The sequence below is a fragment of the Acinetobacter sp. DSM 11652 genome (assembly GCF_900109815.1).
Classification (GTDB): domain Bacteria; phylum Pseudomonadota; class Gammaproteobacteria; order Pseudomonadales; family Moraxellaceae; genus Acinetobacter.
This window is the reverse complement of sequence record NZ_FOBK01000006.1, coordinates 1-57,671: the sequence shown is the minus strand read 5'-3', so window position 1 is coordinate 57,671 and position 57,671 is coordinate 1. Positions and strand designations below refer to the sequence as shown.

The window sequence follows — 57,671 nt, the reverse complement described above, 5'->3', positions numbered from 1 at the left end:
AACCCTTTAACTTCAACACGTTTTCCATGTTGGGTCAAATGACCGTCATATTGCATCAATACACTAAAGTGCTGATATAACATGCTATGTGCAAACCACGTAATGGCAGGCGTTGGGGTTAACCAAAGATCAACTTGCAGATCATCACGTTCAGATACTAGATGATAACTCCCTTCAATTTCAGCAAGGAAAGATTCTCGACCAAACTCAACCTTAAATGGCTTTTGATGAAATACAATGTCGTCTTGAATATTATAAATGCGAAAGGCTTCTTCATCTGTCGATAAGGCTGTTCCATGAACCAAAGTAGCGGTATTTTCAGGACTAAGGCCAGAAATCGACTTGGGTAAATGCGTTATCTTCGCACCGACATCACCAATGACAGAAGCATAGGACAGATATCGAAAAGGCTCTGGCAAATCTGGAATCATAATTCCATAATGCGTACTCGCGAATTGACGATGAAAAACATGCGCGTCTAAATTATATTCGCGCGGTAAAAGTGCTTGTTCTTCTGGCTCTACTGCACCCAAAAGGTTTTTGGCCATTTGACCCAATTGATAGTAGAACTTTTGTTGTAGACTTTTATTTTTTGAATGGCTACTGAGGAGAGAATACATAACAAACTCACAAACAATGAGAGATGTTTACACCCTAAACAACCTCTCCTCAGTTCTTTATAGCTGATCAGGACTGGCAAATGTGAATTCAGGTCAGATCATAAAAATTGTTAGACAAGATTAAAAATGTGATCTACTTCACACCAAAAATCAATTTCAATCCGAGCACAGACATCACAATGCCCGCACCACGATCAAATACTTTCTTAAATTTTAAATACACCGCACGCGGTTTTTCCGCTGATAATGCAACCGCCACCAACGAGCACCAACCAGCATCGATAAAAAAGCAGAGCATTGGTAACACAAAGTAAAAATACAACGGAATCTCTTTGGGTAATAAAGCTGTGAAAATACTGGCAAGTACAATGGCAATTTTAGGATTCGACAGTTGAGTAATTAAGCCTGTGGTAAATGCACGTCGTAAACTCATCGGATACGATGTAGAATGATTAGCTTCGATTGGATCTTTGGCATGTTTGATAATTTTATATGCCAAAAACAATAAATATAATCCACCGCAGATTTTCAAAGCCAAATATGCTGAAGGCACTGCAAGTAAGAATGCCTGTAAGCCTAATACTGCCAATAAACCAAAAATCGCAGCACCGAGACCAGTTCCTAGTGCAGTAAATAAACCATGTTTACGCGAAATAGCGATTGAATTTTTAGCGACATAGATTGAAGTCGGCCCCGGACTCATTGCGCCCAGTAAAAGTGCTGCTGCAATCGAACCTAAAATCCAAATTGATTCCACATTAATTCCATAGTAGATGATTGATTTATCGCGTTATTCTACTTGGAAGCCTTATGAATATTTCCCTAATTATTTGAGTGATTTTTTGAAATATTAAAATTATTCACTATTTATATTATTATTTTTAGCGAATTAGTTTACTGTATAAATTAAATACAATTGATTTTATAAAAATAGCCAAGTCATGCTAATCATCATCTGACAGTGCTTCATTATATGCAGTTTCGTGCGGAGACAGACGATAGTCCCTTTCCTGTACAGGTACGCCAGCAATAATCATACTTCGTGCTTCAGTTTTTGGTTTGTTTAGAAAATCCTGCTCACAGCCTAAGGCCGTTAAAATAAACAAACCCAATAATAAAATGGATAGAGATTGCTTCATGCCACCCTCCCAAAATTCCGTTTTCTTTCAGATTAGCACTTTTGATTATTTTTTAAACATATTTTTTCACTGTTTTTCAATTTATCCGAGTAAGAGCTAAGATTCGAAATCCGCTATACTCTTAAAAAACCAAATTCTCGCACTATGTTTGATACGATAGCCCAACAGGTTCAAGATCAGGAAATTTCTTTAAACGGTTTAAACATCACCGTTCGCCGTTTAGACCAAATTCATCCACATATCTCTGGAAATAAGTTTTATAAACTGAAATACAATTTTATTGAGGCAAAACGTCAAGGCTTTGGGAATGTAATGACCTTTGGTGGTGCTTATTCAAATCATATTGCCGCCACAGCGTTTGCTGCGCATCAATTTGGCTTTCAGTCTATTGGGATCATTCGTGGTGAAGAACTCAAGAACTCAGCCCGCAATCACACCCTCGCCACCGCAGAACGTTTCGGTATGGTGCTGCATTTTATCTCGAGAGAAGCATATCGACAAAAAAATGATCCTGAGTTTTTAGCTCACTTAGCGCAACGCTTTCCTGAAAGTTATCTAATTCCAGAAGGTGGCACCAACTCGCTTGCCATTCAGGGCACTCAAGAAATTTTAAAAGATGCTGATCAAACTTATGACTTCATTTGTTGTGCTGTCGGAACAGGCGGTACGATTTCAGGATTGATTGAGCGCAGTTTAAACCATCAAAGAATTATTGGATTTTCTGCATTAAAAGGCAATTTTCTGAATGATGAAGTAAAACTACTAACGGGTAAAAACAACTGGCATATCACGGATGATTATTGCTTCGGAGGCTATGCCAAAATCCAACCCGAACTGATTCAATTTATTGAAAAGTTTGAATATGAATACCGTATTCCACTTGAACAAGTCTATACCGGAAAAATGATGTTTGGCATTCATGATCTTATACAACAAAACTATTTCCCTAAAAACGCTAAAGTTTTAGTCATTCATTCAGGCGGGCTTCAAGGTCGAACGATTTAGTTGATCTTCATCCTGCTTCTGTTCGCTTGAATTAATCCGATAATGCTCAGTTCATCGTAATTTACCGTTATAATTGCGCTGTTTCGTTTTTTGATTATTTTCATGTCTTCCAAGCAATACGATGTTTTAGTAATAGGTGCGGGTGCATCTGGTTTAATGACCGCATATATGGCTGCTCAACGTGGGCGTCGTGTCGTGGTGGTTGAAAAAGCCAATAAAGTGGGGAAAAAAATTCTCATGTCAGGTGGAGGTAAATGTAACTTTACCAATCTGTATGTTGAGCCTGACAACTATATTTCTCATAACCCGCATTTTGTTATCTCAGCACTCACCCGTTATACCAATTGGGATTTCATTGGCTTGGTCTGCGAATATGGCATTGAATACGAAGAACGTAAACACGGTCAGCTCTTTACCCTTAACGGCGCGAAAGAAATCTTAGCCATGTTACTTGCTGAGTGTGACAAAACTGGTCTAGTCGACATCAAAACCAGTTGCGAGGTGAAAGCCGTCAACGCCCTTGAGGAGCACGGTTTTCAGGTGGCAACCAATTTAGGTTTTTTTGAAGTTGAATCTGTCGTGGTCGCATCTGGTGGTCTCTCAATTCCGACGCTTGGTGGCTCAGGCATTGGCTATGAGATTGCTAAACAATTTGGACACTATGTTTATCCAACTCGTGCAGGTCTAGTCCCCTTTACTTTTTCTGATGGTTTCAAAGAAGTGACGACACGACTTAGTGGCAATGCTGTTGAAGTGACATTAAGCAATCATCTCAATAGCTTTACTGAAGCACTCTTGTTTACGCACCGTGGTTTAAGTGGTCCAAGTTCCTTACAACTCTCAAACTATTGGGATGTCGGTCAAAGTTTTAAAGTCGACTTTTTACCAAGTATCGATCTCTTGAATTTTTTTAAAACTAAAAAACAAAATCAACCTAAAGTGTTACTTCGCACCTTACTCGCTGAACACTTACCGAAGAGTGTCGTAGTTGAATTACAACAGTTGATTTGGATGGATCAAGCTGAAATATCAATCGGGAATATCAGTGATGAGAAGCTAGAGGCGATTGCCCAGCGCCTTCACGCATTTGAAGTTAAACCTTCTGGGACTGAAGGTTACCGTACGGCTGAGGTGACTTTAGGTGGAGTTGATACCACTGAAGTTTCCTCAAAAACAATGGAAAGTAAAAAGCAAAAAGGGCTTTTCTTCGTCGGAGAAATACTCGATGTAACGGGCCATTTAGGTGGATTTAACTTTCAATGGGCTTGGTCATCTGCACATGCTGCATCTGAGTATGTCTAATTAACAACAAGTATTGTTCATTTTGTAATTAAAGGGGCATCCTTCGCCCTCTTTGAATATCGTCCCTATTGATCAATCGAATGCTTCATTATTCATTTATCTTTTCTAAAAGCAGAATTTATGAGGGTCTTTGGGCATTGGTATCAGTTGAATCAAGCATTTGTGTGGTTGGATCTGTTACTGCATCATCAATAGATGGTGTATTGAGTCTGTTGTTTTCAGTAGCTTTTGAATTTGCAAAAACAAAGCGGTAAGCGCTTGCTAAAAAACCCACGGTGATACCTGCAATCACTATTGGGGCGAATAATTTATTAAATTTCTTACTCATAATTTTTACTCTTTTTCATGAGGATCAGCCAAACCATGCTGACTGATCCCGACACAAATTTACATGTTATTTAAGGTCATTTTTAGGCTGTGTATTTTGATCTGACTCCCCTGTAGATCCATAAGGATTATTCAATGGTTGAGTTGGCGCTTCTACATCAATTTGCGTTGGTGGAATATCTTCATCTTGATATTCTTCCGCAACAGTTGAAGCATCCATTTGCTCAGTAAGTGGTGGCGTGACTTGTTCAGGCTGATTTGGTCTTGGCTTATTCGCGTCAGATTTCGCTTTATCGATTAAGTCAGTCAACAATCGCTCTGCAGGTTGGCGACCACCTAGACCAAATGCAAGTGCAAAAGCGACAGCAACCGCTCCAAGTGTTAATCCAAAGGCTAAATTTACGATCGAGTCAGCGATTCCCATTGCACGCAAGCCCATTGCCACGACTAAACCAATGATCAGTACTCGGACAAGATTCGCTAACCAATGTGCGCTATTGGTCTCACCACGTTTCACCACATTGGCAACTAGATTTGCTAGCCAGAAACCAATGACGAGGATAACTGCACCTAAAAGTACATTCGCTCCGAAATAAATGAACATCGCAATCAAATCACTAATTTGATCGAAGCCCAAACGATTCGCAGCTTCAGACACCGCAAAGAGCATGGTGAAGAATACAATCAAATGACCGACAACTTTTGATATTTTGGTTTGACCCAAAAATCGTTGCATATCGAGCTTTTGAGGAATGTTATCAACACCTGTCCCAGCGATCACTTCAACCACAAGATTAGATACGAAACGTGAGACCACATAAGCAATGATCAGGATTAAACCTGCTGCGATGATATGTGGAATTGCATTCATGATTTCATACAACATAGCCGTTGCTGGTTGTGAAATCGCGTCTACACCCAAAGCCTCAAACGCAATAATCAGTGAAGTAATGATGACTAAAGCAAATACAAATGATCCTAATAGCTTAGGCAGATTAGAATTTTTAAAAACTCCGACTTTTTCAGCTTGCTGTTGGACATTCAAACTTGAAAGTAGCCCTTCGACAATACCGCGTACAATTTTTGCCAAAATGTAACCAACAAATAAAATCACACCTGCCATAAAGATATTCGGCAAGTAGGCAACGGCTTCAGTCACCATATTCTGAACTGGATATAACAAACCATTTAAGCCCAAAATAGACAGCACGATCGGTAAGAACAGCAATAAAATGAGCCAATAAACAATTTCACTGATATTTTGGCTAAATGAGCTCACACCAACGTCTTGACTGAGCTTTTCATCCAATTGTGTACGACTGAGTAGTCGAGTTAATCCAACTTTGACCAAATTGGCTACGATCCATCCAATAAAACCAACTGCTACTGCAGCCAATAATTGTGGGATAAATAGTAAGAATTGTTGAACCATATTACTAAAAGGACCACTCACACTGGTCAGGTTTAAAACGTTGAGTGAACCGATAACAGCAATAATGAGGATCAGCCAGAAAACGACTCTGGAGATGATATTTTCTATATTTGAGCGATGTCCTGTCGCGCTACTTAATTTTTGATTGGTATTTAATTTTGCAAGTACCTTCTTAACCCCTGCGGCAACGATTAAAGCGATGATCCATCCTATGAGTAAAATGGCCACTGCAGCAATAATTGGTTGGAATTGCTCCCAATAATACATTGCATCAAAGCCCCCAGTTCGAGTGAAGCCGTTATATTCATCATTCATTGGTTACGCCTCTTCTTATGTTAAGTGTTCTGAATTACGATTGATTTAATTCTTTTCCCTAGATCATTTTTCGATCGCGTCATCACACCATAAATTTCGAATATTTTTTAATCAACTCAAAGCATCATAAATACAACACATTGTTGCAAATCAAGAAAAAACCCAGCCGAAGCTGGGTTTAAACGTGAAAAGTGTAGTGGTTTATTGATCGTTTGCGACCGCAGTAACGGTATTATCCACTGCTGAATCTGTTGCCGTTGCTGTATCTGCATTATCTTGAGTTGCAGGAATAGTCGTATCAGCAGGAATTTGACCTGGTGTTGGATCACGATCAGCGAGCATATAGAAAATGAAGGCTGCTAAAAAAATACCAACGATAATCAGAATATACACTGGGATCTTACTTTTCTTCTTTTGATCATTATGGGTCGGATGATTGGATTGATCTACCATGATGCCCCTCTTATGTATTTTGATGATTTTTATACTAGCAATCTATCATGTTGTTTTGTGTGAAAAAACATTATCAATTCGTACCGATCAAAGCACATGAGCTGTGATGCAAAATAGAGTATAATATGCACCCTCCTCATTTTTATTGTCGATCTGTATGACCTATCGCCGACAAAGTGTCTCTTTAGATTTAGACACAGATGTCACTCATGCCTGTTCTTTGCATCATACCCGTGATGGGCATTTGATTGGAATTATTGAGTTTACGAAACCAAGCTATGTGCTGAAGTGGGGTGACTTAGAGTATTTCCGCCGTCGCACTGAAGAGTTTTCGGTGATGCCCTTTCCTGAATGTGTCAACGGCATGATCATCGACATTCGTAACATCGCTTGCTTCTTAGATAATGAAGTGCCCATTATTCCTTGGCGTTTACTCGAGGAAGAATGCCCAATTCGTTTAGTGGTTCCACACGATCGTTTGGAACATTATGCAGGTTTATTTGAACCGACTTGGCTCACGAGCGATGTCGATACTGCGATTCAAGAGATTCGTCAATTTATGGATATGTTTGTCCATTAAGTATGTCGCATAGTATTCCTATGTAATTTAGAAAAAAACCTCCGAGATGGAGGTTTTTTTGTGCCTCAATTCCCTCTCCTCGTAGGATAGGGTGATTTGGACTTACCAATAGTTCTCTACCGCAATATTTCCTTCACCACGACGATTCATGGTCAGGCCACGTGCTTTCAGAGCCTCTTTTGTATCTTCAACCATTTGGGGATTCCCACACAGCATGATATGTGACGTTTGCGGATTAAAATCGACACCTACGGTTTTCTCTAACGCTCTATTTTCGATTAATACTGGCAATCGATCATGCAATGGCGCATTTGGATCACGTGTAATAATTGGCACAAATTTAAATCCTGTATGACCTTCACCAAAGGTATCCGCGACTTCCTGAATTCGGTCTACGTAAGCCAATTCGCTTGCTGTCCTCACACTGTAAACCAAATGAATATTTTTATATTTTTGCCATACTTCAAAGTCTTGCAACATAGAAATAAATGGTGCGAGCCCCGTGCCTGTCGCCAATAACCACAGGTCATTTGGCATAGGTAATTGGTAACGTGCTAAAGTCAAAAATCCATAAGGAATCTTTTCCAAATAAAGTTCATCGCCGACTTTGAGATGTTGTAAATTTGATGTAAAAGCACCATCTGGTACAACAATTGAAAAGAACTCTAAAGTTTCATCAAAAGGCGATGAAACGACAGAATACGCACGTACCACCAAATCATCGCCAACTTTCAAACCAATACGCGCGAACTGCCCTGCGGTAAATTTAAAATGTGCGGGACGCGTCATGGTAAAGCTAAATAAAGTGTTGGTCCAACGATGTACAGAAAGGACTTTTTCTACGCTAAATTTTTCAATTGACATAATTTCTACGTGGCATGACAGACTGCGCTCATGGTAGCATGACAATATAATTTATTAATATTTTTTCACATTAAGGCTTCATTCATGCGCATGACATTACGCCAACTGGCTGTTTTCGTAGCTGTCGCTCAAGAGGGTACGGTAACTAAAGCAAGTGATGCTGTACGACTCACACAAAGTGCTGCAAGTATGGCGTTAGCAGATCTTGAAGATGGTCTCGGTGCACCATTATTTGATCGCTTAGGAAAACGATTACAACTGAATGACTTGGGTCGTTTTTTACTTCCACAGGCGCTTGAAATTTTAGGTCGATGTGAATCATTTGAACAAGCGGCAAAAGGCGAGCTTCAAAGTATTGATCTCCGTATTGGGGCGACTTTGACCATTAGTGATTATTTGATGCCTGATTTAATGGCTGATTTTCTTCAATTACAACCACAAGCACATTTGCAACTTCAAGTGGGCAATACGCGTCAAATGATTGAAGCTGTTAATCAATTCCAACTTGATTTAGCCCTTATTGAAGGTTCATGTCACTTACCTCAATTACAATCGATCCACTGGCGTGATGATGAGCTTGCTGTGTGTTGCTCACCAGACCATCCTTTGGCGAAATTAGACCGCCCTCTGACCATTGAAGACTTTAAACAGGCTGAATGGATTTTACGTGAAGAAGGTTCAGGGACTCGTGAAGTCTTTGACAACGCAATCCTGCAAGACTTACCGAATGCCAATATTCGTTTAACTTTGGGTCATAATGAAGCTATTTTGAAAATTGTTGCTGGTGGTTTAGGCATGTCATGTATTTCAAAATTAGCTATTGAACCATTAAGAGAAAAAGAGCAACTGGTGATTTTAGAAACGCCGTTCTGGCAACTCACACGTCCTTTATTTATGTTAGTACACCGTCAAAAATATCAAGGACCTGGTTTAAAAGCCTTTATGAAATTCTGTAATGCTTAATAAAAAAAAGCTCCTCATAGGAGCTTTTTTTATTTCTCAGCTTCTTTCTTTTGTTCTTTGATAATGTGTTCTTGTTCTACCGCATAAATTTTTGCTTTTGCGTCTTGCTCTTCTCTGTATTGCTCATATTTTTGAAATCCCCAAACACCCAGATTAATGAACACTAAAATAGGGACAATACTTGCAAATATCCATGGATTAAATTGCTTGTTTGGATCTTTTATCTTCTTGGCTTTTTTCTTTGATTTTTTATCAGCTCCGAATTCATCAACACGTGAACTCGTAATGAATTTTTGCGCATTAAATTTTAATTGAAAATGCGTTTTAACATCAGGGAGTTCTTTACGTACAACTTTTGGTGGGCGCCCTTTTGCATGGGTTGGCTCGGGTAGATGATCATCTACGTTCTCTTCAGGCGCACTCTCATTCAAAGGTTGAACTTTCGTAAGTGGTACGACAGCTGACTCATCTAAGACTGGCACACGGCGACTTGGCTTTGATTCGAGCATTTCTTTAATTTGCTCTTCCTCAAGAGGTTCACCTAAGGAAATTTTAGATACTGGATCTGAAACTTGATCTGCATGATGTTCAGCACCAGAACCATCCAACACGATTGATTCTTTACTCAGTGTATTAAAATTTAGTTCAAAATCTTGGATTTGTGTTTGTGAGTCAAGCGTACTTTCCTGATCTGCAAGACGCTTTTCGATCAGCTGATCTAGCTCTTGTTCAAACTTCTTAGACTCACCTTCTAAATCTTCGTGCGCACGATAAAAAAGTTGATTCAAGGGTTGTTCGACGCGTGCATGTTTATTGTCTAACCGCACGATAAATTTTGCATGACGTTGGTCGTCTTTATCGACCACGATACATTTCACACGCTCACCAATTTGAGGCGCGATACTGGAATTTGCCATGTCATTCAATACGAAATGTACATCAAAATCATGATCATTGATTTTGATAATTCCTGCTTTCAATGCAGGGTCGTACGAATGTAAAACACCCCTGTAAAACATGTTATTTCCCCAGCATAAAAAAGATTGATTCTTAGTAATTAGTTTTTTTAAATTTATCGTTGAATCAAAATCTTAATAAAAAAGGAGGCCTTAGCCTCCTCTATAATTTAATCAAATTTTAATCTTTTTGTACAGAACCAAAAATTTTATCGCCAGCGTCCCCAAGACCCGGAACGATATAACCATTCTCGTTTAAACCGTTATCCACAGCTGCGGTAAAAATGACAACATCAGGATGTGCTTCTTCCACACGTTTAATACCTTCTGGTGCTGCAACCAAAACCATCACTCGGATATCTTTACAACCACTCGCTTTAAGGACATCAATAGCAGCAACTAATGATGATCCAGTCGCAAGCATTGGATCAATAATCATCGCTATACGGTTTTGTACGTCAGGTACCAATTTCTTATAGTATGTACGTGCTTCTAATGTTTCCTCATCACGCTCTAAACCAAGAACAGAAACTTTTGCACTTGGAATAAGATTTAAGAAACCATCAAGCATACCAATGCCAGCACGTAAAATTGGTACAACAGTAATTTTTTTACCTGCAATACGCTGTGTTGTCACCGGGCCATTCCAGCCATTAATTTCGTGATCTACAACAGGTAAATCTTTGGTTGCTTCATAAGTCAGTAACATTGTGACTTCTTGCGCTAACTCACGGAAGTTCTTCGTGCTGATATCTGCACGGCGTAATAAACCTAATTTATGACGAATGAGCGGATGACGAATTTCTTGGATTGGCACGGGAGAACACCTGAAGCATAAATGTAAATTCTGTCTATTATAAATGTTTTTAATATAAGAAATAAGAAAAGCCCTCAATGAATGAGGGCTTTTTTGTTAACAACAATAGTTTTTTTAGATTAATCGATCAACTATTGAAGAACGATATGTAATGGCGCGATCAATTGTGCTTGATTTGCCATCGCAATGACTGGATCTGGATATACACCGATTACAAGCACTGCAAGCGCAGCAAGCAATACCATAATACCACCCACTTTTTGACCCCAATGTTTATCAGCATCAATACGTGGAGTGTCTGGTGGCGTCATATACATGACGATCATGACACGTAGGTAATAGTATAGACCAATACCAGAACCCACAATGATCATCGCAGCGAAGAACCAATGTGCTTCAGACACAACTGTCATGATCAGCATGAATTTACCAATGAAGCCTGCAGTTAACGGAATACCTGCAAGAGATAGCATCATCACAGTCAGTGTTGCCGTCAATACTGGACGACGCCAGAATAGACCACGGTAGTCTGCAAGTGATTCTGCTTCGTCATTGTTGTTGTATGGGCTAGACATCAACGCTACAGCACCAAACGCACCAATCGTCGTTAATACATACGTTAATACATATAAACTTACTGACGTTAAGCTTAAGAAAGATGTCGTAACAACAGCAAGGAATAAGTAACCAAAATGCGCAATTGACGAGTATGCCAAAATACGTTTTAAGTTCACTTGTTTCACTGCAAGCATGTTACCAATCAAGATTGATAACACTGCAATGACGATCAAAATCGTTTTGATCGATTCGATACCAATTACACCTGAAGACAGTAAGTAACGTACGAATAAACCAATCATTGCAACTTTAGCTACAGTAGCAAGGAATGTTGCAATTGGTGCTGGAGCACCTGCATACACATCTGGCGTCCATTTATGGAATGGCGCTAAAGACAATTTAAATGCAACAGCTGAGATGATTAAACCAAGACCTAAGATTCCAAATACAGTGGTAAGTTTCTCACCAAATTGAGGAATATAAGATTGCAGCGCCATCATCAATTGAGGATCTTGAGACTTAGTTAACGCCCAGAACATATCATCCACTTGACCCGCAAATGATAATGAACCTAGAACTGAGTAAACATAAGCCATACCCATCAACAACATTGCAGAAGCAGTTGCTGAAAGTACAAGATATTTAATACCCGCTTCGAGTGACTTACCGCGTTGGTAGGTATAAGCAATCAGACCGTACACTGGAATCGACATTAACTCTAAGCTAATGAAGAATGATGCAAAGTGTGAACTTGTTACCATTAACATTGCCCCTGAAACTGAGATCAACATTAATAGATAAAGTTCTTCACGATTATCTTTATAGGTTTCGATATATGCATGTGACAGTGTGCAACAAGCCAATGCAGCAATCAAAATAATCACTTGATAGAACAGACCAAAAGCATCAACCATAAATAGGTTCATGACATTTGGTGAGATCTGAGAACCTGTAAACAACGTGAATAGAATATTCAACAATGCAAGGTTAAGACCGATAACAGATACTGTCGCAATCAAATTATGATTACGTTTGATTGCAGTCAAAATCATTACGATGATTGCTGTTAAAGCAACAATCATCACAGGAGCTAATGGCATTAGCTCAGAAAATGATAGTGTGAAGTTCATGACTTATTGCATCTCCACATTTTCGAGTTGAGTTGTGGCTTGTTCAACCACTTCAACTACTTCTTGTACTGGAATGTAGCTATTCGCAATCCAAGCCAAACTTGATTCTGAAATATCAAGGAAGCTTTGTGGATACAAACCAAGCCATAACAGACCGAACGCACAAATTAACAAAATACCAAGCTCACGCGCATTAAGATCTTTTAATGGGTTCGCATAGTGTTGTTTTTGCTCTTCGTTTGGCACACCAAATAACGCTTTATGAATCAGGATTAAACCATATAGACCCGCAAATACTAAGCTGATCGCAGCAATAATCGTGAATGTAGGGAATTGAGCAAATGCACCCATCAAGATGAGGAACTCACCAATGAAGTTACCTAAGCCAGGGATACCTACAAGCGCAGCAATAAAGAACATCAAGAAGAATGGTAAATACTGGAATTGACCACGAATACCACCCATCAAGCGTAAATCACGTGTGTGAAGACGCTCATACACTTGACCACACATAATGAATAATGCTGCTGACGATAAACCGTGAGCCAACATCATGACCATCAGACCTTGGAAGGTCAGGATGTTACCTGCGTAGATTGCAAGTAAAACAAAGCCCATGTGTGAAATCGACGTATACGCCAACAAACGTTTCATATCGGTTTGCTGGAAAGCACACCAAGCACCGTAGAAGATACCGATTAAACCGAAAATGATTGCTACATCAGCAAACTGCGCTGAAGCAACTGGGAAGAATGGAATGACGAAACGAAGTAAACCGTAAGCCGCTGTCTTAATTAAGATACCCGCAAGGTCTACAGAACCTGCTGTAGGTGCTTGTGCGTGCGCGTCTGGTAACCAACCATGCAATGGGAAAACAGGAAGTTTGACTGCAAAACCAATAAACAAACAAATCATAAATGCAAAGGCAATTGATGACGTTTGTGGGTTAGCATCCAATGTATTCGCAACAGCGAGTAAATGGTTATAACTGAAGCTGATTGTATCTGTCATCATGAAACCGTAGATCACAAGACCTAAGATACCAATCAACATGATCAGACCAGCCACCTGCGTGTAAATAAAGAATTTAGTCGCAGCGTAAACACGAGATTTACCAGAAGCACCTTTGTGGCCCCAGAGTGCAATCAAGAAGTAGATTGGAACGAGCATCATCTCCCAGAAGAAGAAGAACAAGAACAAATCAACAGCCAAGAATACACCGATCACGCCACCTAAAGACCATAAAAGGTTTAAGTGGAAGAAACCAACGTTCTTCTGAATTTCACCCCAAGAACAGCCAACCGCCAATACACCTAGTAAAGCAGTTAATCCGACCATTAGAAGTGAAAGACCATCCACCGCTAAGTGAATGTTAATGCCAAGGGTTTGAATCCAAGGTACATAGAACTCTGCAGACCAAGTCGGTACAGTTTCACCAATTTGGTAGCTGTAGGTACCTGATTGCCATAAAGCAACGGTCATGCCCAAAGTAATGAGCATACCAACAAGTGCGATATAACGTGGTAGGTGTTGATCTAATTTATCAACGACCCAACAAATAAAACCAGCAATGAACGGAATGAGGATCAGCGCGGGTAAATACCAGTTATTGATGTTTTCCATCTTATTTCCCCACGATCTGAGTCACGATCAGAATCATGATAATCACCACGATACCGAACGCCATGCTCGATGCGTACTCACGCAAAGAACCTGTTTGACGTGAACTAGTGAAGCTATGACCACCTTTAACAATCGCTGGCAATACAAGCCATACGCCATCAATCGGGTCACGACCAATCATTTTTGCAATAAATAAGTAAGGTTTAACAAACACGAGGTCATATAACGCATCGAAACCAAGCGCATTACGACAGATATTTGCAAGTCCAGCACCCAATGAAGTGCGAGCAAAACCTTGAACTGCTTTATAAGCAAAAGCAAATAAGACAACACCAACCGCTAAACCAGCAAGTGCGATTGCAATAGCGACATATTCTGCACCATGCGCACCAGCTTCTAGCGCTTCAGGAATAACAAATGCAGGGATTTGTGCTGCATCAAGAATACTCATGACTGGCGCTTTAAGTACGATTGCCAAACCTGTAGAAAGGACAGCAAGAATCGCTAAAGGAGCCCAGTAAGTTGCACCTTTGATTTCGTGATATGGCGTTTTCTCTTCGCCAAAGAACACAATCCAAATTAAACGGAACGTGTAGATTGACGTTAAGAATGCACCAGCAACACCGACCCAATACAATGTATTGAATACAGGTAAGCCTGCGATATGACTTTGTGTCCACACAGCCGCCAAGATTGCATCTTTTGAGAAGAAACCAATCGTTAAGAATGGAATCGCTGCTAAGGCACCGCCACCGATCGCGAAACAAGCAAATAAGAATTTATTACGCTTGAACAAACCACCCATTTTGAAAATGTTTTGTTCGTGATGGTATGCAAGAATCACCGCACCTGATGACAAGAACAACAACGCTTTGAAGAATGCGTGTGTCAACATGTGGAATAGACCAGCTTGGTATGCTTCAGCACCTACAGCCATAAACATATAACCCAACTGACTCATGGTTGAGTAAGCAAGAATACGTTTGATGTCTGTTTGAACCAGTGCAGCAAAACCTGCAACTAATAATGTCACCGCTCCTGTGATTGAGATAAACACCATGACTTCTGGTGCCATTTCAAATACAGAGAACATACGGCAGCATAGGTAAACACCTGCTGTTACCATTGTTGCAGCATGGATTAATGCAGATACTGGTGTAGGACCCGCCATCGCGTCTGCTAACCATGTTTGTAATGGGATTTGCGCAGATTTACCTGCAGCACCCAAGAACAACATTAATGCAGTCCAAATGGTTAACGATGAGCTTTGTGTCATTACCACAGGCGCAGCAGCAACGATTTCAGCAATATTCAATGTTCCAAATTGTTGGAAAATTAAGAACAATGCGATGAGTAAAAAAACGTCACCTATACGTGTCACGGTGAATGCTTTAATTGCAGCAGCACCATTTGCTGGATTTTGGTAGTAATAACCAATCAGCAAGTATGAGCACAGACCAACACCTTCCCAACCTAAGAATAACAACGCAAGGTTGTCACCCAACACAAGCAATAACATGCTTGCTACGAATAAGTTGAAGTAAGAAAAGAAACGTGCAAAGTCTTCTTCACCACGCATATACCATGATGCAAAGATATGAATTAAGAAACCCACACCCGTAATCATGCCAAGCATAAGTAAAGATAAACCATCTAAGTGCAAGCTAATGCCTGGTTCAAAACCACCCACACTGAACCAAGTCCAAAGGTGAGTCACTTGAGATGTTTCACCGCTGTTGATGAAATTCATACCAGCCAATAATGCACATAGTGCAGAAAGACCAACTGAACCCACACCAATAATGGCAGCTACAATTTCAGGAAGCTTATTACGCCCTGCCGCTAAAAGGATAAAACCAATGAGCGGAAATAATATGGTTAATGCTAATAAACTCATCCGCGCATCTCACTAGCAGCATCTACATCCAAATGATGGAAGCGATGATAGAACTGAAGGACGATCGCAAGCCCGATACACGCTTCTGCCGCAGCAAGCGTTAAGATCAAGATAAACATGATCTGACCATCTGGTTGCACCCATGCACTACCAGCAAGGACGAATGCAAGCGCTGCTGCATTCATCATGATCTCAAGGCTCATTAACATAAATAAAAGGTTGCGTCGCACCATTACACCGTAGAAACCGAGTGCAAAAAGAATGGTTGCAACAATCAAACCATGCTCTAAAGGGATATTACCCATTATTCTTTTTCCTCTTCTGCACTTGGTTCACGTTTGCCTAAGTGGAATGCAGCAACTAACGCAGCAAGCAATAACATTGCGGCAACTTCAACCAATAATAAATATTGTGTAAAGAGTGCTTGACCAACTTCTTTAGGGCCTACAACTTCTGTACCCATTAAAGGACCAGAAATGCTGTGCTCTGAAGTCATTGTCCAAACTAAAACCAGACCCATTAAAAAGCTCATCAATGCAGGGTAAGCCCAAGCATCAGATGTTAACCATTTACGTTCTTGTTCAACAGTTTGAGAACCAAGGTTCAACATCATCACAACGAAGACGAAAAGAACCATAATTGCACCAGCGTAAACAATAATCTCAAGTGCACCTGCAAATGGTGCACCCACGATCATGAACATACCAGCAACTGCAAGTAACGAAACGATTAAGCTTAAAAGTGCGTGTACTGGATTCGCATTAGTCACAACACGAACCGTAGAAACGATGGCCACAAGTGCCATCAAATAAAATGGCCACATCATGGTAATAAGCTCCGTACATCGACAGGTGCGCTTTCACGCTGAGCCTGACCTTTGTCTTTACCAGCTACAGCCATACCCGTTACACGGTAGAAGTTATAGTCTGGATATTTACCAGGACCAGAAATGAGCAAGTTTTCTTTCTCATAAACTAAGTCTTGACGAACGTATTCACTGAGTTCGAAATCAGGTGTCATCTGAATAGCAGTTGTAGGACATGCTTCTTCACACATACCGCAGAAAATACAACGAGAGAAGTTGATACGGAAAAATTCCGGATACCAACGACCATCTTCTTTTTCAGCTTTCTGTAATGAAATACAGCCAACAGGGCAAGCTACAGCACACAAGTTACAAGCTACACAACGCTCTTCACCATCTGGGTCACGTGTCAATACGATACGGCCACGGAATCGTGGTGGAACGATTTCTTCAGCTTTAACTTCAGGGTATAAAATAGTGTCACGTTTACGTGTTGCGTGGCTAAATACCATCCACAACGAACGTACAATTGACCCAAACCCAGCTAGAATTTTATACATAATGTTCTCCCTGCTGTCCTAGGCCTGATTCATCAGAATCACAGCACCAGTCACCAACAAGTTGACCAACGCTAAAGGCAAACAAATCTTCCAACCAAAGTTCATCACTTGGTCATAACGTGGACGCATTAATGAACCACGTGCCAAGACAAACATCATCACAAAGAATGCTGTTTTAATCATGAACCAAAATGCTGGAGGTAGGAAATCTAGACCAAATGGTGCTAACCAACCACCGAAGAATAAGGTTACGATCAAAGCTGAGATCAGGACAACGTTGACGTATTCCGCAACGAAGAACATCCCCCATTTCATACCACCATATTCGACATGGTAACCTTCCGCCAATTCTTGTTCCGCTTCTGGTTGGTCAAATGGGTGACGATGCGTTACCGCAACACCTGCAACCACGAAGATTAAGAAACCTAAGAATTGTGGAATGACAAACCATACATCTTTTTGAGCTTCTACGATTTCACGCATGTTGAATGAGCCTGCAATTGCAACCACACCCATCAAGGAAATACCTAAAAAGACCTCATAAGAGATCGTTTGCGCTGCTGAACGAAGACCACCGAGTAATGCATATTTGTTGTTTGATGACCAACCACCAAATAAAACTGCATACACTGCAATACCCGCCATTGCCATAAAGAACAATAGACCGATACTCATGTCTGCAACACCTAAATAAGGTGATACAGGGATAACCATGAACGATAACACCGCAGTTGCCATTGCAACTGCTGGAGCTAAACGGAAAGTCAATTTATCTGCAAACTTTGGTGTCCAGTCTTCTTTGAACATGATTTTCAGCATGTCGGCAACAATCTGGAACATCCCCCCAGGACCTACACGGTTTGGACCGTAACGGTCTTGCCATAAGCCAAGTAAACGACGCTCAATGAAAGACATCAACGCAGCAATCAAAACTACAACGAGCAAGATCACAATCGCTTGAACTACAGAGTAGGCAATTGGCCAGTTCTCAGCCCAAAGCGGCGTTTGACGGATTAATTCTTGTTCCATGAATTATGCTCCTACCGCGACTGATACAGGCTCAGCTAACGATACCGTTGGCGCGAGACCAATTGGGTAACCAATATAACCTGTAGGTAAATATTCAATGACTTGAACAGGAAGAACGATCGAAGCCTCACCTGCTTTCACAGTAATGTTTTGGCCGTCTTTCACATTCAAGCGCGCTGCATCTTGCTCACCCACTGCAAATACCGCTTCTGGAATGCGAGACTCCATTGCAGGTGTTTTCACTGTGAATTCACCAGATCCAAAAATATGATGCATTGGAACAAGGCGGAAACTCTCAGCATTTACAAGAACTGGTGCTGGTGCAACGTATGTGCGTGCTGGTAATTTCGCAAGGCGATCAAATAAACGAATACCTGAATCACCACCTTTTAAAGAACCGCCCACTGATTCTTGGAACTTATTCCAAGCTTGTGGTGAGTTCCAACCTGCTGACCATGCAAATGGAACTAACGCTGACGGCGTTTGGTTCCCGACATAACCTTCCATAGAGAATGTTAATGCAGAGTCTTGATCAGTTGGTTGTTTAGGCTCATGGACAGATAACGGCGCACGAAGTGAAGTACGACCAGAGTAACGACGTGGTTCACGTGCCACTTTAAGACCATGGACACGGAATCCTGCATCTGGTGCTACATCTTGAATCGCCTCAAGCGCAGGTACGTTTTTCGCAACTGATTCGATGACATCATCAAGCACAGTCCAAGAAATTGCTTTGCCTTTCACGCCAGTTTCAATGGCATGTAACCAACGCCAAGATTCTTTGATCGCAAGTTCTGGTTTGTAGTAACTTGGGTCATATACTTGATAGAAACGTTGTGCACGGCCTTCTTGAGATACCACAGTACCGTCACCTTCAGCAAAGCTCGCTGCAGAAAGAACGATATTCGCTTTTTTCAACGTTTCAGTTTCTGAATGGTCAAGCACGATCACGTCTTTACCAGACAAAGCAGCATCTACTTGCACTGCAGGTAAACGACGATAAAGGTCGTTTTCTACAATCACGACAGTGTCATAGTCTTGTGCAAATGCTTGCTCAAGGCTGTTACCGCCAAAGATTGCTAAGCCCATTGAGTTCACTTCAGGAACAGTCAAAGTTAGACCCGCATTACCCAGATTCTGTGCAACTTGTGCAGCAGCTTCCATAATTGCAGCTTCTTGCAAGCTTGTACCAGAGATAATCAATGGTTTTTTTGCAGCTTTTAAAGTGTCAGCAATGGTTTGAGCAAATGCTTTTGCATCTTCTTCTAAACCAGTCATACTTTCACCTTTCACCGCCGCAGCAACAGCAAAACCTAAACGTGCGATATCATTTGGAGAAGCAACGACTTCACCAGTAGCTACGTCAGATAAACGTGTTTGAGTCGCAGCCAAGATATAAATTGGTGATTTGTCGTCTTGAGCAATACGTTGTACTGGCTCAGCCAACCATTCTTGTGTACGGCGTTCTGCAGCCATTTCTTTGGCTTTGTTTTTCGCAGCTTGACGTACAGACAATGCCATACGTGGTGCAGTTTGAGTTAAATCTTCACCGAGAATTAAGACAGCATCGTAACTTTCAATTTCACGCATACCTGGGTTATATACACCCTCGGTTTGCATAATTGATGCAGCAAGTTCAACCAAGTTTTGCTCTTTTTGAGACATACCTGTTGAATAGTTTGCTTGTCCAACCAATTCACGAAGCGCAAAGTTAGACTCAAGAGATGCACGTGGAGAACCAATACCCAATACTTTTTTGCCTTGGATTTTCTCAATCACGGTGTCTAACGCTGTATCAACTGAAACAGTCTCTACATTGCTACCTGAACGGAATTGCGGTTGACGTGGACGGTCTTCACGGTTCACATAACCCGTACCGAAACGGCCTTTATCGCACAGGAAGTATTGGTTGACTTCACCGTTAAAACGGTTTTCTACACGACGTAATTCACCATAACGCTCACCCGGAGAGATGTTACAACCTGAAGAACAGCCTTGGCAGACGCTTGGCGCATACTGCATATCCCATTTACGGTTATAACGTGCAGAGTGTGTTTTGTCTGTGAATACGCCCGTCGGACATACTTCAGTTAAGTTACCCGAGAACTCAGACTCTAAAGTACCTGATTCTGGACGACCAAAATAAACACGTGAAGCGTTTGCATACACACCGAAGTCTGTGCCACCTGCGTAGTCTTTATAGTAACGAACACAACGGTAACATGCGATACAACGGTTCATCTCGTGCGCAATAAACGAACCAAGTTCTTGGTTGTAATGCGTACGTTTCGTGAAACGGTAACGACGACGGTCATGTTGTGTCATCACAGTCATATCTTGAAGGTGACAATGACCACCTTCCTCACAGACTGGACAGTCATGTGGGTGGTTCGTCATCAAGAATTCAACAATAGATGCACGGAAATCTTTTGCTTCTTTGTCTTCAATCGAGATGTAGGTATTGTCAGCTGCAGGTGTCATACATGACATAACTAAACGACCGCGAGTATCTTCTGGATTCGCGTATTGAGTTACAGCACATTGACGGCAAGAACCGACAGAACCTAAGGATGGATGCCAACAAAAGTACGGGATATCAATACCCAAAGACAAGCATGCTTGTAGCAAGTTCTCTGAGCCATTGACTTCATACGATTTGCCATCGACATGAATTGTAGCCATAGTCGAATTCCTTAAGCTTGTTCTACGTTGCTAACTTGAGCAGCGGCATTCACCACTTTTGCTTCAAATTCGCCACGGAAATATTTGAGTGCACCCATGAGTGGTTCCATAGCACCAGGAGCGTGAGCACAGAAAGTCTTACCAATCCAAAGCTTACGTGTAAGCTCTTGCAAATGATCGATGTCTTCTTTCTTGCCTGTACCATCTTCAAGTGCTTTAAGCGCTTTCACTGCCCAAGGTAAACCATCACGACATGGTGTACAGAAACCACATGATTCACGCGCAAAGAATTCTTCTAAGTTACGTGTTGCTGAAACCATACATTGAGTTTCATCAACCACCATGAGCAAACACGTACCTAAACGCGAACCTGCTTTCATGATGCTTTCCGCATCCATTGGAAGATCGATGTGTTCAGCTGCCAAAAAGTCAGTTGATGCACCACCTGGTAACCATGCTTTAAGCTTTAAGCCATCACGCATACCACCCGCATGTTCTTCAATCACTTCACGTGCAGTTGTACCGAATGGAAGCTCCCAAAGACCAGGGAATTTCACTTTACCTGATGCACCATAAATTTTAGTGCCTGGATCTTTCGACTTACCTGCAGATAAATTGATATACCACTCAGGACCACGCAGCATAATTGCAGGTAAGTTATTGTAGGTCTCTACGTTGTTAACAATCGTAGGACGACCCCAAGCACCTGCAACTTGTGGGAATGGTGGTTTTGTACGTGGATTTGCACGGCGACCTTCAAGCGAGTTGATCAATGCAGTTTCTTCACCACAGATATAACGACCCGCACCAGTGTGCACATGTAGTTCAAAGTTCCAGCCAGAACCAAGGATGTTTTCACCCAAGTAACCTTTGGCACGAATTTGCTCTAAAGCTTGGTTCAAATATTTCGCAGCTTCGATGTATTCACCACGGATAAAAATATAACCATGGGTTGCTTCAAGTGTATAACCTGCAATTAACATCCCTTCGATCAATTGATGAGGAAGTTTTTCCATCAACAAACGGTCTTTGAATGTACCTGGTTCCATCTCATCGGCATTACAAATCAAGTAACGAGGACCTGAATTGTCATTTGGCGCCATGAGTGACCATTTAATCCCTGCAGGGAAACCAGCACCACCACGACCTTTCACAGTCGCTGCTTTAATGATTTCCAATACATCTTTAGGCGGCATTGTGAGTGCTTTTTTAAAGCCTTCATACCCTTCAAGAGACTCATAGTCTTCTACACTATGAACAAATTCTTGCTTGCTCAAACGCCATGTTAATGGGTGAGTTTCTGGGTTACCGTCGCCATAAATCGGTTTTGGTTCAGTATTCATACATACTTCTCCAATAACTGTTTCACTGAAGAAACTTCTACTAGACCGTGAGTATCTTCATTAATCATCAAGGTTGGACCCTTATCACAGTTTCCTAAACAGCAAATCGGGAGCAAAGTAAAACGACCATCAGCTGTCGTTTGACCAAATGAAATCCCGAGTTCGCGTTGGAATGCTTCTGCTAAAGTTTCCGCACCCATCAAGAAGCAAGCAATAGAATCACAAAGCAAAATTACGTTGCGACCTACTGGCTGGCGGTAAATACGGTTATAGAATGTTGCCACACCTTCCAAATCAGCGAGGCTCATTGACAACATCTGCGCAATCGCATTCATTTGCGCATCATCCACCCAACCATTACGACGTTGAACACATTTAAGTGCATCTAAACATGCCGCACGTGGGTATGGGTAATGACCAATGTGATGCTCGATTTCGTGGATTTCTTCCGCAGTTAAAATCCCTTCGACATTCACACGTGGCTTTTTATCAGTCAAAATCATCATAATGCGTACCCCTTAGCGATCCACGTCAGCCATTACGACATCAATCGTCGCTAAATAAATGATTAAGTCAGATACAAGACTGCCGTTAATTACAGAAGGAATTTGCTGTAAGTGCGTGAAGGTTGGTGTACGAATACGGGTACGGTAACTCATCGTTGACTTGTCTGAAGTCAAGTAGTAGTTCGATGCACCTTTTACCACTTCCGCCATAACAGATGCTTCACCTGCTGGCATGACAGGACCCCATGACACGCTTAAGAAGTGCGTAATCAAAGTTTCAATGTCTTGTAGTGTCTTATCTTTCGGTGGTGGAACAGCCAATGGGTGATCCGCTTTATAAGGACCAGATGGCATGTTATCCAAGCACTGCTTGATGATTTTTAAAGATTGCTCGATTTCACGGTAGTGAACGATCACACGTGCATATGCATCGCCTTCGTATTCTACAGGCACTTCGAAGTCGTAATTTTCATAACCGCTATATGGACGATATTTACGTACGTCAAAATCAATACCTGTTGCACGTAAACCTGTACCTGTTACACCCCATGCCAATGCTGATTTTGCATCGTATTGCGCAACATTACGGGTACGACCTTCAAATACCGAGTTTTTCAATGCTGCAGTATGATATTCCTTCAAACGTTTAGGCATCCAATCCAAAATTTCACGGATCAAATGTTGCCAGTTGTTTGGAAGATCGTGTGCAGTACCACCGATACGGAACCATGCTGGGTGCATACGATAACCCGTGATTGCTTCAATCGCGTCATAGATCTTTTGACGATCGGCGAACATATAGAATACTGGGGTCATACCGCCGGCATCCTGAATCGCTGTACCGATGTAAAGCAAGTGGTTATTAATACGGAATAGTTCCGACATCATGACACGAATACATTGTGCACGTTCTGGCACAGTGATCCCTGCCATCTGCTCCACACCCATCACATAAGGCATGTTTTGCGCACAACCACCTAAGTAGTCAACACGGTCTGTATACGGAATGAATGAATGCCAAGTTTGACGTTCAGCCATCTTTTCCACACCACGGTGGTGATAACCGATATCTGGCACACAGTCTTTCACTTCTTCGCCATCTAACTGCAAGATCACACGGAATGCACCATGCGCAGATGGATGGTTAGGACCCAAGTTCAAGAACATGAAGTCTTCATCAGCATTACCGCGTTTTAGACCCCAATCTTCAGGTACAAAACGTAAATGCTCTTGTTCGAAATCTTGTTTCGCTTGGTTCTGACGGTAAGGTGTGTATTCGGTCGCACGTGCAGAATATTCTTTACGTAACGGGTGACCTTCCCAATACGTTGGCAATAAAATACGACGGAGCATTGGATGCCCTTCGAAGTTAATGCCGAACATATCGTAAGCTTCACGTTCGTACCAGTTGGCATTTGGCCAAATGTTGGTTGCTGTTGGAATATTGAGATCAGACTCATTCAACGCAACTTTAATACGAATATCCGTATTACGCTCTAGTGACAACAAGTGATAGAACACAGTGAAGTCAGACGCAGGTAACCCATCGCGGTGAGTACGTAAACGCTCATCTACCGCTGACAAGTCAAACAACATCACGTAAGGACGTGACACTGTACGCAAGAACATTAATACGTCTTGTACACGTGAGCGCTCAACCCAGACTGTTGGAAAGTCTTCAAAAGTCGTTTGCACGTAGAAATTCTCACCAAACTTGGTTTTGAGCTCTTCTACAATTGCAAATGCTGGGCGTGAATCAACTGGAGTTGATTCTGGCATAGCAATGTCAGTTTCAGCCATTGGCTTGGCTTCCTATTTAATACAAATTCATTCAACCAAAACGACAATTACACCCAAGCGGGTGCATCAATATTATATGCCGTTAAGATTATTTAATTTCATCCATAGAGCGTAAGTGTTTTACTGCAATACGTTCAGCATTCTTACGGTCACGTTCAGGCTGCATCTTTGGCTTATAAACTGGCTTAAGATCATCACCGATCACCGCAGAAAGCGGACGACGCTCTAATTGAATTTGGTCTTGCAATAACATCAACGCTTGGATTAATGCTTCAGGACGCGGTGGGCAACCTGGAATATACACATCCACTGGAATGATTTTATCGACACCTTGTACAACCGAGTAAATGTCATACATACCGCCAGAGTTTGCGCATGCACCCATTGAGATCACCCATTTAGGTTCTAACATTTGCTCATAAAGGCGTTGAATTACAGGTGCCATCTTGACGAAGCATGTACCCGCAACAATCATCAAGTCCGCTTGACGTGGTGAAGCACGAATTACTTCGGCACCAAAACGTGACAAGTCATGCACGCCTGTTAAAGTCGTTGCATACTCTACGTAGCAGCAAGATGTACCAAAGTTGAACGGCCAAACTGAGTTTTTACGCCCCCAGTTTACTGCTGTATGCGCCAAATCCTCTAAACGAGTCATGAACACATTCTTATTCACTTCTTCTTGTAGAAGCGGATCTTCTACAACGATACGCTCTTGAAGTGGATACTGATCAGCATCCGGATTCGCACGGGTTAATGTATATTTCATCCCGTATTACTCCTTATCAGATGATGTAGTCGTTGGCGAAGCTTTTACACGACCAGATGATTGCGCTGGAATTTGACCTGTAGGGTCAACCACCAACTCCTCAATTGAGTTGAAGCGAGTAATTTCTGCGAGATCCATATTTGGCGAACCAATTTTAGGTTTAATCCCTGCTGCTTTACGCTTATCAGATGGCGCCCAATTTAATGCACCAGTAGACAACTCATAAATCAAGCCAACGAGTAAAACTAAAATAAATACAGCTGCTGCTGCAAAACCGATCCAACCCACTTCACGAACTGACGCAGCCCATGCATAGAGATAGAGCGCTTCTAAGTCAAACACAACGAAGAAGATTGCAACCAAATAGAATTTTGCAGATAGACGAATTCGTGCTCCACCAGCACTAACTACGCCTGACTCGAACTGCTCTTGCTTAGCACGTCCCCACGATTTACCCCCTAGGAGTAGCGGGACAGTGAGCATAAAGACGCATAAAAATGTAACGCCGATCACGAAGGCAATTATTGCCCAATCGTATGGAGTAATGGCACTCATGCGGGGATAACTCCTGGCAGGCCTATTTATTAACAAAGAATGTATGTATTGGCCTTCAAATACACCAAACACAAAATTAATCCCGCCAATTGTACCTGATTTATGATTTCTGTTGCTAGCCAATCCCTCTAAGTCTTTAGGATGAATTTTGCCCTTTTTCCAGATTTCATTGTGATTAAAGTCAATAAAACCTTATTTAATCGTAGAAAGTTATCAAGGTGATAAAACTGATTATTTTTTCCGAATAATCATTCAAAAAATTCAAGCGGCCTCAATCCACCCACTATTACTTTCTTAGTTTTACCATTCGTGTTAGGTTAGCTTTTTTTGCACCAATATGGCTCAATTATTTTTGATTTATTCTATTTTAAAAGTTTTAAATTTTAATTGCTTACAATGTTTTAATTAACTTTATACAAATCGTGCTGATTTTCGTTATATGCTCAATTAAATAATAAGGAGAAGATCTATGAGTCTAGAATTCACACACAAACCTAACTATTTTTTATTTGCTCAGTTGATCGTCCATCATTTAGACAGCTATATCAAAAAACATCCTGATGCAACGAATGCTATTTTTGATTTACGCGATATTTATCAAATTTTCCGCCAAGACCTCGCCTCTACAACCACTAATCTTGATGCTATTCTCAACATCGCAGATGAATATACAGTTGAGACCATTCACGGGGATCAAAAACTGATTAGCAATTATCATATTGATGCAACCAATAACAGTTTACTGATCGATTTCAATGCCGATGCCTTAAATGCACTTAAACAAGGAAAACGCATCATTGAACCGAATGCCAATAATTACCAATAAAAAGCAATATAAAATATAAAAAAAGCGCTTAATCGCGCTTTTTTAATTCTTGCTTTATTCTGATGTTTGACTGGTTTGAACAATCTTCTTCTTTTTAAATCTTTTAGCTGGCCATTGCATGGTGAATCTTGCACCACCCATTTTAGGACTTTGATCCACTTGAATCGAACCGCCAAACCAATAAGCGATTCGACTTACAATAGACAAGCCTAAACCATATCCGCCTGAGGCACGTGTACGACTATCATCCAAGCGAGCAAAAGCTTCAAAGACTCGCTTACGATCCTCTTCTGGAATCCCCGGACCATCATCTTCAACTGAAATATACGCCATTCCCTGCGCATCAATCCCACCAGTGATCAGCACTGTATCATCGCAGTATCGGATCGCATTTCCGACTAAGTTTTGTACTACACGATGTAAATAACGGCGTTCAGCATCCACCACCAAAGCTTGTGATGGCAAATGTAATTGAATATTTTTATTGGTTTTTAATGCTTTAGTTTCAATAGCGACTTGCTCAAGCACTTCGTATAGTCGAATTTCCTCAAAATCAATAGAAGGCATGCCTTGCTCAAGCTTAGCATAGGTCATGATTTCATCAATGAGGGTATTTAAAGCCTCAATGTCTTTATCAATCATTTCTACTTGTTGCTGACGATACTCATAATCCTCTTCATCAACCAACATTTCCATACCAAAGCGAATACGTGCTACTGGCGTTCGCAGCTCATGTGATACAGCTCTCATTAACTCTCGCTGAGCTTCGATCAAACGCTGTATATGATCTGACATACTGTTATAGCTGGCTGCCAAATGTGCTAACTCATCATATCCTTCGACAGGAACGCGAACGGACATATCCCCTTTTTGCATAACATTTAAGGCTGAGTTAACTTGCTTCAACTTGCGTTGCATTGGGACAATCAGACCATACACACCAAGCGACAAAATAAACATGCTCAGCAAAGTAATCCCTGCTGCCAATTGGAATGGCATCCAATTGAACATTGGTACTGGCCCCATCACCAAGACATCACCAGAGGAATTCGTCATTGGAGAAATGACAGAAATCGTAGTACCACGAATGCTAGCGCTATCCTGATACAGGATAACCCCTTGATCCGCACGTAAACGACCAATTTGCTCAGAATCTAAATTGAGATCAGACAGATTTTGAATGCTTAAATCATAAGAAAAGTGTTGCTTAATTTTTGCAAGATATTCCCTTTCCTGCCCTGGATAATAAACCAAGTATTCCCATACAAAGATTGGTAAGGCCTTCATTTGACGCTCACCGATATTATCCACTTTTACATAAAGTAAATGCTCAGGGTCATCTATTAAACCAATAATGACATAAGCAATACTTTCTTTGGCGTCATACCGCACCACTGCTTTGCGCTTTTCTAAACGATATTTTTCGGTGCGTGAAAGTTCGACTTTATCAGATTCTAGATAATAGATTGGAAGTTCGAGCAAATCAGATGCATCTGATATCCAATCCATTCTTTGTTGCATGGTTTGTTGTCTTGAAACACCCTCGCTAATGACGTACGAAATCCCATCAGTCAATGACTCACGGTATTCCTGCGCGCGTTGATAGTTGATGATTTGCACAAGCAAATAACCAAATATGGCAACCAGCACCACCAAAATGACGAGACCTGCGTAGATACGCAGGAATATACTGTGTTTAGACACTAAGGTATGACCTTCTGAGGAGTGAGGGCATTACCGCGGGGATGTGATTACATCCCGTTGGTTTCTTTAACGAATAAATATCCTTTACTACGCACGGTTTTAATACGTTTAGGATTTTCAGGATCATCACCAATTTTTGGACGGATACGAGAAATACGAACATCAATTGAGCGGTCTTGACCATCATATTCAATACCACGTAGACGCTCAAAAATGTCTTCACGTGAAAGGATACGACCAGCATTAGATGCCAACAACCATAATAAGTCATATTCTGCACTTGTGAAATCTACAAGCTCACCGTTTAAGGTTACAGAACGACCACCATTATCAATCACTAAATCATCAAATTCGATACGTTGAGCAACTTCATCCTCTGGTGTTTTGTCTGTACGACGAAGCAAAGCACGAATACGCGCTAATAGAACACGTGGCTGAACTGGTTTCGCAACATAATCGTCTGCACCCATTTCAAGACCCAATACTTGATCCATGTCTTCAGTACGAGCAGTCAACATTAAAATCGGTTGATGATAATGTGGACGAACCTCACGACAAACAGTTAGACCATCAGCACCAGGAAGCATAACATCCAGCACCACCATATCCGGTTGCTCTGCGATAATACGACGGATTGCACGATTACCGTCTGGTTCTACCCCAACTTCTAATCCATTACGAATTAAATACTCTTGCGTTAAACGCGCAAGACGCTCGTCATCTTCAACGATCAAAATCTTTGGTAACTTTTCTTCTTGGCTCATAGAATGCCCCTATATTGTTACGATATCTGCTGATTAAACTTCACAGATTTACATCGATATGTTTTGCAATATACACACGTTTACATTGTAAACAAGAGCCTGTTCACGAAACTGATACACGAGCGTAGTCTTTTGTTATCTTTTTATTAACTATTGATAAATAGATAGTTTTGCCAAGTCGATCAATATTTGCAATCAACTTTAAACTTTCAAACACAAATCAATTTGATGGTATTTTAAACAAAATATTTCAAAAAAATTATTTTCGAGAAGCAATTTGCACTTTCAGAGTTATCCACAAACTTATCTATAAGCACTCTAAAAAGTCTCTGTTATGCTTGCACCCTGTGACGCTGACTACATAACAAAAATGGCGGAACGTGGAAAAAGTATAGGGAAATTTGAGTGTTAAACTCAGAAAAAAAATTATCAAAATGTCAATATTGATCTACCCTGAAATTTACCGTATCTTGTGTCTTAATTTACATTAAACCACTAAGTCTTGTGTTTACCCTCAAATATCGCGATAGCTCATTTTTTGAGTTTTTATCCGATTCAAATGGTCCATAAGCATAAAAATGATGAGAATGGAGCGACGCTGAAATGAGCGCTAATACAACCCCTGGTCAACTTCAAGTGATTAAACGCACTGGTGATGTTGCCACTTTTGATGCAGATAAAATCTCTGTAGCAATTGGTAAAGCATTTTTGGCTGTTGAAGGTCAACCAAGTGCAGATTCGAGCAGAATTCATGATCGTATTACTCAGCTGACTGAGATGGTGATGAATACATTTAAGCGTCGTTTACCTTCTGGTGGCACGATTCATATTGAAGAAATTCAAGATCAAGTTGAATTAGCTTTAATGCGCACAGGTGAACAAAAAGTAGCGCGTGCATACGTGATCTATCGTGAACAACGTGCTGAAGCGCGTAAAGAGTTAGGTGCTCATCATCACCCTACTCTTCAGATCACAGGTCAAAATGGTCAGCTCCAACCATTAGATTTGAGTCGTTTACAAGCGAAGATTGAAAAAGCTAGCGAAGGCTTAGAAGGCATTGATGTTCAAGCGATCATCGATGAAACTGTAAAAAACTTATACAACGGTGTTAAAGCATCAGACATCTCTACAACGATGATGATGGCGACACGTACACGCATTGAACAAGAACCAAACTATACGTATGTCACTGCACGTTTATTGCGTGACAACTTAGTTGCAACCGGTCTTGAGTTTCTTGGTCTATCTAAAGACACGCTTGAAAATGATGCGCTTGAAACCTTCTTGAAAAAAGGTGTTGAGCTAGAGCTGCTTTCTCCAGAATTATTAAGTTTTGACCTTGTAAAATTAGCGGCTGCGATTAAACCAGAACGCTCTAATCAATTTACATATTTAGGTCTTCAAACATTATTTGACCGTTACTTCATCCACTCTGATGGCGTACGCTTCGAATTACCACAATTATTCTTCATGCGTGTTTCTATGGGCTTGTCGCTCAATGAAGACAACCGTGAAGATCGTGCAATCGAATTCTATAACTTACTTTCTAGCTTCGATTACATGGCATCTACGCCAACCCTATTTAACTCAGGTACATTACGTCCTCAGTTATCAAGCTGTTATTTAACAACGATTGATGACGACTTGTTCGATATTTATGGCGCTATGCGTGATAACGCAATGTTGTCTAAATGGGCAGGCGGTTTAGGTAATGACTGGACACCAGTTCGTGCCTTGAACTCATACATCAAAGGTACTAACGGTAAATCGCAAGGTGTTGTTCCATTCCTTAAAGTAGCGAACGATACAGCAGTTGCAGTTAACCAAGGTGGTAAGCGTAAAGGTGCGGTATGTGCATATCTTGAAACTTGGCACTTGGATATCGAAGAATTCCTAGAGCTTCGTAAAAACACGGGTGATGACCGCCGTCGTACACACGATATGAACACTGCAAACTGGGTTCCAGATTTGTTCATGCAACGTGTATTTGAAGATGCTGAATGGACACTCTTCACCCCGTCTGAAACACCAGATCTTCACGATTTAACGGGTGCTGAATTCGCAGAACGTTATGCTTACTACGAAAGCATTGCGAAAGAAACAGACATGCTGCATAAGAAAGTCCGTGCGAAAGACTTATGGCGCAAAATGTTATCAATGTTATTTGAAACAGGTCACCCGTGGATCACATTCAAAGACGTATGTAACTTACGTTCACCGCAACAACACGTAGGTGTGGTGCACTCTTCTAACTTGTGTACTGAAATTACGTTGAACACAAGCAAGGATGAAATTGCGGTATGTAACTTGGGTTCAATCAACCTTGTTCAACACGTTCAAGGTGGTCAATTAGACCGTGAGAAACTTGCTCGCACGATTAAAACTGCAGTTCGTATGCTCGATAACGTCATCGACATTAACTACTATGCAGTACCACAAGCGCGTAATTCAAACTTGAAACACCGTCCAGTGGGTATGGGTATCATGGGCTTCCAAGATGCACTATACGAAATGAAGATCGCTTACGGTTCTGATGCAGCGGTTGAGTTTGCAGATGAGTCTATGGAAGTGATTTCTTACTACGCGATTCAAACTTCAAGCGATTTGGCGGTTGAACGTGGTACGTATGAAACATTTAAAGGTTCATTGTGGGATCAAGGTATTTTACCAATTGACTCTCTTGAGCTCGTTGCGAAATCTCGCCCAGAACGTATGTTTGAAGTCGATCGCACACAACGTTTGGATTGGGACACGTTACGTGCCAAAGTCCAAAAAGATGGTATGCGTAACTCGAACGTGATGGCAATTGCACCAACTGCAACCATTTCAAATATTTGTGGTGTATCTCAATCTATTGAGCCAACATTCCAAAACTTATATGTGAAATCGAACTTGTCTGGTGAGTTCACTGTCATCAACCCTTACCTCGTTCGTGCATTAAAAGAACGTGGTCTTTGGGATTCTGTGATGGTCAATGACCTGAAACATTTCGAAGGTTCAGTACAAAAAATTGCGCGTATTCCTGAAGAGTTAAAAGCAATTTTCGCGACAGCATTTGAAGTTGAAGCACGCTGGATTGTTGATGCTGCATCACGTCGTCAAAAATGGATCGACCAAGCACAATCTCTTAACCTTTACATCTCTGGTGCAAACGGTAAGAAATTGGACATCACGTATAAGATGGCATGGTTACGTGGTCTTAAGACGACTTATTACCTTCGTGCATTAGGTGCGACATCTGCTGAGAAATCTACGATTAACACAGGTGCATTAAACGCAGTTAAACCTGCGACAGTTGCAGCACCAGTAGCAGCAGTTGCTCAAGAAGCTAAACCTGAAGCAGCAGCGTCAGAAGAAGGCTTCGAACAAGCAGCGCCAGTGCCAATGGCATGTTCAATTGACAACCCTGATTGTGAGGCTTGTCAATGACAGTGATATACTTTAAATAGTATACAAAACCAACATATACCTCTTGTAAATCTTATACTTAAGCTCTTTACAAGGGGTATATTTTTGTATTTAATACTTTCAAGGATTATGATAACTAGAAAACGTATACATTAATGATAAAACGTAGCATAAAGAGCTTTATTGCAAGTGATGGTCAACCTATGGTTGTTCTCATTGATGAAAATAGAATCCCTCTATTTCATCCTAATATTTATGCCATGACAAAGTTTCGAACTTTAGGTCGTCAAGTAAGTACTACAGAAAAAAATCTCTACTGCATTGGTATGGCCCACCTGTGGGCAACTATTAACAATATTGACTTGGAACATGCAGTTTTAAATGCTCAGTTTTTGACTATTGAACAACTTCAAGATTTAGCTTTTTTTCTAAGATTAAAAAGAAAGAAACAAAATGAACTAATGATACAAAAAATAGAATCTCAACCGTTAAACCCAAAACAAATAGCAAAAAGAGTTGAGAACATAATTTATATGCCTTCTCAATCCCAAACAGAAAACACCTCAACATCTGCAGCAGAGAGTGCCTTTCGTATTAAAGCTCTTTTTCATTATTTTAAATTTTTACTGCAGAGATCAAAACACCGTTTTACCAAAGATAATTTCGATAGATTTCAGACAAACTTAGACTACTTTTTTACACTTGCCCCCAAAGTAAGGAACACAGGCGATCAAGATATACTTGAAGGACTAAGCCAATCAGAACAAAAAGCTCTTATAGAAATAGTAAAACCCACTAATCCAGATAATCCTTTTAGAAGTGAGTTTCATAGGCATCGTAATCAATTAATGTATGAGATTTTTTTAAGTACGGGGATGAGACGTAGCGAACTCAAATTCTTAAAAATTGAAGATGTAGAATTCAGAACACACCAAATTCATATTCGTGTATCCAAAACAAAAGAACGTACAGTTAAATGCTCGTCAAATGCTTGCGAATATTTCCATCAATTCATAACACGGCATTTATCTAAAGTGCCTTTCAAAAATAGAAAACATGGTTATCTATTCACAACTGAAACAGGTCAACACTTGTCCAATGATGCAATCAATCTAATTTTTAGGACATTACAAAAACAAGCAAATATTTCAACATGTATTACACCTCATACTATGAGGAGAACATGGAATGACAATCTAAGTATACTCATTGATAGCCTTCCACAAGATCAGAAGCCAAACCAAGACTTAGAAAAGCAAATAAGAAATAGACTAATGGGTTGGAGTTCAATTTCTGAAATGAGTAGTAGATATAGCAGGCGATCTATCAGAGAAAAAGCTGATGAATTGGGTGAACTATTAGCAAACTCAATTGCTCAAAACAAAGGAGAGAATAATGCAGAATAGCGCCCTTACAGTTTCTAATTTTCTTACTGAACGCCAAATAATTTTACTAGATGGTCGAAAAGTAAAAGTTCCTTTATTTTCAACATACAGTTTAGTAAATCACGATCAGCTAAAAATACCTTTAAAATTTGGAATATTTGTAAAAAAATCACCTTTGGATCAAGCTTTAGCAAATATCATTACTGATATGCTATCAACCCATTCCATTAAATACATATCAACAATTCTTAATGCATTTGACGCTTGGACTCTGTTGCCGGATTTTAAATACTCGAATGCAATCGATTTTACGAAATTGCAATTATTACAAAAAATTCAATCTTCTTACCCAACATTCATTTTACCGATATTAAGAAAACTTTCGTTAAATTTTCCAAACCTAGTGGATGATGAAGTTAAAGACTTTTTAAATAATCCAACTATTTGGGAAGAACGAAATCCTGCCTATTTCAAATTAATCGTAAATGACCCTGAAAAAGGAGTTTTTACAAAACAAGAACTTGAAAACCTACATGACAATTTAAACTTGGCTTTTAGCCAAAAAAAATTAAGTCAGTATGATTACACACTTGCATGGTTTGTTATTGCAACAGGTGCAAGGCCTGTACAACTTTCAAGATTAAAACTCAATGATATAAATATCATTCAAAATGATGTCATGATCAAAATGCCATTAGCGAAAGGCGAAGGTATAATTGATCAAGGATTTTTTTTAAGAAAAGCCCCAACAATATTAGCGGATTGTCTTATTAGATACATTTCCAAATTTACTCAGAAAAATATAGACACCCCCCTTTTTAATTTAAATCCCACTGAAATTAGTAAGAGAATAAAAGTAATTTTTGAAAATTTAGATACCTACTCTTCGAGATTAGAGGGAAAAATTCCTGTCAATACATATCGCTTTAGATATACCCTTGCAACCAGAGCCTTGGCAAATGGTGCTTCAGACCATGAAGTTGCTCGATTACTTACACATCGTTCTCTAAGTTGTATTCGATATTATCGTGCATCATTACCTGAGCTGCAGAAACCAATACAAGATGCTTTGGCAGAGGAAATGAGTTTTTTTGCTCATGCATTCAAAGGAAAAATTATCACCTCTCTTAATGATGCAACATTCAAAAACTCTGCTATTGCCGATTTCTTTCGATTAGCAGGAAAAAATATTGGTTCTTGTGGTACTCAAGCCAAATGCTATCAAAATGCCCCTATTTCATGTTTGACTTGTCCTTATTTTGAACCTCTAATTGATGCTCCATGGGGTAGCCTTCTAGATCATTTACTAGATGACCAAGCTAGAGAACAAGAAGAAAGAATAAAAGAAATTAGCACTCAGGCTATTGAAGCAGTAAAAGAAATTATGTCACTCATTAAGGAGATTTAACAAATGCATCAAGTTATAAACTTTAATGAGACTGCAAAACTACAAGCAAAGGAAAATTTAAATGCATATATTTTAAAGTATCAAAATAATTTTATATTCCCTGACAATCAGTGGAATGATTCTATTTGGGACATTACAAACTTTTTAAAAACAAAGATTAAAAATCACAAATCAAAAAAAGTATATTTCAGATCTTATATAGATAACTCTGAAAACAAAACGTCCATTGATATTCCCATTTCTAAACCACTTATAGATTTTGTAAAAGCAGCATTTTGCGAAATTATGCTGGTTAAAAAATTACTAGAATATAATCGTATAATCTACGCATTCCAAGCCTTGGAACATGCATTACATCAGCAAGGCCATGAAATTTGCGTAACCGAAATAAATATTGAAACTCTAAATTTAGCTGAAGCCTATCTTCTGTCAAGATTTAAAGACCCTTGGAATGTTGCTAAAAACTTAGAGAACATTATTAATAACTTTATTATTTCTAAAAAGCTAAATACAGGTATTTATCATTGGTCAACAAGCATCCAGTACACAGCACCTACAAGAAGTGACCGCACACAAAAAGAACATATCAACCAAAATAAATCTAAACTTCCACATTTACAAGAAATTATAGCACTCGCAGACATTCACCATTCGAGTGACCATATCCCAGACAAAATCGTGACGTCCTTTGTAACTCTAGCCATGTTTGCACCTAATAGAGCAACTGAAATCCTCACATTATCTACAGATTGCAGGACATTCGCCTCTATAGGAAAGCAAGAAATTATGGGATTAAAATGGACTCCATTAAAAGGAGGTGATCCTATTACTAAATTTAGCATTAGTCCTGAATGGGATGAAATAGCATCAAATTCGATTAACTATTTAACAGAACTTGGGGCTTCTGCACGTATAGCAGCAAAATGGTACAGTGAAAATCCTCGAAGCCTATATCTACCAGAGCATTTAACTCACCTCAGAAATCAACCTATTACCCTTTGGGAAGTTGCACAAATTTTAGGAAAAGAAAACCCTATAAAAGGATGTCATGCTTTTAGATATGGTTTTTCAAAAAGTATAGGAAATACCACTGATAAAGGAAGAATTTTTAATCCGGAAAGCTCCTGGGTTAACCTATATTACTTTGAAGAGCTTGAAAAATTTATCGTTTCAAAACTCCCTCAAACATTTCCAATATTAAATGGTGCAACACAACAGTCTTGGCATGAATCATTATTTGTATTACCCAAGAATGTACTAAGCCCTACTGCCGACACTCTTTACAATGTTCCTGAGCCTATTGATATTAACCAAATTAATAAACAATTAGGAAGCAATCCAGGTGGTAAAACAATTTTCACAAGGAATGAAAAGTTTCTACAAACCTCTGATGGTAAAAAAGATATGTATATCACTACTCATCAATTTAGGCACTTACTCAATACTTTGGCACAATTAAAAGCTCTACCACAGGAACTAATTGCATTTTGGTCGGGTAGAAAAAGCATTAAACAAAATGATGTTTACAACCATATCTCTCAAGATGCTTATATTGAGGCTTACACTAACATAGAAGATAAAGTCGCCCAAATCCCCCAAACTGGCTATTTAGACAAAAAAATAAAAAAAATTATACACCTCAACCCAATTAATTACGACGAGGCTTTAAAAATTGAACTAGGATCAATTCATATTACTCAGTATGGCATCTGTAGACATGATTACTCGCTAACACCTTGCCCTAAAGACAAGGATTGTGGAAATTGTAGTGAGTTTTCAGTAATGAAAGGTAATGAAGCACATTTAACAAAGGCCAATCAACAAGTCCAATTGCTTTCAAAAGCGCTTTTAGATGCCAAACAAGCAGAAAAAGATGGTCATCCAGGTGCACGAAAATGGATTGAGCTAAACGAACCTAAACATGAGCGCTGGAAGAACATTAAAGCTTTTTTAGAGGATGAATCCATTCCTAGCCATACGATGTTTACTTTATCTGACCCAACAGAACAACATCAAACTAAAGTCGGTTTTGCATACTCAGTAAGAGAATTAGAACAATAAGTCCACTCCCATTTACTTACACTAGGATAAAGTATGGCAACTTCACCAAGACTCACTAATGAAAGAATAGAAATTGCTCTCAAACTTTTAGATGGATGGACTGGCAAATTAACTTGGTCTCGCTATTTAGCATTGCTCGAATTAGATATCGGACACAAATATACCAAAGCTGCTTTATTAAGACATTCAAGATTCAAAGATGCTTGGGATAAAAGACGATGGAATGAAAATCCTGATAGAAATATAGAAAAAGGTTTTGGCAATCATGGATTACAAACAGCTTTAGAAAAAATTGAAAAGCTAGAAGCTACAATTGAACGCCTTGAAAATGAAAACCATTTGCTTATTGAAAAGTTTGTAGTGTGGTCAACTAATGCAACAAATAAGGGCCTAACAATAGAGGAGTTAAATAAGCCAATTCCAACGAATGCTAGGAAAAATTTTAGATAATTTCACAACCTTTTTGAGAGGATAAGAAGGTAATCAAGCATTCCTTATCTTCTTTAAAAATTTAAGCCACCGCTTCATTAAACGCTTCAATAACCCCAAATATGTTGTCAGCATCTGCATCACCAAACACACCATCAATTCCTTCATAGTGGATCTGATTAAAAGGTGGTTCATATAACTGTGCTGCTTCTAATACTCCATTTTGTGTCAAATGCTCAATCAGCATTTCCACAAAACGAATTTGCTTCTCGTTATAGGTTGACCCTTGCAGATATTTTGAGAATGCTTGTTGTACAGCCTGACGATCCAACCCAACTAAAGATCGAATAAATAACGGTAAGGATTTTTCAGTCCCAAAACATTCTTCAAATTTATCTCGGCTTTCAACTTCTTGCGCTTCAAAAACAAAGCGTTCTAACTCACTTAGATCGGTCGGTGTCAATGCTAAACCACGCTTGAGCTTGGCAATGGTAATGTGGTCTTCATTCGCCTTAATAAAGCTCTCTACACGCTTGCGGTACTGGGCAAGGTTTACGCCAGTTGAAACGACTGGTATATCGACTGCTTGCATCTCTCCAATTTCATCATCAAGCATGGAATAGACAATCGTGGAGGTTGATTTTTCGATGAGTTTGACCAAACCACGAATACGCTTACGCATCGCCTCTAACATTGGCAAGGTGATGCCTTTCCAATATTCAAGAGTTTGGATTTCTTGGATCAGTGCGATCTGTTCTGCAACCACAGGAATATTTTCCTTGCCTTCAAGCTTAGAAGCAATTTCAATCACTCGATTGGCATAGTTCTCCATTGCCTTATTATTCTTATGCAATACGGCAAGTTCTAAGTTGTAGCACAACAGATCAAATAGTTTAGTTTCTAAAGTTTCAGGCTCAAGCTGATTCGGTAGTTTAGAGATGTGTTCTCGTAATGTACCAATGGCAAGGTCATCTAAATTGTTCCAAGCATCATCATTTTTGAAATGTTCTACATGCTCAAGTTCAGACTTCACAATGAAATTATCATTGTTCATTGACTTCACTTCAGTCTGTAAACTTTGACGTATATCCTGCTGTACAGCTTTCAGCTCTTCGGTGGCATCATCCTTCGCATTGAGCAGACTTAAGATATTCAAACGAGCCTTAAACAGGCGTTGCCCGAGTGGTTCAGTGGTAGCAACAGGCGCACCATCTGGATTTTCATTGAAGTATTCAAAGTTAGAACAGTAGTCAAAGATATAAAATTCTTTTTTATCATCTTCAGGGCTAAACAATTCTTTGCAGAGTCGTGTACCACGCCCAATCATCTGCATGAACTTTACTTTAGAACGCACTGCTTTAAAGAACACGAGATTGACCACTTCAGGCACATCTATCCCTGTATCCAGCATATCCACTGATATGGCGATTTGCGGTTCAGGTAAATCCTTTTTACTAAAGTCATCAATCAGGCTTTGTGGATACTTAGTGGCATGGGTAATTACACGAGCGAACTTACCATCATATTGCGGATAGTTGGCATTGAAGCGGTCAGCAATAAATTGTGCATGTTTTTGATTCACAGCAAAGATAATGGTTTTACCTAGACGATCACCGCCTTCGGTCTTTATCCCATTTTCCATCAAGTGTTTCAGCATTAAATCAACTGTACCTGAGATAAATAGCTCTTTATTAATCTTGGATGCTGATACTTCTTCAGGCGCATCTTCATCGCCCCAATTTAGACTGTCCCAATGTTGTTTTTCTTCTTCAGAGAGTTCGTCATATTTGACGCCTTCACGCATAAATTTAAGCGGAACTGAATAGGCTTTCGGTGGCACGAGATAACCATCGGCAATGGCTTGATCAAGATCATAGTAATCGGTTGGTACACCACTTTCTAAACCAAAGAGTGCGTATGTATCACGATCCACTTCATCTCGTGGGGTTGCGGTTAAACCGACAAGCAAGCTATCGAAGTATTTAAAAATCTCACCAAACTTTTGGTAAACGCTACGGTGTGCTTCATCAACAATAATTAGATCAAACATACCTGTACCAAATTGGCGTGTACCATCGGCATTTTTTTCATCAATCAAGCCCATCATAGTTTGATAGGTAGAGAAATAGACTCGACCGACTTGATTCTTATCATCAAGTAAATTGACGAATGAGGCATCTTTTAAATTGGCTTTAAACGCGTTGTGCGCCTGATTGACTAATGAAGTACGATCTGCAAGAAATAATGCTTTTTGCACCACATTGGCTTTCATCAATACATCGACCAGTGCAATGGCGGTACGCGTTTTACCTGTGCCTGTTGCCATAATCAGTAAGCCTGCACGCTCTTTACGTTGGTAGGCTGCAAGCATGGCTTTAATGGCACGTGTTTGATAGTAACGCTCGACAATGTCCGTATTGATCGGGAAGCTACTTAAATCAGGATTATTCTTACGTCTTTCGATCAGACGTTTGAGTTCTGCTTGAGTATAGAAGCCATGTACTAAACGTGGTGGACCACCTTCTACATCATTCCAAATTCGGGTTTTGTAGCCATTGGTATAGAAAATGACAGGGCGTTGTCCTGTTTGTTGTTCTAAACAATCGGCATAGAGTTTGGCTTGTTGTTGTCCTATATCAGGATCAGTTGATGTACGTTTAGCTTCAACCACAGCCAAAGGCAAGCCATTAGCATCATACAGCACATAGTCGACAGCACCTTTACCCGATGGGCTTGGCATACCTGTAACAGTAACTTCTTCACGCACCGTTGTGCCAATGTCCCAACCTGCCTCTTCAAGCATGAGGTCAATTTTAAACTTACGGGCTTCGTCTTCTTTATAGTCAGTATGATCTTCGATTTTACTGTTAGCAATTTTGGCTTGTTCGACTTCGGCACGTTTTTGGGCAAGTTTTGCATCAATATTGGCGAGGATTTTTTCACGTTCTTCTAAACTTGCCGAAAGTTCAAAGAGTTTTTGTTCACGTTCACGTAGGGCTTTATGTTGTTCTGCAATTTTTTTTTCTTGGGCTTCGGTTTCTTTCTGTAGTTGTTCTTGGTTGGCGGTGATTTGCTGGGTGTTGTCAGCGTTTGGAATCAGCTCAGTTTTAAAAATATGCGGCTGTGAACGGTCTTTAGATGGTGATCCATAATTTCGTTCAAACCAGACATACATCAGGTATAAATGGCTGATGTGTTTAACGGTTTCTTCGGTGGTGAGTTCTTTGAACTTTTTCCCATGTACGGCACTGTTGCCGACCATGCGGATGTTGTCCATTTTATCCCAAATATAAGGCGGAATGAGGTCTTTAAATCTGAGGTCATTGATTAAGTTATATAGGGATGGATCATAAGGTTGGTTTAGTTTTTTGTCGTATTGATACAGCCACAGTACAAGGTTTTCAAGTGATGTACGAGCTGCGGCAAGGGCAAATTGAGGAGATATGTACGTGAGCTTTTCGGCTTCTTTGGCAGTTGCTGCTAAGCTTTTAAATTCAGGTTCTAAAAACTGAAAGTTGCTCATGTATATATTCCCTCATGTTTTAATTCAATTTTATAAAGTACCGCTAAATGCTTGGTTTTGTAGTGATTTGAATAAAGATTCGATATATTCTAATGACGATAAGTGAATACTAATTAGTTTGTCTATAGATCCAATCTTACTTGAAAATTCAAGCTGTAATTCAATTGGCGGAAGGAGAATTTCAAGCCCTCTTATATCTACCAAATGTAAGTGCTTTATGGCAATTCCCTTATTTTTTCCCAATAAATGAGAAAGCATGGACGGACTTCTCAACATACTAGTAAGAAATATCGCATCAATTTGTTGCCGATCATGTTTAATCAAACATAAACTTTCAAACAAACTAAATTGATGTGAACGATCAATTATAGCAACCGAACCAAGTGAACCACTTTTAGCAAGCACAATATCCCCAATTTCTGGATTACATCGCTTGATGAGTTGGCTGTGTTCTTGTTCAGAAATATACTTATTTGTATTCCAAACAATACGACCTTTCTTAATGTCTTTAGCTGATAAAAACTCAATACCCGAACTCATATATGTAGGAGTCTTATGTGTTCCATCAGTAATTTTATGAGTTACTTTCTCAAGCAGACATTTGTTCCAATTCTTTGGATTTGATATCGGATCGCCAAACATATCGATAAATGTGGCTTGTAAAAGCTGATCTAACTGTTCAATTGCTTGCTGACGTTTTTGGCGTAGCTCATCCGCTTGATCTAAAATAGCGGCAATTCGGCGTTGTTCTGCAAGTGGTGGGAGAGGAATTTGAACTTCTTCCAACTTAGATTTGGTAATATGTTTTAGTCCAACTCCACCATGAGCTTGGTCAATAATTTTGACGATTAAAGAATTAAGCGCATATCTTAAGTAATGCTTATCGACTAAGTCTTCTTTCACATCTACACGAAAAATATGTTGATTCAGGAAGCCTTTTCCACGATTCCAGAAGAATGCACCAAAAGAAGTTCCGGGCGTTCCTGACCATGAAAATAATAGATCGCCTGAATCAATCCAAAAGCGTTTTTCTACATCAAAATTACAATAATTGAATGGTTTAGTTTCATCATTTAAATTTTGGATACGCACAATAGGCGTTCCTTCTTCAGACCATTCTTCAGGTTTAAATGCTCTACCGTTTTGTAATTTGCATAGGTCGCCGAAACGTACTGATTTCACTTAAGTAACTCCTTAAGTGTAGCCATGCCTTTTAAAATATCCTGCTCAAGTCGTTCTAAATCCGCCAAAATTTTACTTGGTGCTTCATATTCCACTTGCTCATACACCACTTCCTTATAACGGTTTATCGACAAATCATAACCATTAGCAGCAATATCGGATTTATCCACCATAAAGCTCTGTTCTGTGGCTTGACGAGTGCTTTCCGCTTCTAAGTTTTTAAAACGAGCAATAATGTCGGGAATATTATTATTTTCATGCTTAGACGCATCAAGTTCATTACGCTTATCATCTAGCGAATAACCATCTGCTTGCATATCATAAAACCAAACTTTGTCCGTACCGCCCGACATGGTTTTGGTAAAAATCATAATGGCAGTTGAAACCCCAGCATACGGCTTAAACACACCTGACGGCATCGAAATAATCGCTTCAAGCTTTTGTTCTTCGACAATCTTTTGACGCAAATCCTTATGCGCTTTCGATGAACCAAATAACACGCCATCAGGCACAATGACCGCAGCACGACCCCCTGTTTTTAACAAACGTAAGAACAAGGCTAAAAACAGTAATTCAGTCTTTTTGGTTTTAACAACGGCTTGAATATTCTTGGCACAGCTTTCATTGTCCAAACTGCCTGCAAATGGAGGATTGGCAAGAATCAGACTGTATTTTTCAGCAATATGTGAATGTGCTTCACTTAAAGAATCACGGTTTTCAATTCGTGGGTTTTCTACACCATGCAGCATCATGTTCATTGAACCAATGCGAAGCATAGTGCTATCAAAATCATAACCAAAAAAAGTTTCTTCACTAAAACGCTTTGCAGCTTCAGGATTGGCAAAAATCTCAGTGCTGTAATGATCATTTAAATATTCACTTGCAGCCACTAAAAAGCCCGCTGTACCACAAGCAGGGTCACAAATGGTATCGGTTGGTTTAGGTTGCATTAGCTCCACAATCATCTTGATGATATGGCGAGGAGTACGGAACTGACCGTTTTGACCTGCTGAGGCAATTTTACCGAGCATATACTCGTAAATATCACCTTTGGTGTCTTTATCATCCATAGGCACTTCGGCAACCAAATCCACCACTTTAGTTAAAAGCGCAGGCGTTGGAATGGTAAAACGTGCATCCTTCATGTGATGGCTATAAGTCGTTTCGTCTTCAGCACCCAGATTCTTAATGAATGGAAAGACTTCATTCGCAACAGTGTTATATAGCGTTGCAGCATCGCCTAAAGTGATGAATTTCGACCAACGCAGATGATCTTGTTCTGGCGTAAAAATTGGATGCTCAACCTCTTTCTTTAAACGATTGGCTTTCTTTTCTTTGGTGATCTGAATTTCATCGAGTCGGCGAATAAACAGCAAATAAGTCATTTGCTCCATGACTTCAAGTGGATTGGAGATACCACCACTCCAAAATGCATTCCAAATCTGGTCAATTTTGCTTTTAATCTCGCCTGTAATCACGTAGATGACTCTCAAATTTTCTTTGAGAGTATTGTGTTGGATTTGTAGGGGAAAAGCTATAAGACTTAAAGCATAACGACATGATGTGTCGTTGTACCATCTATGTTGTATGGTTGTTTTTTAATCTCCATGTTTAGATTTAAGAATAAATAATTGAAGTGGAGATTAAATATGGATTGGATTAAGGTTTTAGAAATTGTTGCTGGTGCTGGCGTACTATTATCAATTCTCAAATGGTTATTTCTTTCAAGTTATCGATTATCTTTAAGAAAAAAGAATTTTGGTGAATTTTCAACAGAAACAGATACTTTAATCAATTTCTGTAAGGCTTTTGAGCAAGACCCTTCTAGTAAATCAGAAATACAATTACAAAATGCTTTTAACCAATTCTTAGGATATTCAAAATATCATTACAGTATTTTTTTTGAGAAGTTCAAATCTCTATGGAATTTTAAAGACAAGTTTGCAGATTTGAAATATTCAGGATTCTTAATTACTCAAAAAGTTGAAAATAATAAAGCTAAACTCTATTACCGATTTAAGGAAAGTACGCTTAAAAGAGGTGAAATGATTAGTATTTTTATCATTGGCTTAGGGTCAATACTTTATATTTTACTAATTACTTTTGAATTATTTGCTCTTAATATCCTTATAACTAAAGGTTATTTTACTCAATCATCTTATAATCAAGTCAAGCTATACGCATTACTTGTTTTTGTTCTATGCTATGCCGCTGCCGCACTTTTAGGAAGCAAGTTTGGAGTAGCTTTATCATTAAAAGATACTTTTGATATTCAGGAAAAAAGTTAATAATTTTAAGAATATCTGAGTCTTTTAAGATTCAAACACTCATCAAAGCCCCCTAATAAGGTGAATTTTTCTATTAAATTCACCAGTCATAATATTAATTACAAGCGAATTCATCCAAGCCTATGTTTTTGGGTGATAATATTCAACCGAGAAATCTTGGAATTCGTTATATCAAAAGTATGAAAACTCATCCTAAGGTCATAATATTTGATGCTTTCGGTACGCTTGTAAAAATTGGTACAAGCCGATCTCCATATCGCAAATTAATGAAATGGCTAAAAGATAATGGGAGAAAACCAAGTCCAAACGATGCGAATATCATCATGTCAAAAGCTGTTAATATTGCGCAGTTAGCTTTGCATTTTGGGCAATTGATTCCTGAAGAGCTTTTAAATGAAATTAATAATGATCTTCAATGTGAGTTAAATACGATTGAACTCTATGAAGATACGATACCTACGCTACAAACTTTAAAAAATCGCGGTTTTAAAATCGCACTTTGTTCCAATTTAGCAATGCCTTACGGTGAACGACTTAGAACACTTCTGCCGAGTTTATTTGATGTTGTTGTTTTTAGTTATGAGGTTGGATCAATAAAGCCTGAACAGCAAATTTATGAATTCATTAAGGTACATTTCGACTGTGAAATATCAGAAATGTTATTTATTGGAGATCACCCAGTTTTAGATGTGGAAAAACCGATTTCATTAGGAATGAATGCACGATTGATTCAACGTCTTAAAGGGCAAGATCTGTCGGATGTAATAGGTGATTTATTATGAGTGTCCTTTAAGTTCATACCCCACACAATACATAGGACAAGTATATCGATATGGATACCCCCCACTATCAATAATCACATGACCTTCAGCCACTAGGGCTCTAAATGCTCGATAGATTTTGTTATTAAGTGATTTTTCCCTAAATTGAGGATAAGCATATAAAAAACTCTCTTTAATCTCTTTAAATTTCAAATATTTAAAAGGTGAAGATAATAAGAAAGCAACCCAATAACCCTTAATAGACTGATATTCAAAAATATTTTCCAAAGCCTACCACCAAGAATAAAAAATATCCCATTTTGGGATATTTTTATTAATAGTACAACATCTTGAGCTATGAGCTCAATACACGATCCTCGCTACAAAAGGCTAATACAAGAACTTATTAATATACGTGAGTTAAAAAAAATAACTCAGGTAGAGCTCGCTGCATCTTTAAAAAAGCCCCAATCTTATGTTGCCAAAGTTGAAAACCTAGACCGTAGGCTAGATATTTTGGAATTGAGTGATTGGCTAAGCGTATTAGATATTTCTATTATTACCTTCATAGAAGAAGCTCTTAGCATTGACACTTAAACCACAGAAACAACCTCCACATTGTTCATGTTTTAGTAAAAGGTTAGTTCTATTTTGGGTACATATCCCCTAAAAAAAGATAGGTAAGTACCCAAAATGGTATCTACCTATGGTTCTTAATCATCTATAAATTCACTAAAACATGTCTCAGGCATTGAACCTCTAACTCGTATAGCTCCACCAATATTAATTAAAATTTAATAACCAAAAAATCATGACATAGACTTTTTACACTATGAATTAAATATTCTAAGGTAATTTCTCGGCTCTCTAAATATTACTGAGATTAGCTACTCTTAATAATAAGAGCATTACCACCATCATTATTACAAACACATAAATTCTTTCCACTCAAAAAAACACCAAAAAACACTATATATTGTGTTTCATCTTAAAACATAGCACAATATATGTGAATTTCTCTTTCTAGCTATAATTTTAAGTAGAGGCTGTAATAATCATGACGACTCAGCAACAATTCTTAGATCTTCTTTCTGACATTGAGCCTTCTACAACCACAGTTACTAATTGCTCTAGTGCTCATAACACTCTTCGAGATGCTTTAAAAGAACACAATGAATTTAGCCAAGTTCATGTTACAACATACCTATCTGGCTCTTACAAAAGAAATACGGCTGTACGTCCCACTACAATAGGTGGTGAAACCCAGAGACCGGATATCGACATTATTGCTGTAACTAACCATACAAAAGATGATGAACCTAAAGTGGTATTAGACGCAGTTCATCAAGCTTTGAAAGATATAGGTTATTCGAACCTGACCATGAACCGTCGTTCGGTCAATGTTCAACTTCAAAAAGCAGATATGGACGTTGTACCTATTATTGTTGATGGGGATAGTTTACTGATTCCAGATGTTCATCTTGAAGAGTGGCTAGTTACCAACCCTCCTGCACACACTCAATGGACAATTGATGTAAATAAAAAAACTAATGGAAAATTTAAACCTCTCGTTAAACTTTTCAAATGGTGGCGTCGTGAGCATCTGTCAGAATTAAGACGCCCTAAAGGGTTTATATTAGAGTGCTTGGTTGCTGAATATATGGACTATAGTGAGTCCAATTACGAAAAGTTATTTGTCCATCTTTTAGAAACTATCAGTACGACATATAACGGCTATGCATCATTAAATTTAGTTCCACATTTGGAAGACCCTGGTGTACCTGGAAGTAATGTATTTTCTACAGTTACAACAGATGAGTTCAAGACCTTCCATGAAAAAATAAAAGAACAAGCAAGTATTGCACGAAATGCATTAAATGAAACGGATAATGATAAAGCATTAACATTATGGCGTCAGGTTCTAGGTAGTCGCTTTCCTCGTTCTGCATCACAAAGAAGCACCAACTCCGCTGGTATAGCCGACTCTTTAATTCGCCCCGCTCTTGGCTTGGGACTGACATTTCCCTCTACTCCTATTTATCCAAATAAGCCAGGAGGTTTTGCATAATGACTGTTCTTCCTAATTTCTCAGCGCGAATGCTTGAAGAACAACATTTACTAAAACATTTAGAACATTTAGATGAAAAATTTTCCATTCAGGAGTGGATATCAACAGATACTAACGAAGTACATTTAAAGTTCGAACTTAAAATAGGCACTAAAGTTTTCCTAGGCATCCTCGTCTATCCAGAACTATTTCCTGATGTACCAGCATATATACAGCCACAACAACATGGTGAAAGATGGAGTTCTCATCAGTACGGAGGTTCAGGAGTATTATGTCTAGAATATGGGCCCGATAATTGGCACCATAATATTAAAGGAGTAAGACTAATACAAAGCGCTCAACTTCTCTTATTAAATGAAGTTCTGAGTGATCTAGCTCCTGATGTTGAGCCTGTACAATCCCGTCATTCAGAGACTGTTGGGCAAAAAATTAGAAAACACTCCAATAGACTGTTATGTACACCGATCTTGAAAAAGACCTTGAATGAAGTGGAGGCTGAAAGAACCGAAATTAAAGCTGTTATCTCATTAATTAAAGAAACTGCTGTATTCGTAGTAACTCAAATTCAGAACGAACCCCTATCTGACATACCTGCTTCATTTGCGAATGAACTAAATGAAATATCTGGTTGGGCAATACGTACAGATAGCTGCCACCTCATTAAAGGTTCTGTGACTGATATTTCTTCACTTGAAATATTTTTAAATGCCTCATGCTGCAATGAAGAAACACTTGGAGACTCATCAAAGGTTATTTTAATCTATGATTTACTGGGTAATATGGACTTTTTTTATGTTAACAAAGCCTCCTCATTATTTATAAAATTCGAAGAGATTGACCTCTTTAATGATAAAAACCAAAGATTACCAATGGAATTCAGTGATATACATAACACAAAAATTGCAATCATAGGTCTTGGTTCTTTAGGAAGTAAAATTGCAATTTCACTAGCAAGATCAGGTTGTTCAGATTTTTGCTTAGTGGATGATGATATCTTTGCTCCTCATAATATTGTACGTAATGAACTTAATTGGTTAGACGTGGGATTCTCCAAAACCTATGCAGTTGAGCGTGCCTTAAAACGTATTTCAACTGAAATGCGTATTAAATCTTATGATATGCGAATTGGAGGGCAAGAAAATCCTTTGTTAAATGTACAAATAGTTAATGAAATTAGCTCATGCAATTTGATTATTGATGCAACAGCAAATGCTCATACATTTGTAACTTTAGCTGCAATAGCAAAAAGAAAACATATTCCAATAGTATGGGGCGAAATATTTGGTGGAGGTGGTGGAGCAATGATGGCTCGAAGTCGACCAATCCTTGATGCTCCACCATTAGAAATCCGCAATCATATTCATGGTGTATTAAGTAAGCAAGAACCGATTCCAGAGGGAAAAGCCAGTAACTACGGATTTGAAACACCAGATCAGGTTTATATTGCATCAGATGCGGATGTAACCGCTCTTTCAGCAGCAATGACACAGTTCATATTAGATATTTTATGTCCTCAAGATAGTGAACCTTCTGCTTACCCTGCTTCAGCATACTTAATAGGATTTCGTAAATACTGGATCTTTAAATGTCCTTTTGATACCTATCCTATCGACTGTTCAGGTGCATTAGTATCAGAAACACTTATAGGTAATCAGCAACCAGAGAGGCAAAATATTGATTCAGTCATAGAGCCTCAACATATAGAAGATTAATTCTGATGCTTACAATATCCATTCCTACTGACATACAAGATTTGCTGATAAAAGCTCTACTAAAATCTGGAATCCATGAATGTGGTGGTGTCTTGATGGGTGAGCATATAGGAATAAATCATTTTAGAGTCAGCTCATTAACTGTGCAAAAAGTTGGAGCTATTGCTTCCTTTGTACGAGGGATTACAGATGCTATTAAAGCTATACGCCTTTTTCACAAATCAACAAATAATAATTATCAAAGATTTAATTATTTAGGCGAATGGCATAGTCATCCCCTTTTTAGCATACAACCTAGCAGCAAAGACCATTACACAATGAGAGAATTGATATCTGATCCTAAAGTTGGTGCAAACTTCGTGGTTTTATTAATTTTTCGTTTAAAGGATAACAACCTTGAAGGTAGTGCCCATACTTACTTACCTGATGGCTCTTACTTCCAATCTATTTTAGATTTTGAGAGACAATAATGAGTGCTAGTCTATTAGAAAAACAATCTACTGGTGGTGCAATTGCACGAGTAGGGTTTGAGTATCAAGATGCTTTTGTATTGAGAAGCTTACCTTTGTGGCTTTCACAAAGTGCATTTAGTCACTTCGTCAGCGAGTCAATAGGTGATATTGAGGCTTGCTATTTTTCTTCAGAAAAAACTTTGCAACGAGTTATGTATGAAGCTAAAAATCATCCCTTATCCCCTGCAAAATTTTGGGAAGAAATTTCACGCTTCAAACAGGCTTTTGATATCCCATCGAATGATTTTACTCGCTTTGGATTAGTATGCCCTAGCTATTCATCTACTCTTGACCCATTCTTTGCAGATATTGAGCGAATTAGAGGTGTTGGCTCTTCATACAGCGCAAATTCTGTGGTTTTACAGACTAGTCGGCAAGAGATTATTAACTGGTGTACCGAAAAAGGATATGAAGCTTCACTGGCTGAATTCGCACTTGATCATGTTGATTTTCTATCTTTCACTGAAGACGACAACGACTCAATATTTATAGGTCAAATCACGGAAAATCTACCTGTTATCGAGCTACTTCCTCGTGATATCAAAAACCTCAGAGAGCAGTTTAAACATCTAATTTCCCGCTCCTCCTTTGGCCCTATATATCGTAAAGAACTTGAAAAGCTTATCCTACTTGCTCTCAAAGAAGATAAAAATCTTTGGCTATCGAATCCTATTAAAATTAACCTTTCATCATCAATCCAGTATCAAGAATTACACTTAAATGTTAGCGATTTCAATAGTCCTAATCGTTCACAAAAAACCTCTAGTGATTGGGAAAACTTAGTTCAACAAGCAATTTCTGTTGGTGAGTTTATCCATAATTGTGGGGAAAGACGAACTATTCTCATTGATGGTAAACAGCGGATGTCTAGCGCCTGTATGCTTGGTTATATATTCAGTGCTACACGAAATTTTCTACTTGAAATAGAACATAACAGCATTTTTTACCGCACTGATAACCATCATAAAAAAGACGGAACTTTTTTTAATAAACTAGAGTCTTATGAACAACAAGGTGAAACTGAAGCGATTGTTACTATTGGATTCCCTACCTCTATAGGAAGAGATATTGAATCTACTAGTAGTCTTGGCATAAAGGGATTACCTAAATTGAATTTAGAAAGTACTAATGTGATTGATAGTATTGAAACTCTGAATCTTGCAGTTAGAGAGGCTAAATCAGCTTTAGTTTCTTTCAAATCCAACAATCAATTGTCTAAACTGCATCTCTTTATTAAAGCCCCCTCATTATTTGCAATGGTCTTAGGACATCGTTTGAATGGGATTTGTGATATTCAACTTTACGATTGGATAGATGGGCAATACATCCCTACAGCCGAGCTGAATATTTAGATATGATATATAGATAATATTACTCACTAACCTTAGCAGTGGGTAATATCTCTAAACTACCCTAACCATAAAACAATCGTGATTTTTGATTGTTTTTCTTTTTTTATTGTTTTTTTGATTCGTATACATTAATACATATCTATAAATTCCATTCCTATCTATTTTTTGTCACTGTTAGAGCTAACAAACCCTCAATCTGACAGCATTTATAAAAATCAATAGCTTCTTTGATTAATCCTTAAACACAAGATATAGAATTTTTAAAGAACCTATACACAATATAATGTGATCTATATAATGATTGCATTCATCCTAGTTCAATAGAATGAAACCAAATTTTGAGGTATCTGTAATACGATATTTCTAGATGTGAAACAACATCAAATTTATTGGCATGAAGAAATGTATACATTTTTTCACTATTTTTGTTAAAGATTACAGGTTATCTTACTGTAAATAAAGGATTTATTCTCATGTATACACTTCTAACATAAATAGAATGTCAGTAATGAATAGTGTTAATCCTGATTTAGTTTTAGGTATATTGTCTATAGTTTTAGGTTTTTCAACGATTGTTGTTCCTATCGTTATAGCTATCATTATTGCAATGAAAAACTAAAACACTCTAAAAGGTTGGTATTAATTATCAACCTTTTAGGCTTATCAGAATTAACACTAATTCATCTACAAAAAGGATTCCATCATGCCACATATGACCCATAACTATATGTTAGGACTTGCGGTATTGATCTTTGCCTTTATTTTCTTCTACACGCCGATGGTCTATGCCTTTTTAGCCATTCGCAAACAACAGAAGCGTAAGCAAAATAAGTAGTGCGGAAATTCAATCTACTCAAACGAACAAATTGAGTACATTCATCGGCAAAACTTAATTTTGCTTACACAATATAAGCGTATAGTAGGATGTCTCACGTTGAGATGTCTGAATAAAAAGATATAAGCAACGTAGAGAGAATTGATATGTCTATCCTCAGTTGGGACGATTTCGAAGATGATGAACCGAAACAAACTGCACAAGCACAGCAGTCTGCGCCCATCGAACCGCAAAAAGCGCCTAATCCACAAGTGGTATCTGATGCACGCAACGAACCGACGCGTGTGGCAGCTGCACAACCCGCTCGAACCAGTTCAAACGGAACAACAAATTCAGCCGATCCGTTGGCAAGAGCATCTAACGCCTTAGAACATTTGGACGTTGCTCCTGGTCTTGAAGAGTTAGAAATGGGCGCTCAACGTGTTCAAGTTGATGATAAAGCAATGATCAACTGTCGCGCTGACTTGAACCAACTTGTTCCATTCAAATACGAATGGGCTTGGCAAAAATATCTCGATGGTTGTGCAAACCACTGGATGCCACAAGAAGTTAACATGAACCACGATATCGCACTTTGGAAGTCAGAAGATGGCTTAACTGAAGATGAGCGTACTATCGTGATGCGTTCTTTAGGCTTCTTCTCTACTGCCGATTCGTTGGTTGCGAATAATTTGGTTCTTGCAATTTACCGCCACATTACGAACCCTGAATGCCGTCAGTACATCTTGCGTCAATCATTTGAAGAAGCGATTCACACGCATGCTTACCAATACTGCATCGAATCTTTAGGTATGGATGAAGGCGAAGTCTTCAACATGTACCGCGAAGTTCCATCAGTTGCGCGTAAAGCTGCATGGGGCTTGAAGTACACTCAAGAATTAAGTGATCCAACATTCAAAACAGGCACACCTGAAACAGATCAAATCTTGCTTCGCAACTTGATCGCATTCTACTGTGTTCTTGAAGGTATTTTCTTCTACTGTGGTTTCTCTCAAATCTTGTCAATGGGTCGTCGTAACAAGATGAATGGTGTTGCTGAGCAATTCCAGTACATCTTACGTGATGAGTCAATGCACTTGAACTTTGGTATCGATATGATTAACCAAATCAAGATTGAGAACCCTCATTTGTGGACTGCTGAGTTCCAAGAAGAAATCATTCAAATGATTCTTGAAGGTACGATGCTTGAAATCGAATATGCACGTGACACAATGCCACGCGGTGTATTGGGTATGAATGCTGCAATGATGGAAGAATACTTGAAGTTCATCGCAAACCGTCGTTTAGCTCAATTAGGTTTACCTGAGCAATTCGCTGGTGTGAACAATCCATTCCAGTGGATGTCAGAAATGATGGACTTACGTAAAGAGAAGAACTTCTTCGAAACTCGCGTAACAGACTATCAAACTGGTGGTGCGTTAAGCTGGTAATAGATCACGCTATTGTATCTAAAAATAAAAGAGCCTTATATGGCTCTTTTATTTTTTAGACTCAAGTAGGTGTAAGGTACAAGAATAAAAAAAATAAAATAGCAGGGTTAAATTTTCAGATTAAAAATTTTCATATTCACATGTTTATTTAAGCATCAAAATCAATCAAAGTTAAAGCACTGAGTTTTCAACCAATTTAAGAATATCGAATTATGCAAGCACTCCTTTAAATCCAATGTGAATAATGAGTAATGAGCGGATTATTCTTCAAACTCAGGCAAAATGATCTCTATAACCTAATTCTGCAACACATATCGAGTTATAAAATTAGACATTACTACTACCTCCATACTAGCCACCTGAAAACACAAATAAAAATGAGCAAGGTTAACTTTTTTTAACGGAGCGAGTGTTTATTTCTATATTCTATTTAATAACGTTCAAAAAACAGGTCTAAATATAGAGATGAAAATCTCTTTGGAGTAGGAATTTAATTTTTTTAATCATTACCATTTTTTATTATCAATAAATCCTAAACAACATTTTTTTATGATTAAGTCTACCCCTGATGACTAACACATAAAGCTCTATAAAATGGTGCTTGGATATGATTTTTTTGTTGCAATCGCGTCTCCATAATGAATTTTATTTTATTAGAATATTTTTCAAATGACGAAATAACAAATAAAATTTTTGTTCTTCAAAAATTAATTTATTCAAATTATTAGAATTTTATTTTTTTCATACCAATTACTTTTGATTTCACATTTTTAAAAATAAAAAGAGGTCTCGAAAGACCTCTTTTCATTTGTTTAATTAAATTTGATTATATTTTAACAGATCATCGATCGCATAAAGACTGCTATCTGTATTTTGCAGAACAATAAGCTCAGTTGGGTTATATTTCGTTTTAGCCCCATCAGTATCAACACTAATCACCGTATTTGCACCATCTTGTTTGATCGTTACAAATTCACCAATGTTAGACGATGTAACATTCTGATCTTTTAATAAAGCAGAAATATCAACTCGATCACCTTCAGCTTGATTAAAGTCAGTCCAAATATCTGGACTTTCGGTATGTTGAGCTTGATTGAGCACATCATAAAGGACTGTATCAGCACCTTCACCAAGAGTAAAAGTATCGATTGAAGCAGATGCTTGTACGGTATCTGCCTCATCACTTCCAGTTAACGTCATCGAAACATTAATTTCAAGTGTTGCAGATTGTGATGTTCCCGCTTTAGAAACTGTTGTATAGGTGAATGTTTCAAGACCTCCACTTAAACCTGATGGTTGATACTCATAGGTGCCATCTTTGAACACAGTAAGGACACCGTGCTTACCTTGAACTGTGAACTCTTGACCACCTTTAGCTGGATCATTTACATAAAGCTCTTTAGATCCAATTTTCAGAATATCAATTTGGTCGATAGCTGTATCATTTTCAAATAAATCACCCTCAAGCAATGGTGTATCAGTTGGAGTAATATTATTGACCATTATTCCAGTAATTGATGCACTAGATACATTCACTGAATTAAATGTACCACTCGTTGTGTTAATTGAAATAACATAATCACCTGCATCGAGCACTTTGCCATCATCTAAAATAATTTCTGAGGCATAAGTCGTTGATGTCGAAGGATTCAATATTGTTCCAGCTGGCCATGTAATACTAACATTTCCGGTATAAACTTGTTCAAGCACTTGCTGTTCAACGCCGTTGACAAGCTGAGTAGTCACCTTATTAATCACAACACTCATTGAAGGATTATCATTAGTTAAAGTACGAGTGATATTCCCTTGGAGATCTAAGCTACTAATATAAGATCCTTCTTCAACTTTAAATTCTAATGTACGACTTGCAGATCCAATAATTCCAGATTCTACAGATTCATTGAGCGTTGAATAGTTTGCAGCTTGAACTTCTACAACTTCTGCATCGTTAGCTACTGTATTGGTATCAATCTTAATATTGAGAACTTCAATGTAAGTTGTACCATCTGCTCGTTCCACTACAACCTCAAAACGATCAATCTCACCATATGGTGGAGTCCAACCCACTGTGCTTTGTGGAACTGTAACATTGTAGGTATAAGTACCGTCAGTATTAATATTGAGTGAGCCATATTGACCCTGTACAACTAAAGCTTCACCTTCAACCACATCAGTGTTATTTACCAATATTAATTTATCTGTCGTAATCGGAGTCGCATCACCTTGAACTGATCCAGTTATCGTTTCTGGGTTTGCATAATCGTAAATATTGACATCTGTAACTTGAGCTGAAGCTCCTCCAATTACGTTTACACCACTAGTTTGCTTGATAATACCAACGTAAGTACCCTCACCAAAACTCAATGTTACCGGGGTTGAAACACCACCGCCAATGAGCACTTGAACAAAATTTGGAATTTCGTGTACTTGAACCAACTGTTCAGTATTCTCATCTAAACGATAGATAACCAAACTAAATGTTGAAAGTAGCGTTACCCCGCCCGCGGAACCAGTAAAGGTCATTTCTTGGAAAGTACCGTCTTCAACAGTAAAGTCCATGACACCTTCCGTACCAATTACACTTGCAGACAACACATCACCAGCAATACCTAGATCAAGTAAATTCAATGCGACTGCATTTGAAATACCTAATGCTTCGCCTGTGGTTTCAGTTAAATCAGGAGTAACATCAAGTAATACTGTATTATCAATGATGGCATTTTCATCTGTGGCAACACGCACTAATTCAATATTTAATTCAGCTGTGCGTTTTTCACCATTTGGTGCCGTTACCTCATATACAAAACGATCAACTTCACCGTAATCTCTAAATAATGGATCTACTGTATATGTATATTGTCCATTTTCAGAGATAGTTAAAGTACCATACTCCCCTTTAATTGTTGCAATACCATCTGTAAATTGATTAATGGTATTTTCACCATGAGTAACTCCACTGATTTTACTACCCTCTGGGACGACATCTGTACCATTTTGATAATCCTGATCCGTAATCACATTACCGTTTATTGTTCCTGTCACAGCTTCTGGATTATTAAAATCACGTACAGCATCTGATTCAAATCTTAATGTATACCCCGTAACAGCTGACAACCCTTGGCCGTTACCTAATACAATGAGCCACTCTCCTTCATCTAAAGAACGACTTATCGTTTCTGACACACCACCTAATACAACGAGATACCAATTATCAATTTTTTCTTTTAATTCATATTCACCAGTTGACTCATTTAACTTATACATAAATAAGTTCATCGTCCCTGCTGTAAGACCACCAGCATCAGCATAGAAACTAATATCTCTTTCGGTGCCTTCTTCGACTGAAAGGGAAACTGAAGAGCTAAATACGCTTTCAAGCACACTTGCATTTAACACTGGACCTAAGCCAACAGAACCCACTGTAAATCCTGTTGAGTTAAGCTCTGTTGGTGTTTCATTAACATCTACAGTCGGTGTGATATCCAATACCAATTGCACATCATTATTCGCTGTTGCAAATGGCTCAGGTACCTCAATATCTACGAGATCATCTATTCTTTCTTGCAATAGAGCTTTTGCAGCTTCAATCGCGTCTGAAGTTTGATCAATATTGTCTAATGCTTGTTGTGCAAGAGTTTTTGCTGCCTGAGCAGCTTCTAGGGACTCTTGCAATTTATCAGCCTCTGCCTGTGTTACAGTACCGTCTTGCAAGGCGTCAGCTAAATCCTCTTCAGCCGTTGTATAAGCTTCTTCAGCACTTTCTATCAAAGCTTCGACTCCCGCTAGTAAAGTATCAATATCATCAGAAATATCATTTTCATTTTGATCATTTACTGTTGGTAAAGTGATATCAACCAGGTCATTTAAACGACCTTGTAGCGCATCTTTTTCTGCTTGTACTGCCTCAGGTAACGCTGTCACTTTTGTTTGTGCTTCTGTTTTCGCAGCAAGTGCATCATCACGTGCTTGAGTCAATGCAGTAAGTTCTGTTGG

At 39.0% G+C, this 57,671-nt stretch carries 48 protein-coding genes (1 of these 48 running past the window's edge); 19 read left to right on the top strand and 29 right to left on the bottom strand.

The window, feature by feature from the left end; all coding sequences use genetic code 11:
- From BMW42_RS07580 to BMW42_RS07570, 3 genes are all read right to left on the bottom strand, one after another.
- Window positions 1-620: the 5' portion of a DUF6670 family protein gene (locus BMW42_RS07580; protein WP_092766961.1), read on the bottom strand. Its footprint begins 499 nt before the window's first position; only the first 620 of its 1,119 coding nucleotides appear in the window; it begins with the start codon at window positions 618-620; the stop codon falls past the left edge of the window.
- Window positions 621-753: 133 nt separating this feature from the next.
- Window positions 754-1,377, bottom strand: a complete 624-nt coding sequence (locus BMW42_RS07575; RefSeq protein ID WP_092766960.1) for a LysE family translocator — start codon at window positions 1,375-1,377, stop codon at window positions 754-756.
- A 187-nt stretch (window positions 1,378-1,564) separates the two neighbouring features.
- Entirely contained in the window at window positions 1,565-1,759 is a 195-nt protein-coding gene (locus BMW42_RS07570; RefSeq protein WP_092766959.1) for an NF038215 family lipoprotein, read from the bottom strand.
- A 144-nt stretch (window positions 1,760-1,903) separates the two neighbouring features.
- On the opposite strand from BMW42_RS07570, the gene BMW42_RS07565 reads away from it, so the two are divergent.
- Window positions 1,904-2,764 carry a 1-aminocyclopropane-1-carboxylate deaminase/D-cysteine desulfhydrase gene (locus BMW42_RS07565; RefSeq protein WP_092766958.1) on the top strand — a complete coding sequence of 287 codons (861 nt, stop codon included), beginning with the start codon at window positions 1,904-1,906 and terminating at the stop codon, window positions 2,762-2,764.
- Between the two features lie 102 nt (window positions 2,765-2,866).
- Window positions 2,867-4,066 (top strand): NAD(P)/FAD-dependent oxidoreductase, encoded by a 1,200-nt coding sequence (locus tag BMW42_RS07560; RefSeq protein WP_092766957.1) that lies wholly within the window; start codon window positions 2,867-2,869, stop codon window positions 4,064-4,066.
- A gap of 118 nt (window positions 4,067-4,184) precedes the next feature.
- Here the strand turns inward: BMW42_RS07560 and BMW42_RS07555 are convergent, their stop codons facing one another.
- From BMW42_RS07555 to BMW42_RS07545, 3 genes are all read right to left on the bottom strand, one after another.
- Entirely contained in the window at window positions 4,185-4,394 is a 210-nt protein-coding gene (locus BMW42_RS07555) for a hypothetical protein (protein ID WP_092766956.1), read from the bottom strand.
- 66 nt (window positions 4,395-4,460) lie between these two features.
- On the bottom strand, window positions 4,461-6,140 hold the full coding sequence (locus BMW42_RS07550; RefSeq protein WP_092766955.1) for a mechanosensitive ion channel: 1,680 nt from the start codon (window positions 6,138-6,140) through the stop codon (window positions 4,461-4,463).
- Between the two features lie 201 nt (window positions 6,141-6,341).
- Window positions 6,342-6,593: a hypothetical protein gene (locus BMW42_RS07545; RefSeq protein ID WP_092766954.1), complete on the bottom strand. Its 252-nt coding sequence runs from the start codon at window positions 6,591-6,593 to the stop codon at window positions 6,342-6,344.
- A 157-nt stretch (window positions 6,594-6,750) separates the two neighbouring features.
- On the opposite strand from BMW42_RS07545, the gene BMW42_RS07540 reads away from it, so the two are divergent.
- Window positions 6,751-7,173 carry a hypothetical protein gene (locus BMW42_RS07540; RefSeq protein WP_035267287.1) on the top strand — a complete coding sequence of 141 codons (423 nt, stop codon included), beginning with the start codon at window positions 6,751-6,753 and terminating at the stop codon, window positions 7,171-7,173.
- 102 nt (window positions 7,174-7,275) lie between these two features.
- Here the strand turns inward: BMW42_RS07540 and BMW42_RS07535 are convergent, their stop codons facing one another.
- Window positions 7,276-8,037 carry a ferredoxin--NADP reductase gene (locus BMW42_RS07535; protein WP_035267285.1) on the bottom strand — a complete coding sequence of 254 codons (762 nt, stop codon included), beginning with the start codon at window positions 8,035-8,037 and terminating at the stop codon, window positions 7,276-7,278.
- Window positions 8,038-8,121: 84 nt separating this feature from the next.
- On the opposite strand from BMW42_RS07535, the gene gigC reads away from it, so the two are divergent.
- The gene (gigC, locus tag BMW42_RS07530; protein ID WP_092766953.1) at window positions 8,122-9,000 is read left to right on the top strand and encodes a LysR family transcriptional regulator GigC; all 879 of its coding nucleotides are present in this window, start codon (window positions 8,122-8,124) and stop codon (window positions 8,998-9,000) included.
- A 29-nt stretch (window positions 9,001-9,029) separates the two neighbouring features.
- Here the strand turns inward: gigC and BMW42_RS07525 are convergent, their stop codons facing one another.
- The 15 genes from BMW42_RS07525 to ndhC form a co-directional block, all read right to left on the bottom strand.
- A complete protein-coding gene (locus BMW42_RS07525; protein WP_092766952.1) occupies window positions 9,030-10,019 on the bottom strand; it encodes a hypothetical protein in 990 nt (329 codons plus the stop codon).
- 118 nt (window positions 10,020-10,137) lie between these two features.
- Window positions 10,138-10,773, bottom strand: coding sequence for a uracil phosphoribosyltransferase (gene upp / locus BMW42_RS07520; RefSeq protein ID WP_035267277.1), 636 nt, complete (start codon window positions 10,771-10,773; stop codon window positions 10,138-10,140).
- 131 nt (window positions 10,774-10,904) lie between these two features.
- Window positions 10,905-12,461 (bottom strand): NADH-quinone oxidoreductase subunit NuoN, encoded by a 1,557-nt coding sequence (nuoN, locus tag BMW42_RS07515; protein ID WP_092766951.1) that lies wholly within the window; start codon window positions 12,459-12,461, stop codon window positions 10,905-10,907.
- Window positions 12,462-12,464: 3 nt separating this feature from the next.
- Window positions 12,465-14,084: an NADH-quinone oxidoreductase subunit M gene (gene nuoM / locus BMW42_RS07510; protein WP_092766950.1), complete on the bottom strand. Its 1,620-nt coding sequence runs from the start codon at window positions 14,082-14,084 to the stop codon at window positions 12,465-12,467.
- A gap of 1 nt (window position 14,085) precedes the next feature.
- Window positions 14,086-15,981 (bottom strand): NADH-quinone oxidoreductase subunit L, encoded by a 1,896-nt coding sequence (gene nuoL, locus BMW42_RS07505; RefSeq protein ID WP_092766949.1) that lies wholly within the window; start codon window positions 15,979-15,981, stop codon window positions 14,086-14,088.
- Complete coding sequence (gene nuoK, locus BMW42_RS07500) at window positions 15,978-16,286, bottom strand: NADH-quinone oxidoreductase subunit NuoK (RefSeq protein ID WP_004695395.1); 309 nt, start codon at window positions 16,284-16,286, stop codon at window positions 15,978-15,980. Before nuoK ends, nuoL begins: the two co-directional genes overlap by 4 nt.
- Window positions 16,286-16,804: an NADH-quinone oxidoreductase subunit J gene (nuoJ, locus tag BMW42_RS07495; RefSeq protein WP_171076777.1), complete on the bottom strand. Its 519-nt coding sequence runs from the start codon at window positions 16,802-16,804 to the stop codon at window positions 16,286-16,288. The genes nuoK and nuoJ overlap by 1 nt, the downstream gene beginning before the upstream one ends.
- Window positions 16,804-17,346 (bottom strand): NADH-quinone oxidoreductase subunit NuoI, encoded by a 543-nt coding sequence (gene nuoI / locus BMW42_RS07490; protein ID WP_035267267.1) that lies wholly within the window; start codon window positions 17,344-17,346, stop codon window positions 16,804-16,806. Before nuoI ends, nuoJ begins: the two co-directional genes overlap by 1 nt.
- 18 nt (window positions 17,347-17,364) lie before the next feature.
- Window positions 17,365-18,375: an NADH-quinone oxidoreductase subunit NuoH gene (gene nuoH, locus BMW42_RS07485; protein WP_035267266.1), complete on the bottom strand. Its 1,011-nt coding sequence runs from the start codon at window positions 18,373-18,375 to the stop codon at window positions 17,365-17,367.
- Window positions 18,376-18,378: 3 nt separating this feature from the next.
- The gene (nuoG, locus tag BMW42_RS07480; RefSeq protein WP_092766948.1) at window positions 18,379-21,057 is read right to left on the bottom strand and encodes an NADH-quinone oxidoreductase subunit NuoG; all 2,679 of its coding nucleotides are present in this window, start codon (window positions 21,055-21,057) and stop codon (window positions 18,379-18,381) included.
- A gap of 11 nt (window positions 21,058-21,068) precedes the next feature.
- Window positions 21,069-22,400 carry an NADH-quinone oxidoreductase subunit NuoF gene (gene nuoF, locus BMW42_RS07475; protein ID WP_035267262.1) on the bottom strand — a complete coding sequence of 444 codons (1,332 nt, stop codon included), beginning with the start codon at window positions 22,398-22,400 and terminating at the stop codon, window positions 21,069-21,071.
- Window positions 22,397-22,906, bottom strand: a complete 510-nt coding sequence (gene nuoE / locus BMW42_RS07470; RefSeq protein WP_035267260.1) for an NADH-quinone oxidoreductase subunit NuoE — start codon at window positions 22,904-22,906, stop codon at window positions 22,397-22,399. Before nuoE ends, nuoF begins: the two co-directional genes overlap by 4 nt.
- Window positions 22,907-22,918: 12 nt before the next feature.
- Window positions 22,919-24,706, bottom strand: a complete 1,788-nt coding sequence (gene nuoC, locus BMW42_RS07465) for an NADH-quinone oxidoreductase subunit C/D (protein ID WP_035267259.1) — start codon at window positions 24,704-24,706, stop codon at window positions 22,919-22,921.
- Between the two features lie 88 nt (window positions 24,707-24,794).
- A complete protein-coding gene (locus BMW42_RS07460; protein WP_035267257.1) occupies window positions 24,795-25,475 on the bottom strand; it encodes a NuoB/complex I 20 kDa subunit family protein in 681 nt (226 codons plus the stop codon).
- Between the two features lie 6 nt (window positions 25,476-25,481).
- A complete protein-coding gene (gene ndhC, locus BMW42_RS07455) occupies window positions 25,482-26,030 on the bottom strand; it encodes an NADH-quinone oxidoreductase subunit A (RefSeq protein WP_035267255.1) in 549 nt (182 codons plus the stop codon).
- Window positions 26,031-26,499: 469 nt separating this feature from the next.
- On the opposite strand from ndhC, the gene BMW42_RS07450 reads away from it, so the two are divergent.
- Window positions 26,500-26,856, top strand: a complete 357-nt coding sequence (locus BMW42_RS07450) for a hypothetical protein (protein ID WP_092766947.1) — start codon at window positions 26,500-26,502, stop codon at window positions 26,854-26,856.
- Window positions 26,857-26,910: 54 nt separating this feature from the next.
- Here BMW42_RS07450 and bfmS read toward each other — a convergent pair whose 3' ends face one another.
- Both bfmS and bfmR read right to left on the bottom strand, forming a co-directional pair.
- On the bottom strand, window positions 26,911-28,560 hold the full coding sequence (bfmS, locus tag BMW42_RS07445) for a sensor histidine kinase BfmS (protein ID WP_092766946.1): 1,650 nt from the start codon (window positions 28,558-28,560) through the stop codon (window positions 26,911-26,913).
- 47 nt (window positions 28,561-28,607) lie between these two features.
- On the bottom strand, window positions 28,608-29,324 hold the full coding sequence (gene bfmR / locus BMW42_RS07440) for a response regulator transcription factor BfmR (protein ID WP_035267251.1): 717 nt from the start codon (window positions 29,322-29,324) through the stop codon (window positions 28,608-28,610).
- A gap of 603 nt (window positions 29,325-29,927) precedes the next feature.
- On the opposite strand from bfmR, the gene BMW42_RS07435 reads away from it, so the two are divergent.
- The 5 genes from BMW42_RS07435 to BMW42_RS07415 all read left to right on the top strand — a co-directional run bounded on the left by BMW42_RS07435 (window position 29,928) and on the right by BMW42_RS07415 (window position 38,036).
- Window positions 29,928-32,753, top strand: a complete 2,826-nt coding sequence (locus tag BMW42_RS07435) for a ribonucleoside-diphosphate reductase subunit alpha (protein WP_092766945.1) — start codon at window positions 29,928-29,930, stop codon at window positions 32,751-32,753.
- Between the two features lie 134 nt (window positions 32,754-32,887).
- A complete protein-coding gene (locus BMW42_RS07430; RefSeq protein ID WP_092766944.1) occupies window positions 32,888-34,138 on the top strand; it encodes a tyrosine-type recombinase/integrase in 1,251 nt (416 codons plus the stop codon).
- A complete protein-coding gene (locus tag BMW42_RS07425) occupies window positions 34,128-35,525 on the top strand; it encodes a site-specific integrase (RefSeq protein ID WP_092766943.1) in 1,398 nt (465 codons plus the stop codon). Before BMW42_RS07430 ends, BMW42_RS07425 begins: the two co-directional genes overlap by 11 nt.
- 3 nt (window positions 35,526-35,528) lie before the next feature.
- On the top strand, window positions 35,529-37,586 hold the full coding sequence (locus BMW42_RS07420; protein ID WP_092766942.1) for a hypothetical protein: 2,058 nt from the start codon (window positions 35,529-35,531) through the stop codon (window positions 37,584-37,586).
- Window positions 37,587-37,619: 33 nt separating this feature from the next.
- A complete protein-coding gene (locus tag BMW42_RS07415) occupies window positions 37,620-38,036 on the top strand; it encodes a hypothetical protein (RefSeq protein WP_092766941.1) in 417 nt (138 codons plus the stop codon).
- A 61-nt stretch (window positions 38,037-38,097) separates the two neighbouring features.
- Here the strand turns inward: BMW42_RS07415 and BMW42_RS07410 are convergent, their stop codons facing one another.
- The 3 genes from BMW42_RS07410 to BMW42_RS07400 are packed head-to-tail and all read right to left on the bottom strand — an operon-like array spanning window position 38,098 to window position 44,198.
- Window positions 38,098-41,538 carry a DEAD/DEAH box helicase family protein gene (locus BMW42_RS07410; RefSeq protein WP_092766940.1) on the bottom strand — a complete coding sequence of 1,147 codons (3,441 nt, stop codon included), beginning with the start codon at window positions 41,536-41,538 and terminating at the stop codon, window positions 38,098-38,100.
- A gap of 30 nt (window positions 41,539-41,568) precedes the next feature.
- On the bottom strand, window positions 41,569-42,720 hold the full coding sequence (locus BMW42_RS07405) for a restriction endonuclease subunit S (protein WP_092766939.1): 1,152 nt from the start codon (window positions 42,718-42,720) through the stop codon (window positions 41,569-41,571).
- The gene (locus BMW42_RS07400) at window positions 42,717-44,198 is read right to left on the bottom strand and encodes a type I restriction-modification system subunit M (protein WP_092766938.1); all 1,482 of its coding nucleotides are present in this window, start codon (window positions 44,196-44,198) and stop codon (window positions 42,717-42,719) included. The genes BMW42_RS07405 and BMW42_RS07400 overlap by 4 nt, the downstream gene beginning before the upstream one ends.
- Before the next feature lie 171 nt (window positions 44,199-44,369).
- Here BMW42_RS07400 and BMW42_RS07395 point away from each other — a divergent pair, with 171 nt between their 5' ends.
- On the top strand, window positions 44,370-45,008 hold the full coding sequence (locus tag BMW42_RS07395; protein WP_092766937.1) for a hypothetical protein: 639 nt from the start codon (window positions 44,370-44,372) through the stop codon (window positions 45,006-45,008).
- Between the two features lie 179 nt (window positions 45,009-45,187).
- Window positions 45,188-45,790, top strand: a complete 603-nt coding sequence (locus tag BMW42_RS07390) for an HAD family hydrolase (protein ID WP_092767027.1) — start codon at window positions 45,188-45,190, stop codon at window positions 45,788-45,790.
- Here BMW42_RS07390 and BMW42_RS07385 read toward each other — a convergent pair.
- The gene (locus BMW42_RS07385) at window positions 45,785-46,057 is read right to left on the bottom strand and encodes a hypothetical protein (protein ID WP_092766936.1); all 273 of its coding nucleotides are present in this window, start codon (window positions 46,055-46,057) and stop codon (window positions 45,785-45,787) included. The genes BMW42_RS07390 and BMW42_RS07385 overlap by 6 nt on opposite strands.
- Window positions 46,058-46,126: 69 nt before the next feature.
- Between BMW42_RS07385 and BMW42_RS07380 the strand changes: the two genes are divergently transcribed.
- From BMW42_RS07380 to BMW42_RS07350, 7 genes are all read left to right on the top strand, one after another.
- Window positions 46,127-46,366: a helix-turn-helix domain-containing protein gene (locus BMW42_RS07380; protein ID WP_092766935.1), complete on the top strand. Its 240-nt coding sequence runs from the start codon at window positions 46,127-46,129 to the stop codon at window positions 46,364-46,366.
- A 460-nt stretch (window positions 46,367-46,826) separates the two neighbouring features.
- Window positions 46,827-47,837: an SMODS domain-containing nucleotidyltransferase gene (locus BMW42_RS07375; protein ID WP_092766934.1), complete on the top strand. Its 1,011-nt coding sequence runs from the start codon at window positions 46,827-46,829 to the stop codon at window positions 47,835-47,837.
- Window positions 47,837-49,549 (top strand): ThiF family adenylyltransferase, encoded by a 1,713-nt coding sequence (locus tag BMW42_RS07370; RefSeq protein ID WP_092766933.1) that lies wholly within the window; start codon window positions 47,837-47,839, stop codon window positions 49,547-49,549. Before BMW42_RS07375 ends, BMW42_RS07370 begins: the two co-directional genes overlap by 1 nt.
- A gap of 5 nt (window positions 49,550-49,554) precedes the next feature.
- Entirely contained in the window at window positions 49,555-50,019 is a 465-nt protein-coding gene (locus BMW42_RS07365; RefSeq protein WP_092766932.1) for a Mov34/MPN/PAD-1 family protein, read from the top strand.
- On the top strand, window positions 50,019-51,413 hold the full coding sequence (locus BMW42_RS07360) for a CD-NTase-associated endodeoxyribonuclease Cap4 (RefSeq protein ID WP_092766931.1): 1,395 nt from the start codon (window positions 50,019-50,021) through the stop codon (window positions 51,411-51,413). Before BMW42_RS07365 ends, BMW42_RS07360 begins: the two co-directional genes overlap by 1 nt.
- Before the next feature lie 703 nt (window positions 51,414-52,116).
- On the top strand, window positions 52,117-52,248 hold the full coding sequence (locus BMW42_RS07355) for a preprotein translocase subunit YajC (RefSeq protein ID WP_081403264.1): 132 nt from the start codon (window positions 52,117-52,119) through the stop codon (window positions 52,246-52,248).
- Between the two features lie 146 nt (window positions 52,249-52,394).
- On the top strand, window positions 52,395-53,678 hold the full coding sequence (locus BMW42_RS07350; RefSeq protein ID WP_035267248.1) for a ribonucleotide-diphosphate reductase subunit beta: 1,284 nt from the start codon (window positions 52,395-52,397) through the stop codon (window positions 53,676-53,678).
- Between the two features lie 816 nt (window positions 53,679-54,494).
- Here the strand turns inward: BMW42_RS07350 and BMW42_RS07345 are convergent.
- Window positions 54,495-57,671: type I secretion C-terminal target domain-containing protein (locus BMW42_RS07345; RefSeq protein ID WP_143047404.1), on the bottom strand; the 3,177-nt coding region annotated here is incomplete at its 5' end.

Coding starts and splice junctions, on each gene's coding strand:
- BMW42_RS07570 (WP_092766959.1), bottom strand. CDS start 1,759: ATGAAGCAATCTCTATCCATTTTATTATTGGGTTTGTTTATTTTAACG.
- BMW42_RS07565 (WP_092766958.1), top strand. CDS start 1,904: ATGTTTGATACGATAGCCCAACAGGTTCAAGATCAGGAAATTTCTTTA.
- BMW42_RS07560 (WP_092766957.1), top strand. CDS start 2,867: ATGTCTTCCAAGCAATACGATGTTTTAGTAATAGGTGCGGGTGCATCT.
- BMW42_RS07555 (WP_092766956.1), bottom strand. CDS start 4,394: ATGAGTAAGAAATTTAATAAATTATTCGCCCCAATAGTGATTGCAGGT.
- BMW42_RS07550 (WP_092766955.1), bottom strand. CDS start 6,140: ATGAATGATGAATATAACGGCTTCACTCGAACTGGGGGCTTTGATGCA.
- BMW42_RS07545 (WP_092766954.1), bottom strand. CDS start 6,593: ATGGTAGATCAATCCAATCATCCGACCCATAATGATCAAAAGAAGAAA.
- BMW42_RS07540 (WP_035267287.1), top strand. CDS start 6,751: ATGACCTATCGCCGACAAAGTGTCTCTTTAGATTTAGACACAGATGTC.
- BMW42_RS07535 (WP_035267285.1), bottom strand. CDS start 8,037: ATGTCAATTGAAAAATTTAGCGTAGAAAAAGTCCTTTCTGTACATCGT.
- gigC (WP_092766953.1), top strand. CDS start 8,122: ATGCGCATGACATTACGCCAACTGGCTGTTTTCGTAGCTGTCGCTCAA.
- BMW42_RS07525 (WP_092766952.1), bottom strand. CDS start 10,019: ATGTTTTACAGGGGTGTTTTACATTCGTACGACCCTGCATTGAAAGCA.
- nuoN (WP_092766951.1), bottom strand. CDS start 12,461: ATGAACTTCACACTATCATTTTCTGAGCTAATGCCATTAGCTCCTGTG.
- nuoM (WP_092766950.1), bottom strand. CDS start 14,084: ATGGAAAACATCAATAACTGGTATTTACCCGCGCTGATCCTCATTCCG.
- nuoL (WP_092766949.1), bottom strand. CDS start 15,981: ATGAGTTTATTAGCATTAACCATATTATTTCCGCTCATTGGTTTTATC.
- nuoK (WP_004695395.1), bottom strand. CDS start 16,286: ATGGGTAATATCCCTTTAGAGCATGGTTTGATTGTTGCAACCATTCTT.
- nuoJ (WP_171076777.1), bottom strand. CDS start 16,804: ATGTGGCCATTTTATTTGATGGCACTTGTGGCCATCGTTTCTACGGTT.
- nuoI (WP_035267267.1), bottom strand. CDS start 17,346: ATGTATAAAATTCTAGCTGGGTTTGGGTCAATTGTACGTTCGTTGTGG.
- nuoH (WP_035267266.1), bottom strand. CDS start 18,375: ATGGAACAAGAATTAATCCGTCAAACGCCGCTTTGGGCTGAGAACTGG.
- nuoG (WP_092766948.1), bottom strand. CDS start 21,057: ATGGCTACAATTCATGTCGATGGCAAATCGTATGAAGTCAATGGCTCA.
- nuoF (WP_035267262.1), bottom strand. CDS start 22,400: ATGAATACTGAACCAAAACCGATTTATGGCGACGGTAACCCAGAAACT.
- nuoE (WP_035267260.1), bottom strand. CDS start 22,906: ATGATGATTTTGACTGATAAAAAGCCACGTGTGAATGTCGAAGGGATT.
- nuoC (WP_035267259.1), bottom strand. CDS start 24,706: ATGGCTGAAACTGACATTGCTATGCCAGAATCAACTCCAGTTGATTCA.
- BMW42_RS07460 (WP_035267257.1), bottom strand. CDS start 25,475: ATGAAATATACATTAACCCGTGCGAATCCGGATGCTGATCAGTATCCA.
- ndhC (WP_035267255.1), bottom strand. CDS start 26,030: ATGAGTGCCATTACTCCATACGATTGGGCAATAATTGCCTTCGTGATC.
- BMW42_RS07450 (WP_092766947.1), top strand. CDS start 26,500: ATGAGTCTAGAATTCACACACAAACCTAACTATTTTTTATTTGCTCAG.
- bfmR (WP_035267251.1), bottom strand. CDS start 29,324: ATGAGCCAAGAAGAAAAGTTACCAAAGATTTTGATCGTTGAAGATGAC.
- BMW42_RS07435 (WP_092766945.1), top strand. CDS start 29,928: ATGAGCGCTAATACAACCCCTGGTCAACTTCAAGTGATTAAACGCACT.
- BMW42_RS07430 (WP_092766944.1), top strand. CDS start 32,888: ATGATAAAACGTAGCATAAAGAGCTTTATTGCAAGTGATGGTCAACCT.
- BMW42_RS07425 (WP_092766943.1), top strand. CDS start 34,128: ATGCAGAATAGCGCCCTTACAGTTTCTAATTTTCTTACTGAACGCCAA.
- BMW42_RS07420 (WP_092766942.1), top strand. CDS start 35,529: ATGCATCAAGTTATAAACTTTAATGAGACTGCAAAACTACAAGCAAAG.
- BMW42_RS07415 (WP_092766941.1), top strand. CDS start 37,620: ATGGCAACTTCACCAAGACTCACTAATGAAAGAATAGAAATTGCTCTC.
- BMW42_RS07410 (WP_092766940.1), bottom strand. CDS start 41,538: ATGAGCAACTTTCAGTTTTTAGAACCTGAATTTAAAAGCTTAGCAGCA.
- BMW42_RS07395 (WP_092766937.1), top strand. CDS start 44,370: ATGGATTGGATTAAGGTTTTAGAAATTGTTGCTGGTGCTGGCGTACTA.
- BMW42_RS07390 (WP_092767027.1), top strand. CDS start 45,188: ATGAAAACTCATCCTAAGGTCATAATATTTGATGCTTTCGGTACGCTT.
- BMW42_RS07380 (WP_092766935.1), top strand. CDS start 46,127: ATGAGCTCAATACACGATCCTCGCTACAAAAGGCTAATACAAGAACTT.
- BMW42_RS07375 (WP_092766934.1), top strand. CDS start 46,827: ATGACGACTCAGCAACAATTCTTAGATCTTCTTTCTGACATTGAGCCT.
- BMW42_RS07370 (WP_092766933.1), top strand. CDS start 47,837: ATGACTGTTCTTCCTAATTTCTCAGCGCGAATGCTTGAAGAACAACAT.
- BMW42_RS07365 (WP_092766932.1), top strand. CDS start 49,555: ATGCTTACAATATCCATTCCTACTGACATACAAGATTTGCTGATAAAA.
- BMW42_RS07360 (WP_092766931.1), top strand. CDS start 50,019: ATGAGTGCTAGTCTATTAGAAAAACAATCTACTGGTGGTGCAATTGCA.
- BMW42_RS07355 (WP_081403264.1), top strand. CDS start 52,117: ATGCCACATATGACCCATAACTATATGTTAGGACTTGCGGTATTGATC.
- BMW42_RS07350 (WP_035267248.1), top strand. CDS start 52,395: ATGTCTATCCTCAGTTGGGACGATTTCGAAGATGATGAACCGAAACAA.